The organism is Haloarcula amylovorans, assembly GCF_004681185.1.
In the GTDB taxonomy this organism is placed as follows: domain Archaea; phylum Halobacteriota; class Halobacteria; order Halobacteriales; family Haloarculaceae; genus Haloarcula; species Haloarcula amylovorans.
This window is the reverse complement of the sequence record NZ_SRIF01000003.1, coordinates 1-57,671: the sequence shown is the minus strand read 5'-3', so window position 1 is coordinate 57,671 and position 57,671 is coordinate 1. Positions and strand designations below refer to the sequence as shown.

Annotated in this window: 39 protein-coding genes and 2 pseudogenes (1 of these 41 running past the window's edge); 22 read left to right on the top strand and 19 right to left on the bottom strand. The window is 53.0% G+C overall.

Translation table 11 applies throughout. The features are described 5' to 3' along the window. Nucleotides 1–1,349, bottom strand: the 5' portion of a protein-coding gene (locus tag E4S61_RS14820; RefSeq protein ID WP_167768515.1) for an NPCBM/NEW2 domain-containing protein. The gene continues 1,135 nt to the left of window position 1, outside the view; the window shows 1,349 of its 2,484 coding nt (coding positions 1–1,349); the start codon lies at nt 1,347–1,349; its stop codon lies beyond the left edge, outside the window. A 4-nt stretch (nt 1,350–1,353) separates the two neighbouring features. After that, entirely contained in the window at nt 1,354–9,591 is an 8,238-nt protein-coding gene (locus tag E4S61_RS26175) for a malectin domain-containing carbohydrate-binding protein (RefSeq protein ID WP_394346452.1), read from the bottom strand. 1,134 nt (nt 9,592–10,725) lie between these two features. On the opposite strand from E4S61_RS26175, the gene E4S61_RS25870 reads away from it, so the two are divergent. Both E4S61_RS25870 and E4S61_RS25865 read left to right on the top strand, forming a co-directional pair. Beyond that, nucleotides 10,726–10,869, top strand: coding sequence for a hypothetical protein (locus tag E4S61_RS25870; RefSeq protein WP_209309505.1), 144 nt, complete (start codon nt 10,726–10,728; stop codon nt 10,867–10,869). 75 nt (nt 10,870–10,944) lie between these two features. After that, nucleotides 10,945–11,199: a hypothetical protein gene (locus tag E4S61_RS25865; RefSeq protein ID WP_209309504.1), complete on the top strand. Its 255-nt coding sequence runs from the start codon at nt 10,945–10,947 to the stop codon at nt 11,197–11,199. A gap of 272 nt (nt 11,200–11,471) precedes the next feature. Here E4S61_RS25865 and E4S61_RS14805 read toward each other — a convergent pair whose 3' ends face one another. The 3 genes from E4S61_RS14805 to E4S61_RS14795 all read right to left on the bottom strand — a co-directional run bounded on the left by E4S61_RS14805 (nt 11,472) and on the right by E4S61_RS14795 (nt 14,816). Next, nucleotides 11,472–12,863: an ATP-binding protein gene (locus tag E4S61_RS14805; RefSeq protein WP_135304750.1), complete on the bottom strand. Its 1,392-nt coding sequence runs from the start codon at nt 12,861–12,863 to the stop codon at nt 11,472–11,474. Nucleotides 12,864–13,520: 657 nt separating this feature from the next. Then, on the bottom strand, nt 13,521–14,390 hold the full coding sequence (locus E4S61_RS14800; RefSeq protein ID WP_135304749.1) for a hypothetical protein: 870 nt from the start codon (nt 14,388–14,390) through the stop codon (nt 13,521–13,523). 111 nt (nt 14,391–14,501) lie between these two features. Further along, nucleotides 14,502–14,816 carry a PadR family transcriptional regulator gene (locus tag E4S61_RS14795; RefSeq protein WP_135304748.1) on the bottom strand — a complete coding sequence of 105 codons (315 nt, stop codon included), beginning with the start codon at nt 14,814–14,816 and terminating at the stop codon, nt 14,502–14,504. Between the two features lie 291 nt (nt 14,817–15,107). Between E4S61_RS14795 and E4S61_RS14790 the strand changes: the two genes are divergently transcribed. Then, complete coding sequence (locus E4S61_RS14790) at nt 15,108–15,353, top strand: MarR family winged helix-turn-helix transcriptional regulator (RefSeq protein WP_135304747.1); 246 nt, start codon at nt 15,108–15,110, stop codon at nt 15,351–15,353. Here the strand turns inward: E4S61_RS14790 and E4S61_RS14785 are convergent. Continuing rightward, nucleotides 15,350–15,565 carry a winged helix-turn-helix domain-containing protein gene (locus E4S61_RS14785; protein WP_135304746.1) on the bottom strand — a complete coding sequence of 72 codons (216 nt, stop codon included), beginning with the start codon at nt 15,563–15,565 and terminating at the stop codon, nt 15,350–15,352. The two genes, E4S61_RS14790 and E4S61_RS14785, sit on opposite strands and share 4 nt — an antisense overlap. 145 nt (nt 15,566–15,710) lie before the next feature. Here E4S61_RS14785 and E4S61_RS14780 point away from each other — a divergent pair, with 145 nt between their 5' ends. Together E4S61_RS14780 and E4S61_RS14775 are read left to right on the top strand one after the other, a co-directional pair. Continuing rightward, on the top strand, nt 15,711–16,004 hold the full coding sequence (locus E4S61_RS14780; RefSeq protein ID WP_135304745.1) for a thioredoxin domain-containing protein: 294 nt from the start codon (nt 15,711–15,713) through the stop codon (nt 16,002–16,004). Further along, on the top strand, nt 16,001–16,252 hold the full coding sequence (locus E4S61_RS14775) for a hypothetical protein (protein ID WP_135304744.1): 252 nt from the start codon (nt 16,001–16,003) through the stop codon (nt 16,250–16,252). The genes E4S61_RS14780 and E4S61_RS14775 overlap by 4 nt, the downstream gene beginning before the upstream one ends. 1,410 nt (nt 16,253–17,662) lie before the next feature. Here the strand turns inward: E4S61_RS14775 and E4S61_RS14770 are convergent. The 3 genes from E4S61_RS14770 to E4S61_RS14760 all read right to left on the bottom strand — a co-directional run bounded on the left by E4S61_RS14770 (nt 17,663) and on the right by E4S61_RS14760 (nt 21,428). Further along, complete coding sequence (locus E4S61_RS14770; RefSeq protein WP_209309503.1) at nt 17,663–18,829, bottom strand: glycosyltransferase family 4 protein; 1,167 nt, start codon at nt 18,827–18,829, stop codon at nt 17,663–17,665. 108 nt (nt 18,830–18,937) lie between these two features. Further along, nucleotides 18,938–19,816 carry a glycosyltransferase family 2 protein gene (locus E4S61_RS14765; RefSeq protein WP_135304743.1) on the bottom strand — a complete coding sequence of 293 codons (879 nt, stop codon included), beginning with the start codon at nt 19,814–19,816 and terminating at the stop codon, nt 18,938–18,940. An 85-nt stretch (nt 19,817–19,901) separates the two neighbouring features. Then, nucleotides 19,902–21,428 (bottom strand): flippase, encoded by a 1,527-nt coding sequence (locus E4S61_RS14760; RefSeq protein WP_135304742.1) that lies wholly within the window; start codon nt 21,426–21,428, stop codon nt 19,902–19,904. 179 nt (nt 21,429–21,607) lie between these two features. Here E4S61_RS14760 and E4S61_RS14755 point away from each other — a divergent pair, with 179 nt between their 5' ends. From E4S61_RS14755 to E4S61_RS26670, 3 genes and pseudogenes are all read left to right on the top strand, one after another. Next, a complete protein-coding gene (locus E4S61_RS14755; RefSeq protein ID WP_135304741.1) occupies nt 21,608–22,678 on the top strand; it encodes an alkaline phosphatase family protein in 1,071 nt (356 codons plus the stop codon). 342 nt (nt 22,679–23,020) lie between these two features. Continuing rightward, a complete protein-coding gene (locus E4S61_RS14750; RefSeq protein ID WP_135304740.1) occupies nt 23,021–24,442 on the top strand; it encodes a hypothetical protein in 1,422 nt (473 codons plus the stop codon). 43 nt (nt 24,443–24,485) lie between these two features. Further along, nucleotides 24,486–25,136: pseudogene (locus E4S61_RS26670) on the top strand (IS6 family transposase); the annotation flags it as partial. An 88-nt stretch (nt 25,137–25,224) separates the two neighbouring features. Here E4S61_RS26670 and E4S61_RS14745 read toward each other — a convergent pair. After that, the gene (locus tag E4S61_RS14745) at nt 25,225–25,878 is read right to left on the bottom strand and encodes a methyltransferase domain-containing protein (protein ID WP_167768513.1); all 654 of its coding nucleotides are present in this window, start codon (nt 25,876–25,878) and stop codon (nt 25,225–25,227) included. A 226-nt stretch (nt 25,879–26,104) separates the two neighbouring features. On the opposite strand from E4S61_RS14745, the gene E4S61_RS14740 reads away from it, so the two are divergent. After that, entirely contained in the window at nt 26,105–26,911 is an 807-nt protein-coding gene (locus tag E4S61_RS14740) for a hypothetical protein (protein WP_135304738.1), read from the top strand. Nucleotides 26,912–26,918: 7 nt separating this feature from the next. Here the strand turns inward: E4S61_RS14740 and E4S61_RS14735 are convergent, their stop codons facing one another. The 6 genes from E4S61_RS14735 to E4S61_RS14710 form a co-directional block, all read right to left on the bottom strand. After that, on the bottom strand, nt 26,919–27,971 hold the full coding sequence (locus tag E4S61_RS14735; protein ID WP_135304737.1) for a glycosyltransferase family 4 protein: 1,053 nt from the start codon (nt 27,969–27,971) through the stop codon (nt 26,919–26,921). A 114-nt stretch (nt 27,972–28,085) separates the two neighbouring features. Then, complete coding sequence (locus tag E4S61_RS14730) at nt 28,086–29,300, bottom strand: glycosyltransferase family 4 protein (protein WP_245180758.1); 1,215 nt, start codon at nt 29,298–29,300, stop codon at nt 28,086–28,088. Then, the gene (locus tag E4S61_RS14725; protein WP_135304736.1) at nt 29,293–30,564 is read right to left on the bottom strand and encodes a nucleotide sugar dehydrogenase; all 1,272 of its coding nucleotides are present in this window, start codon (nt 30,562–30,564) and stop codon (nt 29,293–29,295) included. The genes E4S61_RS14730 and E4S61_RS14725 overlap by 8 nt, the downstream gene beginning before the upstream one ends. Further along, nucleotides 30,554–31,471, bottom strand: a complete 918-nt coding sequence (locus E4S61_RS14720) for an NAD-dependent epimerase/dehydratase family protein (protein WP_135304735.1) — start codon at nt 31,469–31,471, stop codon at nt 30,554–30,556. The genes E4S61_RS14725 and E4S61_RS14720 overlap by 11 nt, the downstream gene beginning before the upstream one ends. Nucleotides 31,472–31,495: 24 nt before the next feature. After that, on the bottom strand, nt 31,496–32,611 hold the full coding sequence (gene wecB / locus E4S61_RS14715; protein WP_394346450.1) for a non-hydrolyzing UDP-N-acetylglucosamine 2-epimerase: 1,116 nt from the start codon (nt 32,609–32,611) through the stop codon (nt 31,496–31,498). Nucleotides 32,612–32,613: 2 nt separating this feature from the next. Next, nucleotides 32,614–33,585, bottom strand: a complete 972-nt coding sequence (locus E4S61_RS14710) for a glycosyltransferase family 2 protein (protein ID WP_135304733.1) — start codon at nt 33,583–33,585, stop codon at nt 32,614–32,616. 1,048 nt (nt 33,586–34,633) lie between these two features. Here E4S61_RS14710 and E4S61_RS14705 point away from each other — a divergent pair. The 6 genes and pseudogenes from E4S61_RS14705 to E4S61_RS14690 all read left to right on the top strand — a co-directional run bounded on the left by E4S61_RS14705 (nt 34,634) and on the right by E4S61_RS14690 (nt 44,238). Further along, nucleotides 34,634–34,885 (top strand): hypothetical protein, encoded by a 252-nt coding sequence (locus E4S61_RS14705; protein WP_135304732.1) that lies wholly within the window; start codon nt 34,634–34,636, stop codon nt 34,883–34,885. A 65-nt stretch (nt 34,886–34,950) separates the two neighbouring features. Beyond that, nucleotides 34,951–35,100, top strand: a complete 150-nt coding sequence (locus E4S61_RS25490; RefSeq protein WP_167768512.1) for a hypothetical protein — start codon at nt 34,951–34,953, stop codon at nt 35,098–35,100. Between the two features lie 825 nt (nt 35,101–35,925). Further along, nucleotides 35,926–42,066: a right-handed parallel beta-helix repeat-containing protein gene (locus E4S61_RS14700; RefSeq protein WP_167768511.1), complete on the top strand. Its 6,141-nt coding sequence runs from the start codon at nt 35,926–35,928 to the stop codon at nt 42,064–42,066. A gap of 269 nt (nt 42,067–42,335) precedes the next feature. After that, nucleotides 42,336–42,419 (top strand): annotated as a pseudogene (locus tag E4S61_RS26665) (twin-arginine translocation signal domain-containing protein); the annotation flags it as partial. 12 nt (nt 42,420–42,431) lie between these two features. Further along, nucleotides 42,432–43,220, top strand: coding sequence for a hypothetical protein (locus E4S61_RS14695; RefSeq protein ID WP_245180756.1), 789 nt, complete (start codon nt 42,432–42,434; stop codon nt 43,218–43,220). A 205-nt stretch (nt 43,221–43,425) separates the two neighbouring features. Beyond that, complete coding sequence (locus E4S61_RS14690) at nt 43,426–44,238, top strand: aldo/keto reductase (protein ID WP_135304729.1); 813 nt, start codon at nt 43,426–43,428, stop codon at nt 44,236–44,238. Between the two features lie 226 nt (nt 44,239–44,464). Here E4S61_RS14690 and E4S61_RS14685 read toward each other — a convergent pair whose 3' ends face one another. The 3 genes from E4S61_RS14685 to E4S61_RS14675 all read right to left on the bottom strand — a co-directional run bounded on the left by E4S61_RS14685 (nt 44,465) and on the right by E4S61_RS14675 (nt 45,694). Next, complete coding sequence (locus E4S61_RS14685; RefSeq protein ID WP_394346451.1) at nt 44,465–45,016, bottom strand: MaoC family dehydratase; 552 nt, start codon at nt 45,014–45,016, stop codon at nt 44,465–44,467. A gap of 152 nt (nt 45,017–45,168) precedes the next feature. Further along, nucleotides 45,169–45,399, bottom strand: coding sequence for a type II toxin-antitoxin system HicA family toxin (locus tag E4S61_RS14680; protein ID WP_245180752.1), 231 nt, complete (start codon nt 45,397–45,399; stop codon nt 45,169–45,171). A gap of 22 nt (nt 45,400–45,421) precedes the next feature. After that, entirely contained in the window at nt 45,422–45,694 is a 273-nt protein-coding gene (locus E4S61_RS14675; protein WP_135304727.1) for a type II toxin-antitoxin system HicB family antitoxin, read from the bottom strand. 287 nt (nt 45,695–45,981) lie between these two features. Between E4S61_RS14675 and E4S61_RS14670 the strand changes: the two genes are divergently transcribed. The 7 genes from E4S61_RS14670 to E4S61_RS14635 all read left to right on the top strand — a co-directional run bounded on the left by E4S61_RS14670 (nt 45,982) and on the right by E4S61_RS14635 (nt 56,214). Beyond that, the gene (locus E4S61_RS14670) at nt 45,982–47,385 is read left to right on the top strand and encodes an outer membrane protein assembly factor BamB family protein (RefSeq protein ID WP_167768510.1); all 1,404 of its coding nucleotides are present in this window, start codon (nt 45,982–45,984) and stop codon (nt 47,383–47,385) included. A 298-nt stretch (nt 47,386–47,683) separates the two neighbouring features. Then, nucleotides 47,684–49,141: an outer membrane protein assembly factor BamB family protein gene (locus E4S61_RS14665; RefSeq protein WP_135304725.1), complete on the top strand. Its 1,458-nt coding sequence runs from the start codon at nt 47,684–47,686 to the stop codon at nt 49,139–49,141. 166 nt (nt 49,142–49,307) lie between these two features. Then, the gene (locus tag E4S61_RS14660; RefSeq protein ID WP_135304724.1) at nt 49,308–50,219 is read left to right on the top strand and encodes a hypothetical protein; all 912 of its coding nucleotides are present in this window, start codon (nt 49,308–49,310) and stop codon (nt 50,217–50,219) included. Between the two features lie 397 nt (nt 50,220–50,616). Next, complete coding sequence (locus E4S61_RS14650) at nt 50,617–50,883, top strand: AbrB/MazE/SpoVT family DNA-binding domain-containing protein (protein WP_135304722.1); 267 nt, start codon at nt 50,617–50,619, stop codon at nt 50,881–50,883. A gap of 3 nt (nt 50,884–50,886) precedes the next feature. Beyond that, nucleotides 50,887–51,246 carry a type II toxin-antitoxin system PemK/MazF family toxin gene (locus E4S61_RS14645; RefSeq protein ID WP_135304721.1) on the top strand — a complete coding sequence of 120 codons (360 nt, stop codon included), beginning with the start codon at nt 50,887–50,889 and terminating at the stop codon, nt 51,244–51,246. A 698-nt stretch (nt 51,247–51,944) separates the two neighbouring features. Further along, nucleotides 51,945–54,053 (top strand): PAS domain S-box protein, encoded by a 2,109-nt coding sequence (locus tag E4S61_RS14640; RefSeq protein WP_135304720.1) that lies wholly within the window; start codon nt 51,945–51,947, stop codon nt 54,051–54,053. Between the two features lie 871 nt (nt 54,054–54,924). Then, nucleotides 54,925–56,214: an orc1/cdc6 family replication initiation protein gene (locus E4S61_RS14635; protein ID WP_209309523.1), complete on the top strand. Its 1,290-nt coding sequence runs from the start codon at nt 54,925–54,927 to the stop codon at nt 56,212–56,214. Nucleotides 56,215–57,671: the final 1,457 nt, after the last annotated feature.

Below are 57,671 nucleotides of genomic sequence, written 5' to 3'. Positions count from 1 at the left end.
CCGTTGCCACCTGCGTTCGGATCAGTAGGTTTCACCCAGCACTCTACCGTGAACGGCGGCTGCTGGACATCAAGGCTTGAGCTTTCCTCTACGCTAATGTACCCGCCGTTGAACTCTATTCCTTTGCCGTCCTTGCCGGACACCTGTGATACAGCCCCTTCAAGCGCGCCATCGTTTCCATTTCCGGTCTGGTCAGGCGTGGTTTTGAAAACCGGACAGCCCCCACCACTCGGGTCGTCAGACGTCGAGTTGTCGATAGTGATTGACTCAACGGTTGTTGGCCCGTTCTGTTTACTGCTGTCAGAGATGGTGACGGTCTCGCGGGGTGCATTCGTATCACTCCGGTTAATGTGATCGATGTACCCCCCGCCGTAATTGACATCGAATTCCTTGAGTTCGAGTTCGAGAGTGTCTGACCCTACGGTGCCCACGAGATAGTTCAGATTCGTGTGCGTTCCCCAGAGGGATCCATGGACGATCTGCCAGATACCATCCACCTTGTCGGTGGTGATAGCGTGGTGTTCGCCACACAGGTACGCATCAACCCCGTACTGCTTCATCACCTGCCAGAACTCCGACGACTGGCCACCCTCAAGGTACAGCCCGCTTGAATTTCGGGTGTTGACACCTGAAATTACCGGGACATGACCCTGAACGATGATGAAGTCCTTGTCTTGATGGTTCGAGAGGATATTTTCGAACCACGTGAGTTGGTCGCCTGTAACGCTCAGATGTGCCTCGCCATTTTTCAGCTCCCACGTGTCAACCGTGACGAAGAGCGCGTTGTCTTTGACGAAGTAGTACGCCAATTCCTCTTTTCCTGCCGGGCCGTTAGTCGGGTGATCGAAGATCTCCACGAATTTCTGTTCGAACGTGGGGACCAGATCTAGCTTCCAGTCCGGCCAGTCGTTGTCGCCCCGTTCGTGATCACCGGGCGCGACGTACACTGGGAGATTACTGTCTTCGAACCGCTGTTTGTATCCGCCCCAGTATTCATCTGCCCGCGTCTGCACCTGCTGTTTGTCGGTCCACCAGCGGGCGTCCATGATATCCCCCGCAGAGAGAGCGAATTCGGCGCCCTCTACGGACGTGAGTTGGGTGAAGAACCAGTCAATTGCGTCTTCCCATCCGGACTGGGGGTTGGCAATGTCCCAGTTGTACATATCCGGGACGCTCACGAAGGTGGTGTCATCAGGGGCCGCTTGGGCCCGCCCGACGGGGAGACGTGACGCCATACCGGCGACACCGAGGGCCGACGTTCCGCGGAGCACGTCTCTGCGACTGATGCCCCTATCCGTAGGCCTCGAATCGGACGCTGAGTCGTTCGTCACAGTGTTTTGTTCGTCCATGGTATCAGCTCCCCTCCTGGACGATCTCGATACCATAGATGAACGGACTCGCCGACCCGCCGTCTTGCACGATCGAGAGGTCGAGCGTGCCGTCGTCGGCGGTGACTTCGAAGGACTTCGTCGTTGCGTTGTCGAAGCCAACGTCGGTCATGATGTCGTAGTCATTCAGTTTGGTCTGGCCCTCAGCGGTCACGTCAAAGATTCGCGTGCCCTCCTGATTGTTGGGCTCCCACTGTTCGATGAAGTAGAGGCGAACCTCGTAGCTCTCACCGGTGGTGGCCGGGAACGCATATTCTAACGTTGAGCCACTCGTCGGCCAGCGCTCGGTGACGAAGATCTGGTCCGGCGTATCTGCTGGAACACTGTCAGTAACGTTGAACTGCTGATCGTGTTCCGTGAGGTCGGCTCCGACCTCTAGATACTGACTCTGGGCAGTGTTGTTGTCAGCGGTCCAGTCGGGACTATCCGTCATGGTGATCTCGGATCCGCCCGTATTGACGCGGTAGAGGACCTGGTTGGTTGCAGGCTCGCTGACGGTGATCGTGGTCGTGGTGGTGTTGGTCGCACCGTCGTCGTCGGTAACAGTGAGGGCCACTTGATACGTTCCCGCGGTCGAGAACGCGTGAGAGACCTGTTCACTGGTCGCATCGGTGGTCCCATCACTGTCGAAGTCCCACTCGTAGCTCGCGATTGAGCCGTCGGAATCGCTCGACGCATTCGCGTCGAAATCGACAGCTTGGCCGGTCTCGACATCAGTAGTTGCGGCAGTGAACGACGCATTTGGCGCCTGGTTTTGACTGTCGTCACCGGGCTTGACGACCTCGATTCCGTACATGAACGGATTCTGACTCCCGCTCTCTTTGGAGAACGTGAGGTCGAGCGTGCCATCATCGGCGGTGACGTTGAACGACTTCATCGTCGCGTTCTTATAGCCGACATCAGCGACGGTATCGTAGTCGTTCAGCTTCGTCTGGCCTTCAGCAGTCACGTCGAAGACCCGGTCACCGGGGTTCTGGGCCTCGTTGTACTGTTCGATGAAGTAGAGGCGGACTTCGTAGGTCTCACCCTGCGTCGCCGGCAGATCGTAATCAATCGTGCTTCCGCCGGTGGGATACCGCTCGGTCTCGAACACCGCATCGGGCGTGCTCGCTGGGACCGAGGACCCGACATTGTAGGTGGTCCCCGTCCAGTCAGACGTATCGCCCGCCGTCTGCATATACTGGGAGTCCGATGCCCAGTCAGGACCGTTGTCGATTGCTGCAACCGTCCCACTCCCAGCGTGCAAGCGATGGATGACCTGCGCTTGACCAGGTTCGCTGACCGAGACGGTGACTGTCTGCGAGTCAGTCGCCTGCCCGTCAGTGGCAGTAAGCGTGAACTGGTATTGACCAGCGTCGCCAGACTGTGGGGCGAGCGTCAGCGTTCCCGTCCCATCGCCATTGTCGGTGATACTCGCGAAGCTTGGCAGGTTCGACGCTGACAGCGATAGCGCGTCACCATTCGGATCGGTGGCGCTGACGGTGAGCTGTTCAGTCTGGCCCTCCTCGAGGAACTGGTCGCTCACCGGATCGAGTGTCGGGTCGTTCGCGCCCGGCTCGTACTTCAATACGACAACGTTCGAGGTCGTGGTCTGGCCATTCGTTCCTTCGCTTGCGGCAACGAAGTAGTTGAAGCCGCTGTCGTCTGCCGGACTCGTGAGTTCGCCTTCGAGGTCAGTGAGCGTCACATTGACGGTAGCCTCACCGTCGGCGCCGAGGTCGACCGACTTGATAGTGTAGTTCTCGACGTTGTTCGCCTCATATGCCTCAATGTCGTAGCCGGGAGAGCCGTTGTACTCGGGGACATCTTCGAGCAACAGGGTCGACTCTGCGTGCATCAACTGGACCGAGGTTCCGGGCTGCCCGGTGACAACGATCGTCTGGCTGTCGTCACCGACTGTCGCCGCGGTGTGGCGCTCGGAGAGCGTCGTCGACGACAGCGAGACATCCTGAACGCCGAGAGTCGGTGCCATCGACGTATCAGTCCGCGCGACGGCCGTCGAGCCTGCGAGCGACCCGTTATTGAAGGTGTTGACAGACGACGTCGTACCATCCGCGTATTCGACCGTAACCGTGGCACCAGTTAGGTCGATGCCCGATTCGGGGCCAGCGAGTTCAGATTGTGCGCCGCCGCCGCCCTTGATGCTGTTCGGGTCGCCGTCCGTCGCAATGCCGATCGTTTCCCCGGACTGGAAGTCGTCGAAGTTGAGCTGGAGTTGCTCGTAGCCGTCAGTTCCGTCTTGTCCATTCTTCGGTTCGAGGAACTGGTGGCTAGCCAAGCCGGTACCGCCCTCGTTTACGATGCGCAGATCCGTGTTCCCAGGATTACAGCCACCATCACCCGCACAGGCTGTTGGGTCATACACGAAGTCTGGCAGGATGGCCGTTTCCTTGTCGATCGTTACCGATTCGATCGGCACGTCCCCCGAGTTCGAGATCGTCACAGAGTCCTCGAAGTAGGTGGTGGCGTGCTGGAGCGCAACCATCCCCGACGGGAAGGCGTCTTCGGTGGTTGTAATCTCCACCGTCGCCTCCGCGTCAGACGGCTGACTACCGGCATTCTGGTCATAGTCAAGGACAACCGGATCCGAGGTGAGACCAGTGTCGCCCTGATCGTCTTCGACAGTCGCAACGACGTAGTTGAGGCCGCCGTTCGCGCTGCTGTTCGTGAGCGTCATGTCGACGGTCGCCTCGCCGTTGCTGTCGAGCGTGACCGTCTGTTCGTCGAAGTTCAGGATTCGATTCGCCTCGTAGGGTTCGAGATCGTACCCACTCACGTCCTCGAGATTCAGTTCACCCTCGAAGCGAAGCACTCGAACGGTCGAACCAGGTTCCCCGCTGATCTCGATGGTCTGTTGGGCCGACGAGACGGTCGCAGCACTATGTCGAGCGTCGAGCGCACTCTCGTTGAGGGTCACATCCTGAACGTTGAGAGTCGGCGCTGCCGGCACATCCGATTTGGCCGTCGCGACGGCGCCTGCCGCACTGCCGTCGCTGAACGGCGTCGTCGTCTGCGTTGTCCCGTCGGCGTATTCGATTGTCACGGTAGTCCCAGTCGTCTCGAGGCCGGAAATCTCGAGCCCCTGTTGGATCGGCGTAGCGCCTTTGATACTCGTGGCGTCCGTGTCGAGCGAGGCGGTGAACGTCTCTCCCGGTTCGAAGTTATCGAACGTGAGCGTCAGTGCGTCGTAGCCGTCGTCGGGATTGCCATCGTGGGGTTGGCTGTACGTCGTCTGGAACCCACCCGCGCCCGAGGCGTCCTTAACCGCATTACCCGGCGTCCCACTGTCGGTCAGCGGACCGAAGACGATATCGGGCATGGCTGCCGTCGAGAGGTCGAACGTCACCGACTCGATTTGTTTGTCGCCGGTGTTTTCGACCTCGACTGCACCGGTTTTCCAGGTACTCGTATCGATGTTGTTGTTGCCTTCGTTGAGCGAGATACTGGCACTGCCTTCCTCGGCGGGCGCCGAGACGCTGACCTGCTCGGTGGTCGTCGCGGTCGCGCCGTCATTGTCGGTAACCGTGAGGGTAACTTGGTAGGTACCAGCACTCTGGAAGGCGTGTGAGACTTGTTCGCCGGTCGCATCGGTCGTCCCATCGCCGTCGAAATCCCACTCGTAACTCGCGATAGACCCATCAGGGTCGCTCGACGCTGCCGCGTCGAAATCGACGGTTTGGCCGGTCTCAACATCGGTAGCCGACGGAGAAACGGATGCGATCGGTGCTTGGTTCCCGCTGCCGTCACCCGGCTTGATGATTTCGATACCGTAGATTAGTGGGTAGGCGGTCCCGCCATCCTGCGCGAAGTCAATATCGAGAGTGCCGTCGTCGGCAGTAACGGTGAAGCTCTTCATCGTCGCGTTATCGAACCCGACATCGGCCATCACGTCATAGTCGTTCTGAACGGTCTGACCGTCGATATTGACATCGAAGATACGGTCGCCTTCCTGTGCATTTGGCGCCCACTGTTCGATGTAGTATAGCCGAACTTCGTAGGTATCGCCAGCGGTAGCCGGGAAGTCCCATGACATCTCTTGCCCGACGTAGCGTTCGGTCACAAACAACTGCGAGGGCGTACTCGACGGGACACTATCGGTCACGTTGAACTGCTGGTCGTGAACCGTCACGTCACCGTCGCCGACGAGGTACGGACTTTGGCTTTGATCGCTCGCGTTGTCGACCGTCCAGTTCGGTCCATCGTCAGCTGCCTGCAGTTCCGGGCCGCCAGCGTTGACGCGATACATGACCTGTGCGGTCTGCTGTTCGCTCACCGAGACAGTCTTGGTCACCGTCTCAGTCGCACCATCGTCGTCAGTAACGCGCAGCGTCACCTGATAGTCGCCGGCTGAATCGAAGGTGTGCTGGATCTGCGCGGTCGTGGTGGATTCCTCGAAGGTGCCGTCACCATCGAAGTCCCACTCATACTGGGTGATCGAGCCGTCATCGTCAGTGGCTTCGGCGTGGTAGGTCGCCGACTGTCCGGCGACTGGGTCGTGGACGTGGAAATCCGCCGTTGGTGACTGGTTTCCGTCGCCAATGGTCGCATTCGTCGCCCACATGTTGACGAGTTGCTGGATTTCCAGCTGGCCGATGGTTTTCCCGTCAGTTCCGGGCACCGGCTCCTCGCTGGCCCACCAGTTAACCGCCAGCTGGATCTCCTGGAGGCCGATAATGTCGGTGGGTGCGTTCTGACTTGCGACTGCGTCAGCGATACTCTGGACCTCGTTATCCCCACATTGTCCGACCTCGGTATACACAGCCGTATACGAGACATCAGAGTCGGGTGCCGTAATCGTACGCTCAGCTGGGCTACCGTCGGACCAGCTATCGAACTCGTACTGGGTGCCGTTGACACATTGGGTCTGCGGTGCGCTGACCGTATGCTGGAAGTCGATCAGCGTATCGTGGACGTACGGCGTCGTACGTGGGATGCCATCGAGGTACAAGTCAAGCCCGCTGGGCTGCGTGTCCAGCGTCACGTTAACCTTGTCAGGCTCGATAACTACCGTCTCAGTATCAGTCGCACCGTCGGCATCCGTCGCCGTGAGGTTGATCTGGTAGGCGGTGTCGTCGTGGAAGTCGTGTCCACTCGTCGGGACCGTGAAGTTCCCACTGCTCCCGGACTGCGAATCTAGGTATGGGTGCCAGTGCTCATTGTGCAGGAACCGGACCTGCCATTCGAGCTGGGATCCATCTAAGGAGCCGTCCTCTGGGTCCGTCGCCGAGCCAGCGAAGGTCACGTTGTCGCCAGCTTGGAAGGACGACCCGTCAGCCGGCATTTCGATCGTCGCTTCCGGCGGCTGATTCGCGCCCGCCTCAACGATCTCGATACCGAAGACGTTCGCGTTGTGGTTTCCGCCGTCCTGTGCGATTGTGATATCGAGGGTGCCGTTGTCGGCAGTGGCCTCGAAGGTCTTCATGGTCCCGTTCTTGTAGCCGACGTCGCTGACCACGTTGTAGTCGTTCAGCTTCGTCTCGCCCTCCGAAGTTACGTCAAGGACACGGTCGTTAGCCGGCTCAGCTTCGCTGTACTGCTCAATCATATACAGGCGGACCTCGTAGGTGTCACCCTGCGTGACCGGGAAGGCCCACTGGAGGTCGCCGTCCGTCTCGTAGCGTTCGTACTCGAAGACGGCGTCAGGCGTGCTCGGTGGAACTGCCGTCCCAACCGAGTAGTTGAGCTCACCAGTTTCGAAGGTGTTCCAGTTCGTCGTGCCACCACCATCGACGAGATATTGGCTCTGGGCGCTGGCACTGTCAGCCGTCCAAGTTGGTCCACCGTCGGTCGCCGGCAGCTCTGGGCCGCCAGCATTGACTCGATAGAGGGTCTGCTGGCCGTCAGTCGACGACACAGTAACCTGCTTCGTTTCGGTTGCGGTCGCACCGCTATCGTCAGTGACGGTGAGCGTCACCGTCGTGTCACCGCTGGTAGTGAAGGCGTGGGACGTGGTCTGGCCCGTCGCATCGGTCTGGCCGTCGCCATCGAAGTCCCACTTGTAGGACTGGACTGACCCGTCCGAGTCGCTCGATCCCGATGCGTCGAACGTCACCGTTTCGTCGACGCTAGGACCGGACGGCGAGTAGGAGAATGCAGCGTTGGGGGCCTGATTCTGGCTATCGTCACCAGGTTTGACAACTTCGACGCCGTACATGAACGGGTTTGCCGACCCGCCGTCCTGCGTGAACGCGAGGTCGAGCGTGCCATCATCGGCGGTGACGTTGAACGACTTCATCGTCGCGTTCTTATAGCCGACATCAGCGACAGTGTCGTAGTCGTTCAGTTTCGTGTCGCCCTCGGCAGTCACGTCAAAGACCCGATCACCGGGGTTCTGGGCCTGGCTGTACTGCTCGATGAAGTACAGGCGGACTTCGTAGGTCTCACCCTGCGTCGCCGGCAGATCGTAATCAATCGTGCTGCCACCAGTCGGGTAGCGTTCCGTTTCGAAGACCGAATCGGGCGTGCTCGCTGGGACCGAGGACCCGACCGAGTAGGTCGTCCCCGTCCAGTCGGACGTATCGCCCGCCGTCTGCATATACTGGGAGTCCGACGTCCAGTCAGGGCCATTGTCAATTGCATCGATCGCCCCACTGCCCGCGTGGATTCGGTGGACGACCTGTTCGGCGCCGGGTTCTAAGACAGAGATTGTAATGGTCTTGCTGGTCGTATCATCCCCATCGTTGGCGCTGATCGTCATCTGGTACTGGCCTGCATCGCCAGCGGACGGGGACAGTGATAGAGTCCCCGTGCCGTCACCGTTGTCAGTGAACGAGGCGAAGTCGGGCAGGTTCGACGCTGCGAGGGTCAGTGAGTCGCCGTCTGCATCCGATGCACTAATCGAGAGTTGTTTGCTTTCTCCTTCGTCAACGAAGACGTTCTCTGGTGCATCGATCGTTGGTTCGGCGTCAGTTGTTCCATCGTGCGAGACACGTTTCAGCGTCCCCGAGGCGATATCGAGGTAGTACAACGAGCCATTGGGGCCTTGATCGATTTCGACGACTGAACCCACGTCGTCGTCAAACATGGTGACACTGCTGACGTTACCACTGTCGTCGAAGGTGAGGTACTTCATCCAGCCCCGGACGTAATCGGCGAAGAAGTAGGCTCCATCGTACTGGCTTGGGAATTGGTCGCCATGATAGACGACACCGCCGGTTATCGAAGCCCCCGATCCCTCGTGTGGGTAGGTGTAGAGCGCATCAGTGTACGCTGGGTCGCTACACGTCCCTTCGCAGTCGGGCCAGCCGTAGTTCGCGCCCTTCTCTCCAATGTGGAGATCCTCTTGGGCCGTCGACTGCTGGTTGCCACCGACTTCGGCGATATAGTAGCGTGGGTTCTCACTCTGGAGGTCCCACTCAGCGCGGAACGGGTTTCGCAAACCGTACGCCCAGATCGCATCGACGTTCCCGCCTGGACCGTCGACGAACGGGTTATCTTGTGGGATAGTTCCGTCCTTGTTGACGCGGATAACCGATCCGCCCGCTTGCGTCAGGTCCTGTGCTTGTGAGCCGACTACTTCCTCACCGATCGTCAGATAGAGCTTCCCATCGGGTCCGAAGTCAAGCCCACCGCCGTGATGGTAGTTGTTCTGGCGCTCGTTGTTGTCTTCCCACACAACGAATTCGCTCGCTGTATCGGCACTACTGGTTAATCCGCCGTTGTTCTCTTGATGGGTGAACCGTGCAATCCGGTTTTTGCTGCTGGACTCCGGCGTGTAGTAGATATATATGTGATTGTTCTGCTCGAAGTTCGGGTCGAGGGTGATGTCGATTAGACCTTCCTCCCCCGCCGTGTCGAGATCAGACACAGTCATGTACGTAGACGAGTCCCCGGTTGCCGGATCGACAATGAGAACGTCACCACCCTTCTGTAACAGCAACGCCCGTCCATCGGGCAGGAACGTCATCGCAGTGGGCTGGTTCAACCCTTGCTTGACTGTTTCTGTCTGAAATCCTGGTTCTTGGAGTGCCGCCAGCCCGGGCCCAGCGACCCGCGAATACCCTGCTGTGCGGTCACGCGTCGAACCCGCGTCCACAGCGGACGTGGAGACATCGACCGTTCGCTGATCTTGATCGACAGCCGCCCCGAGGTCCATCGCTGGCTTGTCCCGAGAATGAGACTCGGCTGCAGCCACCCCAGACACGGCAACTGTCCCGGCAAACACTGATGTCAGCATCAGCGCCGAGAACAATACTGCTATCACTTTCTCCCGTTTTTGTTGCAAGATTTGCTCACCTGCTATGCCGGAACCCAACCAAGAAAAGCCGTATTGTTATGGACTATATGATATATAATATAGAAGTCCTATTGCTCTGAGAGTATCTGTTAACGTGTCTTTGAATAGTTCTATGTAGTTAACTGACCAGACAAATTCCAAATTTGCAGTCTATCTTTGAATAAATATTGTCATTTGTCCAAATTCTTCGCCGCTGCTAAAGCTGTGTTAGCGACATGTTCAGTCCCCGGTTACGAGATGCTACCCACCCCTTCATTGTCCGACAGCTAACAGTATAGACTACATTACACCAGATCTGAAGACTAGAACCAAAGCCATGAACTTCCGAATCGTGTCCTGAGACGGCTATCAACGTGGATTTTTTGCTGTCGCAGGCTCTTCCTTTCAGAGCGGTTGCGTCCTCGTAGATTGCTATTGCTATTAGTCGGTCGTTTCGAAGCCACTACCCACTTTTTGTGTTCCCTATACGGTAAAACTAACACAAGGAATATTTATGTTGACGTAATAAGGAGCTGTACGGGCTACTGAAGTCCCCCCTCATCAGTGTGCCCGTACCTCATTCACTGCCGGGCACTGTCTGCCCGGCCACTCCCTTCACTGTCGTGTCTCTTTGTTTGAGTTAGTTAGTGGTACAATCAGTTACAAACCCCGTGACAGGGCAACTCGGCATTTCTGTCCACCGCAGCCGCACCCGCACCGCAGAAGATGTCCTCCGCCGAAGAGGGTGGCAGTAGCCGATTCGGATTACTGTCTGAGGGGGTGCTTCAAAACGAATTCCCCGACCCAAGCAAGAGATAGTGGTGGCCGACCCCATGCATAGCAGCTCTACGAATTCGAACGGACACTTTCAGGGAGACTCGGGCGCGGTCTCGAAGCTCCCGAAGACAGGTTTCGAGGATTGCCATCGGATTCGAATCTGTGAAGGATGCAGATTCACGGTGCGATGCTGACCATGTTTTATGATCTACTTGGAAATAGCTCGGGCCCAGATTCTCATGGGTTTCGTCCTGATGCCACCCACATGACCACTGTGTTCCTAGTTCATTCTGTCTCGTTTGGAACTGCTACGGGCTTTATTGTGTTACCAGAGAAACCACTGGTATGGCGCTCGATATAGAAGTCCCGGAACCACCAGACCTCTCGAACCGAGGAATGCCGCATGGGTTCGAGTGGCAAGAAGAGACGCTGGGGTCAGAGGACTTCTACCGCGAGGACATCGAAGACTTGCTTCAGGAGGGTACGTAGAAGGAGGGATTCAATGAGTGGACCGAGTACACGAGTCTCGATGAAGAGCACGTTCGAATCGTCAGCGACCTCGGCTTGTTCCAGGCGTTCGACTTCTACTGGGATCCAACCGAAGACCGCCTTCGCTTCGACCCCCCAACGATTCCGGACGACTGGCGGGAGCGAGATGCGACTGAGTCGCTCGATTCGAGCACGGTTTCGATGATCGACGGTGAGCTGGACGACCTTGGCCGAACGGTACAGGAGGTATTGGAGAACTACCTCGAACGGGCCGACGAAGCGTCTGACTATGGTTGGGGTGAGGAAACGTACGGCAAACGCGAGGAGTGATCCCAGTCACTTCAGCCTGCCCGACGGCGTCCGAGATACAGATTTTCTCTGTAGATAAGCAATCGCCAATGCTCCTCGATTACGGTCGGAACGTGCTGACTATGCGCTCCGTGTTCAGTACGACGCTCCGAATCTTGACGCAATCTGATCGGATTCGCACTGGTCACCTCGCAACCCTACCGGCTGTTTCACGTGAGTATCTGAAGAATAGGATTTCAATTGAGAGACACTGAGATCGGGGTTCTATCCGTGGCCTGCATCGCTCAGTCAGATTACGAACTCACGGCTGCGACGACGTCGTCGACCGTGAACAGTCGAAGGTCGGTCCGCTCGGCGGCCGCTTCCTCGACGGAGGGTTTGAATCCGTTTCGCGAGAAAAGGGCATACTCCTCGATCCGGTCACCGCCGTCAGGCGGCGTCCAGCGGAGTTCCGCAACATGCTCCCGAAGCGTCGAGAACGCGTCGTAGCCGAGCGGTGACTGCTGGAACTTGCATTCGCCGACGATCAGCGTCTCGTCGGTCGTGAGCCCGACGACATCAATTTCGTGGTCGCTGTACCACCACTGGCCGGTTTCGGTAATCGTGTGCTCTGGATAGAGCGTGCGGAGGGCCGAACAGCACAGGTCTTCGAACGACCGGCTCACAAAGTCGGCTAACTCCGGTTCGACGAGCGCGTCATAGGCGTCCGCGCCGAGTTGGTCGTATTGCTCGCCGGTGCCGTAGACGAAGCGGAACCAAAAGCGGAAGAATGGGTCTCTGATGCGGTACCGACTGCGTTTGCTCCGTTCTTTCTGTTCGGTTACCGGGACGTGTTGATCGACAAGGCGGAGTCGAGACAGACGGTTGAGATACTTCGAGAGTTGGTTATAGTCGATCCCGGTCGTTCCGGCGATCTCGTTTCGACTCGTGTGCCCACCGGCGATGGCCTCCAAAATGGAGAAGTACCGCGTCGGTTCGGTGAGTTCCATGCGGAGCACGTAGTCCGGTTCGTCGTGGAGGGTGCCATGCCGGGAGAGAATCGTCCGCTGAACGTTCTCAGCGAGCGTGGCGTCGGACGAAACCTCTTCTAAGTAGTACGGGACGCCGCCAAAGATTCCCCATGTGCAAACTTGTTCGTCTGCGGTGTAGCTATCGTCGAAAAATTCCATCGCTGCGTCGAACGGGAGCTGTCGAATATCGAGCTTGAGCGACGAGCGGCCGTACAGCGGGCTATTCCCGAGCAGGGCCGCTTCTTCCATCATGCTGATTGATGACCCGACGAGGACGAACGTCGCCGCCGAGTCGTCGAGTTCGTGGTCGAACATGGCCTGCAGCACGGATGGGAGGCTCTCATCTTGTTCGACGAGGTACGGGAACTCGTCGAGAACGATGATCGCGTCCTGTTCGGCGAGGTAACTGAGAATACTTTCCCACTCTTCCCGGATTCGTTCCACGCCGGGGTAGGATTCCGCGGCCGCGTCGATGAACTGCCGGAGTTGGAGGGCGGTCGTTTTTTGCTTCGCTTGATAGACGACGGTATCGTCGTCCTGTCGGACGGATTGCTTGATGAGCGCGGTTTTCCCGAGCCGTCGCCGTCCGAATATCACCGCGAGTTCGGCGTCGTCTGAGTCATAGAGGGCGTGGAGGCGAGAGAGTTCCTCCGTTCGGTTCACAAATTCGGCCATAGTGACTGCACTACCTCGACAATAATAATACTTCGTAGAATCATACTCTGAAGTATGATACTCTAGATTATCGTACTCTGATTTGGCTACTCTGAGTTAACGGATAATTAGGAGTTGGACCAATGACATCCTCCCATCCCTGATGGGGTGGGCTTGTCAGTGAATACTTGTTCTGCCGACGTGGTGTCGGACGCCACTTCAGTAGCAGTCATGGGAGTGACGATCGAAGGCGAGCTATCGGTCCCTTCCAAGATTGTTCCGGCCGCTTCCGTTGACTGCACCCGCACCGCAGAAGATGTCTGCCGCCGAAGAGGGCGTCATCGGTCGACCCGAATTGCTAACGCTGGGAGAGCCGCCAAAGCGACGATGGCTAACCAACAAGACCACAATAGGCTGTTGGTTAGCGACGTAGTGAGTATCGTAGAGATGAGCTGCTATCAGAGATCCGCCTGTGTCCGTCACACCAGTTGTGACGGCGTCGAATACTGCCGTCGCCTCTCTCGTGTTATGTACACTCTCTCGGCGTCTGAACAAGAGGGCGCCCGCCCAGTCCTGCAGCTAACAAACAGCAGTGTCGACGACGGCAGGACACGTGCCATCGTGTTCCCACGGTTCGGTCGGAGCCAGTTCTCTCCTCAGTTCACCGTCGTCACGGGATCACTCATCTGCGCCCGTCACAACGGGCGTGACACCGCCCGTGGTTGCTTTGTCCTCGCTCCCATCCAAGAGATCCAGCCCGACGTAGCGCTTATCCAGCAAGCCCTCAGCGGTCTCTGTGTCCATCGCTAGTAGTTCGGTCTGGTCTTGCTTGCGGCCAACCTGCCGCGTCTTATGGACGAGATCCGTGCCACCCAACTCTTGGAGTTTGTCCCAGACCCGTTTGATCGTCTGACGATGGGGCATCGACCCCAGTTCCGCTAACAGGGCATCTTCGACATCACTCTTCGTGAAGAACACACCACTCCCATCAGTCCGTTCGGTGGCGAACTCGGGCCAGCGTTTCGCGACGTTGATCGCCCGGTAAGTGTTTTGGCGGTTGGATTTTTCGACGAACAGCGTCTTGATCTTCTGGCTGCGGCAGTTCGCGAAGAAATCGAGTGGTGAGGAACTGGGTTCGATGCCAGCTGGGAGTTGCTCGGCGTCTTCTTGCTGGTCAGTGTCGGCTTCGAGTTGTTGGGCCTTGGCGATGGCACTTTTCGCCACCTCGTGGGTCTGTTCTTGTTGGGTTTCGAGGTCGTCTATCTGGGACGCGTTCTGTTCGCTGGTGGCACTGGCTGTGGTTGCGATATCGTGGGTGCGTTCTTGATCGGTTTTGAGGTCGTCGATGGTATCCTGAAGGTCAGCGACCGTGTCGACGAGCGTTTTGAGCAGCTGTACGACGAGTGGGTCAATCTCGCGGTCGGCCAGTTGCGTAACGAGGTCCTCGAGGGCGGGCTCATCCTGGCCGATGGTCATATCGAGAGCGTCGGCGAGGGCCGCGTCGTTGTCGTCGGCGGTACTGTCGGGAGTGGCAATTGGGTCAGACATCGCTGCAGCGCCCGTCCCGGAATCGAACCAGGGCGACCGACCACGGTACGGGCGATTGGTATCGGGAGAGTATGCCGGGTTACCAGGCGAGAGAGGCTGGGCTGGTCGACATTAGTGGGATCCACCGTCAGCGACGGGGCGGGACACGGGACACAGCGTGGCGAGCGTCTCCGCGTAGCGAGTGAGTTGGTGCTGGCCAGCGTCGGTCAGGGTATATGCGTTCGTGCGGTCATCAAGCGGGTCACGATTGACGAGGTCCACGTCGACGAGTGTATCGAGGTTCTGGTAGAGACGACTGTGGTTGATCGGCTCGCCGTAGCGCTCGTCGAGGTAGTCCTTGAGCGCGAGACCATAGGGTTCCTCGTCGACGGCCGCGATGGCTTGCAGGATGTCCCGTTGGAAGCCCGTGAGGTCGTGGATCGTCATGCTGGAGCTCCAGCTTTGTCGGAGTGTTTGGGGCTTGGGTGGGCAAGCTGGGTGTGGCGGCGACTGCAGTGGTCTGGGGTTCTCCAGGCGTGCGCTGGCGAGCGATGCGACTTATCGTGGGTGGGCTCATCAATCATGGGTTAGTGCGACGCCGTCGGTCGGTGTGGGCGCCGTCTATCTCACGATATAAGTCCGACTCCACTTATTGTTTTCCACGTGTATAATATTATTCTCGTGTCCATAGTTATCAGCGAAGTTATAAATTATCATGAGCGAGTATACCCGGTATAGATGGGAGATCGTGGCCCAGACCAGCGTGTTTCTGACACAGATATTCTCAAAGAGATCGCTCTGTCCCCCGATCCAATCGTTACCGCCTCTGAACTCACAGAAAAACTCCCATACAGCCGGCAAAGAGTGAACCAGATACTGGATGGCCTCGTTGAAAATGGATGGATTGACGAGCGGGAAGTAGGCGCTCGTGCAGTCGTCTACTGGCTCACAGAAGAGGGGCAGAACGAAATCGCCAGAAGCTAGTCTTGAACGCGCCACCAACCGACCGCTCTGCTTCCCGCTTCTTTACGTTCAACAGCACCTTCATCGAGTAGTTTCTGGAGTCTATAATGGATAGCTTGGCGCTGAACGTCTAATTCATCAGCAATCTCAGTCGCAGTAAGGAACGGCGCATCTGTCTTTTCGAATTGCTGTAGAACTTCTTCTGCCGTGAGCCGATCTCTATTCGCTACCATCGTTCAATCTATATGTAGATACGAGACAAAGGTTTTTTGAATATTGGACACGTGTCCAATAGTAGGAACACACGCGTTACTGGGCGATTTTCACGAAATCGCCCCGGTGTTAGAGCACCGAGGCGTGCGGTTCCGGGCAGAACCAATGGTAACTACGCAAGCCAATCCACAAGAACGTATCGCCCGCGATCGACTGACTCAGCGCCCGCTTTTCGTTGGCGTCGACGGCGACGAGGCTGCCCACTACTGGGACAGCTACGAGTATGCAGTCGTCGTTGTTGACGAGAATCTGGAGGCTGAGAAGTTCGATCTCGATGAGACGCCGCTAGGGACGCTTCGTGATTGGTGCGAACACGCACGCCAGAACCGTGGTTGGGACGTCGGACCCAACGTCGGTGGCTCACTGATCGACGATCTCTTGGGAGGTGTCGAAGCATGAGCTGTACCGTCGAACAACGGGAACAAGTGCAGAGTGCTGCACGAGCAATTCGTGAAGAAGTGCCGACTGCGGCCGTCGACGTGATCGCACCCAACGCCAGTCAGTATGACGCGTGGACGCTCGAAGCAGTGCTTCGTGAGACGACAGGAGTTCCGCCCGAAGTACTTCGAGAGTTAGCACTAGCTGAATTGACGCTGCAGCCGACACCGTCGCAAGCCGAGTATCAGCACGTTACCGCAACCGTGTAGCTACCGGCATGCGATCGTCCACCGTTGTTACTCACTTTCTAGATTGGGGCCACTTTCATCGACCCTAGGGTTCAGGGAGTACTGCAGGTTGATAGGACCAGCTTTGCGTGAACGGACTATATATACGGGCCCATGGCTCGGGATTGAGTCAGGGTTACAGACGGATCCTTGAGCTATCGGTTTATCTGTGATTTTTCCTCCCAATTAGAAGTAACGCTGTTATAAGAATAATATCCAAATATATTTGGGAAAGAGTATATCGAAGTATAATAAATGGCTATTCAGTAAATAGCGGGGACCCCACAGCCATGTGGAGGGAACGGGCAATCTGACCTAGTCTATTAATGTGTGGTGTCTGATTTATGATGTGTCGAACGATATTTGGTACCTTTCGTTGGTCCCAGCTGCGAAAAGCAACGTTTAAATGAGTGGTACAAAGTCACCAGACCACGATTGGCGATATTCAACCACGCTTACGAATTGCAGACCACAACCATGGCCAGGCAGCCACACAGTGCTCTGTTCCTGACAGCTCCCGGCGGCCACGCTCCGTATGGACAGCACGACTACAATCAGTATTGGTCCAAGACGACAGCTGCAGAGTATTTTGGGGAGACCGGTGTGGACTTAAAGAAAATGCGAAAGGGAGCCTCCATGGCATCGATGAATCGATTGCAGAGTTGAGCGCATACAGTCCGTCCTCCGGTCCCGTGGCATGGAAGATGAGACGCTGATCGTCCACGTAAGCGACCACAGCGAGGTCATATCAAACGGCGACGGACAAGAGGTTCGCTCGTCAAGCACTGCCACTTCCATGAGGACACTCTGACCGACCTGTATTCACACTACGCTTAGCGGCCTGAACAGGGCTATCGTCCTCGATTACGGGATAACTTAAGTTGCTCTCGTCATACGCGCTCGCACCGCAGAGGATGTCCCCAACTAGAGGGATGTCATCTGCCGAATCAGACCACACTGAACGCCCTCCACATGAGACCGCAGTAAACCATTATAGTCCTTTAGGATCACACGTTGGCTGGATTAAACCTGTGGCCGACGCCTTCGTGGTCTGGGAACCAGCATGTAACTGCGACAATTAAATTAACAAACCATCCACTAGAGGCCAGATACGTCTGTAGTGACTTGGGACGGTAGTCGTGGAACGATGATTTACTAATATATATTATTGGTTAATATGACCGTCATTGGCCATACATTAAAGTGTTCCAAGTACTACCGTTTCGTCTGTATCTTTCCACCGTTCAGAACACTAATTGTGGTCTCAGTGCAGTATATATTGAGTGGTCGGTCAATAGCCCTGGACAGAACAATTGTACCGTTTACATCTGTCAGTTGTGTTAAGTACAGTGGTCATCTGATTATAACTACTCTGCTTTAACAACAAAATCATCAATTGTTTCGTGAAAGTGCTGATTCGTAAACTGCGAGGTGTCGCTCCACACACGCTTTAATCGAGAAACGCTCAACTACTCTCTTTCGCGCGCACCGGGCCCGATAATCGGCAATCTCAGGATTATCCAATACCTCGCAAATCGCATCTGCCAGCGCGGTCGGGTCCTTAGCGGGGACTATCCATCCTGACTCACCATCAACTATTTGTTCAGAGACTCCACCAACATCGGTTGCGACTATCGGTATCTCCAGAGACATGGCCTCCAGTACCGAGATCGGGCAAGCCTCAGCTACTGAAGGGAGAACAAATATGTCAAACTGCGACAAGATCTTAGGAATATCAGACCTATATCCGAGAAATGAAACACAATCGTTGAGATCCAAGTCATTTTGTAGACCAGAGATTCGATTGTAGTACGCTTTTCTAGAATCAAGTATTTGACCTACAATAGGCACAGCTATGTTCTTCCTCTGATTGCGGACGTTCCTAATTGACTTTAATAAATATTCATGTCCCTTTAGAGGGTTGATGTTTCCTACAGTACCAATAATTGGGACGTTTTGTTTAATACCTAATTCCGTATGCAGATCTGGGTTTGATTTACCAACATTAGATGGATGAAACTCATCAACATCCACTGGCGGATATAGTTTTTTTGTATTAGTATATTTAGAGAAATAATATTCATGAACTGCATCTGCAGCAACCGTTAATTCATCTGCCATGAGTCTGCCCATGTTGGCCGAAATCTGTTTAAGTGGTATCGGTAGTGAGGTGTCATTAAAAAACCAAACAAGGGGGACCGAAGACCAATATGCCGCGAGGGACGCTTGATAGTTGATAGTCATTCCGGCGTGAACTATATCAATGTTCTGACCTTTGATTATTTGGCATATCTGCCTAATGCCACGGTAAAGGTGGATTACGTACTGAAGATTCTCTCCCATCTGAGACAGACCCTTTGGACGGTAAAGATCAGGTCGAACAACTTGGAACCCTTTTTCGAGAGCCTTTTTTTCGAACGAGTCTGTTCCTCTAGGGAGAAGAAATACAGTTTCAACATTATGTTCTCGTAGTTTCTTTGCGACATTCAGCGAACGAATCTGTGGGCCTCCTACCCTAGGATCAGTCAGACTGTGGAGGATACGAATTGACCCCTGCACACAATATGCTTTTTTTGATATAGATATAACAGCTATGGTTTGAGTAAACCACCTCCATCCTTCTAACTATTATATCCAAAATAGAGTAACCAGTAGTCACTGAGTAGTCTACTCAAAATATTTTAATCGTAGATCGTGGAGAAGTATCTGGTACTTCAGTGGGATCTGGGACCGGAAAATAGAGTGGAAATCTAATTCTGTAGTATTATTTGTGTCCAACCACTCAGTACGTGGTTTAGACCAGATCTTGTCGTACCCCCATTTTTCCTGGAAAATTTCATCAGCTTTCTTCTGTCTATCCTCGTTATTACGATATTCTTCCCGATATACTTCATTGCATCCTTTATTGTGTATAAAGTGAACCTCGGGACAGACGCCAAACTCCCATTCTGTATCGTGAAATTGACCGAGATAAAAATCCAAATGTTCTTTATCTGGAAGATTACTGTCCCAAGAATAGTCTTTGATACATTCATTACGGATTACGGCTGCATTTGTGAGGAAGTCAAATCGTACCACAAAGTGGCCAGATATCTGTTCTACTGCCGGGCAAGACTCGATACCAATCACGAGCGAAGTCCCGCCACCGAACATCGGCTGCTCAAAAAGATTTCTGGAACCTGAACGAAACCGACCTCTTTCTTGAAGAATTCCGCTCACACCGCCGAGTTCAGATTCGTTTTCCAATATATCGACTAGAACGGACACGTTCTTCGGAACCTCCATATCGCAATCAGCAACCAAGAGATAGTCATTAGAAAATTCTTCTGCGATCGCATACCGGCAAGCACCAATACCAATATCAAATTCTAAGTCCAGAACAGTAAGATCAAAAGGATATTCTCGGTTGTAAATTTCTGTTCGATCATCCTTATATCCGTTATCTGCGACAATTACAGATTCAATATTAGTTTGTTCTACACTCTCTAAAAAAGAAGCGAGAGCAGATGATCTCTTTAGTACAGGGACACCAGCAGTAACACCCATGTTATTCTTAAGATCCAGCCGATATGCAAATTCTTTATGATCTCAATGTTGAAATGCTATCAAAACCAACAGAGTCATGATACTTCTATCGTAGTGAAAAAGATAATTCGGTATCAATTCGGCTTAGAATGCCTTTTAATAACTGCCGATCTTTATCCTGAAGACCAATAGTCGAAAGAAGAACGCCATATACAGTAGCACCTGTTATTATCCCCGCGATCATAGCATAACGAGACGGAACAATCAACGAAATGCTGTACATTGACAGCCCCGATCCAATTCCGGATAATAACGCGGTTAAATATGCCCCATTATATGGTGAAATCCCTTCTAAATACCATACCTCAATAACCCTCGCAATATTTACAAACGAGAGAACACTCGCTGTAGCTACAGCAGCTCCAATAAAACCGAACTTTAGAATTAATACATAGTTCAGTACTATATTAAGCATCCCAGAAGCCAAGGTATTTACTGATGTTAGATACTGGTGATCAGTCATCATTAGTACGTACCCACTTGGACCGACGACAATATTTGCCATTTGGGCTATCACAAACACTGCCACTACGGTACTTCCCCTGGTAAATTCCTTACCAAAAATGACTAATATATCCGCAGGGAATACGAATATAACTGCTGCCGGAAATAAAGTGAATATTAATATTAATCTAGATATATGAGAATATATTGTTTCAAGCCGATCAGTCTTACCTTCTTGATAAAGCTGGGAGGCAATTGGTGGAAAAAGCTGGTTGAATCCAGCAAGTGGGAGTAAAAGGAAACCAGAGAGAACTACCGAGATCTTATAGATACCGACAACTTGCTCCGATAAAAAAATGCCCACCATTAGAAGATCAGCTCGGTTGTAAAGGAAACCCCCAAACTGATTAAAGGTTAGCGGGATAGAGTAATCATAGTATTTTCTAGTTTCATTTAGTGTAGGAATGACTGGATATTGGAAATGAGTTTTTTCCCAAATTATAACGATTGAAGATATAAATGTTAATATACCTGCCACAACAAAGGCAGCAGCTACACCGTATAATGAAAGTCCTAATATGAGGGCAATACTTGTGAATAATAATCTAAATATAGGTTTGATAATAGAAGAAATGCATACATCATATATCTGTTTATTTATGCTTTTGAATATGGCACACGAGATCTCGGACGTAGTGCTGAAAGGCAGTACAATTGCAGTTATTTTTAGAATGTCTACAAATAGAGGATTATCAAGTGTATAGTGCGAAATTATAGGCGCAGTGATGAAAAGGGCAGCTGCTACGATTATACTCGCAAAAAGCCCAGTCGCGTATGCCAGCGTTACGAACCGTCGCTGCTTGTGATGTTTATCCTCAAATTCTGGGAGAAATCGGAGAATAGCCGAATCACTGCCAAGTCGGGTAAGAACGCGAACTACAGAGAAAAGAGTTACCACATACGCAAAAATGCCATACAAACTTGCGCCAAGAAACTGCGTTAGTAGGATGGTTTTGACAAAATCAATACCTTGACTGAAAAGATTTCCACCTAAGAACAATCCTGCACCTTCTGTAATACTATCAACCTCAATAAACAAGCTGTCATTTGAATCACCAGAGGAGGTCATTTTGTTGTATCCATTATCCCCTATACTAGTCCACCACTTATCCCTATCCAACCAAGCATAGAGATAGCATAGAAATAGAGACAATATATATTCGGAGAATCTCCCAGCGCTTTTGTAGGGGTCAAAATCTGGATATGAATTAGAAAAGAATATTTTAACTCCCCCGACAAGAGAGACTCATGAGAAAATCTTCACCTTATTCAAGGGCATATACAGCAGTTAAAAATGGTATAGGCCTAGTTGAATCAGCTCGCCAAAACCCAGATCTAGCTTCATGGTATCTAAGTAAGAACATTAAACAACCACTTGCAGAAGTGCATGGTAACTATGTTGTCCGGAATTATCCACAACAAAAAGAAAAGATTCAGCAATTACAGACTGAAGAACAGAGTTGGCTGTTAATTGTTTTAGATGCATGTCGGTACGACAGGTTCTCTGCAGTCTTTGATGAGTACTTTGATGGTGAAGTTGAACCAGTAGTCGCATCAGGACTCGATACATTTAATTACGTTAGAGAAATCTGGCCTAAAGAATACGATTATCCTTATATCACTGCTGCCGCTCCAATAAACAACACCGAATTTAAATTTGATTCCAACGATACTGCTAAAGCCCAGGGGGTAGCTGCTACAGGCGATCGGTTAAAGCAGAAGTACGATGGGTACGTTCCTGCTGACCATTTGAATCAGATTATAGAGGTATGGCGAACAGAGTGGGACGAAGAAATAGGAGTTTGTCCTCCGGAACCAGTTACAGAAGAGGCCTTATCGATTTTCCGAGCTAAACAACCATCACGGTCAGTTGTTCATTATTTCCAACCGCACGCCCCATATATCGGTCAAGTCAAAGAACTTGATAAGAGAGAAGCACTCGATTCTCGGTTGAAAGGCGGCGCTCTCGCAGCAGATATATGGGAACGAGCGAAAACTGGGAATATCTCCCGGTCTGAACTTTTAGATTTGTATGATGCAAACATAGTCCGTGCCTTGGACTCAGTCGCTCGTTTAGTAAAAAAGTCGAATTTCGACAGAACAGTTATTATCGGCGACCATGGAGAAGCATTAGGTGAGTATAGCAGGTTCGGTCATGGGTTTGAACATCCATATGTTCGACTAGTGCCCTGGGCAGAAATAGATGGGATTAAACACAAAAAGGCGATCCCAAATAAAGAAGATAGCATGATTAATGAACCAAGTAGTAAAGATAGCACTGTGGTTGACCGGCTGCAAGAGCTGGGGTACTTAGATTAATGCGAGATAGACATATCGGACCCATATTCAGAAAACCAGTGCGAATTAATTATTCTTGCTTCATATTGTTACATGAATAGATATTTCTCAGAATGTAAAGCGGGAGTCAGAGGCACTATGAGAAATAGGAAAAATAGTGTTCTTGTGTCAATTTTGTTCATACTACTATCACTTGGTATCATACATTCACAGATTACAGGGGCATTGTATCCAGGTATTCCTCTTGTTTTGTTACTGTCAGAATCGGCACTCATTGTTATAGTAGTATCCCAACGACAGCATTCAAACGAATTACTGTCAATAATTATCCTATTTTCTGTAATTTGGAAGGCATATATATTTATGTTTCCCGCATCTCTTTACGGAATTGACCCAGACTGGTATGCATGGCAGATACATCAGGTGAGCCGATCTGGGACAGCTAACATAATTGCAAGCCCCTACTACAAGAATTCTCCTCTCTTTATTATATCATCTGTCATATATAACCAGGTAGGGGATATATCAGCCTCTCAAAGCTTAATTATATATCCAATTATAGTCGGTGTTATTATGCCACTTTCTGTCCACACATTAGCTATGAAAATTTGGAATAACCGAACTGTTGGACTTCTCGCGGCTTCCCTTATTATGTTTGAGCCGACGACGATGGTGAGATCATTTTACCCAATTGCCCAAACATTAGTAGTGGTATTTTTACCAATTATTGCCATTCTAACCTCGGAAATATCCGAAAAATCGTTCTCTTCTACTGTATGTCTTTTGATCATCTTTTTGGCCTCAATGTTTTCCCACAAACTTGGTCTCCTAATACCACTAGTCTGCTTATCATCATTACTAGCAGTAAAAACATTTTCGGGGTTGTTATCTGGCTACAGTATTGCAAATTCTTTTGATGAAGTCCGGGCATTATCATATACAACACTAATTTTAGTTGTTTTGACAGCTGTACAGATGGCAGTCGTCACAGATTTCATAGCATATCCTATTGTTTCACTTTTCGGCAAAAAAGCGCTAACTAATCCTGCGATACAAACTATATTCGCAGCTGACCCAATATTCGAACCAAATAACTTACTGGAATATATCTGGGCTATAAAATATCAATATATATACTTTTTCTTAGCCGGGATAGCGGGACTAATAACAGTTATTAAGGACTTCGAAAATAGTATATACGTTCTATCAGCTGCCGGAGCAACCTTATTGCTCTTCGCCCTTAATTATTTAGCCCCCGGGGCGATTCCAGCAGGTAACGCTAGGTGGACCGTTTTTACTGCTCCGTTTGTAATATTGCTCATATCTGGACTATTCTCGCATACTAACGCTGATATTACTCGGTTTGCATATATTGTACTAGTCTTGGTTCTAGTATCTACCCAAACATTCTCTGGTGTCACAATAAAAGATGGACCAGATCGGCAGCGATATTACCTTACCCAGCCAGAAATTGATTCAAAATTGTTTAGTATACGTTACACTTCAGGGCCCGTCCATACTGATTCGTACTTGGCTCACGAGCGCATTCCCTGGCAGATACAGAATGAGCAACCGAACAACTTTAGAAGCGTTTCAAAACCAATCATAGAGCGAACTCTCGGGCAGGAAGATTTCAAGTATTTATTGTTCCGAAATGGTCAAAAAGTATATCGAGGTCCCATTCAATCTTGGAGAATCCTATATGATGTGCGGAGTGATCTTGAGTCTGATACAAAAATTAACCATATTTACTCGAATAACGACACGAATATATATATATCTTAGCGCGGTCTTTAAGAATCGGAAGGGTTGACCGCTCCTATCTAACTGGAAACATCGGCAGGCTTCTTGCTGTATTGCGTTTTATTCAGTCCTGCTTTCAACCCGAATGTTATCTAACCCAGAGTGGGTCAGGGAGGCGGTCGCTATCTAAGACCTCCGGATGTCGATTGGTCTCATGGCGCGGTTGGAACTGGATTCACACTCTCTCTGAGGACCCGCGACGTTCGAGAGAGCTTTGCTCTCCCGCAGCCCATCAGAAATTTTCGGTTTCTGAGAACAGCGTCGCGGGTCGCAGTCGACGAGAAACAGGTCGTAATTGGCGGCAAGTGGCTCTACGCCGCCATTGACACCGAACCAAAGCTGTTGCTCGAAGTTAACCTGTTCAGCCGCCCGTGGGACTGACCCTGCGGCGCGTTCCTGCTGGCTCACTTAGAAACGTGATATCGCCGACACAGTGCTTCTGGTCGATACTTGTGGCTATCTGACTGACCTCGTTCGAAACGAATTGGGCGGTTGGCTTGACTACCTGATCCGGTACCGCATTAAAAATTGATCCCAGACCGTGACCATGCGAATCGACCAATTTCACACGTTTTGGCGGGCAGTCAACGGGCACAAAACAAAGGTTACGAAGTTTCAAATATCATACAACCACGAGGGGCCAAATCAAGCGCTCGACGGAAAGACGCCAGCTGAAGCATCCAGAACTAGACTGTACTCAACCTCTCAAGTGATTCTACGGTGGCGATTTGTTGAGCCCACCACCTTACATATAGGCATCATATTTATCGCTGAAATAGTAATCTAAAATGACCTGCCCGTAGGAATGCACCAAGATATGTTCCCGTCACTAATTGGATAATAGGATTTCCGAATACTGGTGTCCAGTCTTTTTGAATATACTCGAATCCGGATTCTCTAAATATACTGACCCATAAATCTGGATTCTGATGTTTTTCCCATTCAATATTACTCACTGGCGAAATATCGAACGGTGTCCAAAACGTGGAGCGAGCGGAGTCACATACTACTACTTTTCCTTGTTGTGCGGTTACCTCAAATATTTTGTCAATTAGGTTCTGATACCGGTCCCAAGCTACTTTATCATTATGAATGCGTGTAACAAGATTCTCATTTAAGTGGTTTATTGAATTATGTAGCACAACCAGATCGAATTGGTCTTTAATTACAAAATCTTGGAAAGCCTGATTTAGAGCGTTTATATTTTCATATTTATTAGCTCTATTCTTCAGTCGCCGAAAACTTACACCTTTATAATCGGAACCCGCTGCCTCAGGCTCAAGCGCAACTACTTTTGATGCCCCATGTTTCACTAATAGTTCTGAGATCGCGCCACTACCTGCACCTATTTCAAGAACATCTTTATCTCTCAAAGTTATGCCCTGAAATAAGTACTCAAAATAGTCCATTTCTTTCACCTTATACGAGTACCATCTATTCTCAAGTTGATTAGTTCTGTGGTTAGATGATATATTACTCATAATTATTAGATATGTGTGGTATACTACACAAATTTATTCAGATATTGTTAATAGGATGGGTTTCAAGAGATTCTATACTGTGAGAATAGACAAAATATACAGTGGGATTCGTAATCCCCGGACTACAATATTTTTTCTCCACTGGTATATCTACCGTCAGTTATTGGGGAAAAAGGGGATTCACGTTCCCGCAGAGGACTGGGACACACTGGTAATACTTGATGCGTGCCGATTTGATGTTTTCAAAGAACGCAGTAAACTAGAAGGTGACCTCAAACGACGGATCTCAAAAGGGTCACACACGCGGGAGTTTCTCTCGCGCAATTTTGAAGGAGAAAAATTCCCCGATATTGTATATATTAGTACGAGTCCGCAAGTAGATTCCTTAGATATAAATGAAAATTTTTACGCCTATGAGCCGCTTTGGAAGACACATTGGGATGATGACTTGGAAACAGTACCACCTTCAGAGGCAGTTGATGCAACAATAGATGCTGTTGAGAGATATCCCAATAAACGAATTATTAGTCATATGATTCAGCCGCATTACCCGTTTATCGGGGAAACAGGGCAAAATATTTCACACCGCTCACTTCAGGGAGGGGATATATTAGGTACAAACGCTAATCAGAAGTCGATCTGGACAAAATTGGCTAATGGCGAGGTCTCAAAAGAATCGGTATATAACGCCTATGTTGAGAATCTTGATCTAGCCCTCACTGAGGTTGAACGGCTTCTTAATAAGATAGAGGGTAAAACAGTCGTAACCTCTGATCATGGCAACTCATTTGGTGAATGGGGAGTATATGGTCATCCTCAACGACGGTTCATTGAATCGTTAGTTAAGGTACCCTGGCTAACAGTCAATTCAGGCAATCGACGGACAATTTCAGGAGGAAAGCTTACTAGCCAAACAGACCAATCTGAAAATATTGAGCAACGACTTCACGATCTCGGATACATGGAATAGTCGATATTTAAAGCACTGGCTCGTAGATATCCATATAATCTCGAGCTATTTTATCGAATTGATGATTGGATTTAGCATAGCTTCTGGCAGACCGTCCCATCTTTTCGGCCCTTGACTGCTCTAAGCCAGAAACAACAGACTGGAGAGCATCAATGTTATCGACTTCTACTAGGTTACCTGTATTATTCTCATCTACCAATTCCGGCATTGACGTAGCTCGATATCCAAGGACAGGGGTAGCGCTAGACATAGCCTCAAGCACGACATTCGGGCACCCCTCTTGAACAGTCGGGAACAGAAGAGCAGTTACATTGGCGTATATAGCTGGAAGCCTTGACTTATCTATATTTCCGAGTAGATGGAGATTTCCCTGACCAGCTGCCTCTTTCTGGATATATTCAAACTGGGGTCCATCACCGGCCATAAGGAATGTAGCATCCGGGGTTTGCTTTGCAATTTCCATCACGTGCTTAGGTCGCTTGCGCTGATTAAATGAGCCTACAAAGAGAAATATTCGATCATTAAGACAGAGTCTGTCAAATAGATCGGGCCAGTTCTTTTCCGGAGAGAATAGATCTGTATTCACACCATTATAGATCACTTCTGGAGAGATCCCGATGGCGGATTCGACAGTTGCTGCGGTATGTTCACTGACGGCTGTAGTCCTATCTGCGGATTCTCCAAGTCGCCTTCTTACTTCTGGATTCCAATTCTCAGGATCAAAATCAACTCTGAATGTATGTATATGAGTGGTCGAATTACTGCGTAGTTTCGCCCCCTTAGATGCAAAATAGTGGTATATTCCATAAGCACCAGTATGAATCAAGTCATGGTTCTGAATACTAGTCAGGGCTATTTTATAAGCCTTCTTGGGTATATTTGAAGAGACAGTATCAATCTCATGTATACTTTCTTCCTCAAAATAATCCCCTCTAGTTGAGTGAATCGTAATATCATACGAATCTGCAAGGTATGGGGAAATTTTCTCAAAAAGGTATGGGATTGGAGAAGACTCACCTACAATATAAGGGAGGTATATTGACGGTTTGCCAGACGTCATGTGTTATTTCTATATGGAATACTCGGCTTATTATCTTTTTGAAGATGCTGAAGCAGTTTTCGCTGGATACGATTTATAGTCATAGTTGAATCATTATGGTATTGAGGTTTAGAATTATAATCCATCGTCTGAATGCACCTCCGAGATCACGAGAGAAGTTTGTTTACCAATTGAACCCCAATGATGATTGATATCTACAAAATTTATACTGTTTTTTCCACATCTATCCCTGTATCTTGTTTTATCTAACATCTTTTGGAGAGTATTACTGATAGAGTTTGCCTCATTCTTGACATCAGCGCCGGTATTATATTCTTGGGTTAATTTTGATATTTCATCCACATTGCTAGCTACATATGGCGTCCCAACAGCCATAGTCTCAAGTAATTTCGTGGGTCGAGCGTAATCCAGCTGGTATTCGGTCTTCAATGGAACTAAGCTCACTTTTGCCCCAACGAGTAGTCGTGGGATTTCTTCACGTGAGACATATCCTTCGAACGAGACTTGTCCACTCACGTCTAATTCTTCGACCAGTGCTTCAAGTTCTGCGCGTCGCTCACCATCGCCTATAATCGTCAGTTCGGGCTCTCCGCCAAGTTGAGCAAACCCCTTGAGAAACGGAATGAAAGCTTGTCCGGTTCCCAGGTTACCTGTATAGATAACATCGGTCGAGCCCTTGGGCTCTACATCCGGTGAGAACATCTCGGTGTCGACACCGAAGGGAATGACATGAACATCGAATGCTAAATCGGGATACTTGTCCTCGTAGTATTCAGCCATGGTATCCGTGATGACGAATATCGCATCCGCCTTGGCAAGCGAGAGTCGTTCTAGCTGACTCATCGCTTGGTATGGAAGAGACTCCTCATCGACGTAGCCTAAGTCACTCGCGTTATCGATCCAGAGGTCGAAGATGTCGACGACCCAATCTCGCCCAGTCAACTTGCCAACAAGCCCCGGCAGGAATGTCGTATGTGGAGCAGACATCGTCACGATACAGTCGTATCGCCAGAATGTGAGTAAGACATATATTGAACTCAAAACGGCGAAAATGCCATAGTTCAGTATCCGTCCCAGTGTGTTATCTGTCGTCGGTTGGTACGTGAATAGTCGCGTGACTGGCACACCGTTGACGGATTCTCGACACAGTGGCTGCCATTGGCGTTCAAACTCTCCGAAGGGAAACGTCGGGTGGGTACAGAGAATATGCGGATCTACACTATCATCCATATGGGCAGCAAGCTTCTCCCAGCGATGAGCCCCACCCATGGATTCCGGTGGGAAAAACTGTGTAATGATCAGTGCTGTCGTCGTCTCGCTCTCAGTCATAGGATCGGGGTTGTAATGGATTTTCGACACCAGGACGAAGAATTGTGATACCCGCTGCTTCGAGATCCGATGCTATTGACTCGAGTTCAGCTGATGTTTCAGTATGCGGGACCAGCTGAACCACTGCATCAGGGCTCGTTTCATCGATTAGCTCCTCTAAGTCGAGATACTCTATCCCCTCCACGAGCCGGTCTCGATGGATGATATCGAACCCCTCTTCTTGAAGTTCGTCGACGATCTCGGTTGCTGGGCTCTCACGTGGATCCTGTGTATTCGGTTTGTACGCCGCTCCTAAGACCAACACTGTGGGATCAGAAAGGCCACTGAGAGCCTGTCGAATCTTTCTGGCTGTTGCAGTTGGCATCTTATCATTGATCCGACGAGCAGTTGTGATTAGATTCGTATGCTCGGGATTCACTTCGTTGAGGAACCATGGATCAATGGGTAGACAGTGGCCGCCAACGCCGATGCCTGGATGGAGGATATCAACGCGGGGGTGGTGATTTGCTAGCTCAATCACATTGGTCATATCAATGCCGAGCTCCTCACCGATGAGGGCAAACTCATTGGCTAATGCAATATTCACGTCACGGTAGGTATTCTCCATAAGTTTGCAGAGCTCCGCCGAGAGAAGGGTAGTATAGTAGATATCCCCCTCAAGAAATGGTTCGTAAATTTTCGCCGCCTCAGTAGCGCTTTCTTCGGTGACACTGCCGATTACTCGATCGTTGTGCACTATCTCTTCGAAGACGTCGCCTGGAAGAATTCGTTCAGGAGAATGTGCAAGATGGATATCCACGCCCGGTTCAAACCCGGCGTCGGTCAACTTTGGCGCAATTGTCTCCTCACAGGTGAGTGGAGGGATCGTTGACTCGATATTGATGATATTACCGGATTCGAGATGAGGGATGATAGACTCAATGGCAGCTTCAACAGCTGAGAGGTCCGGGCTCTTCTGTGGTTCCGTGAGTGGCGTCGGAACCGAAATGACAAATGCATCGCCGGTTTCGGGTGCAGTCTGTGCGTGTAGATTCTCTTCTACTTCTGGACTTTCGAACAAGTCCTGCAGTTGGTCTTCGTCGACATTGAGCGACTGATCGTTAATTGCTTCGACTAGATTCTCGTCGATATCGACACCAACAACAGTCTTTCCCGCTTTCGCCAGTTGCAACGCTAAGGGGAGGCCGATGAATCCAGTGCCAATGACGACGATTTTCTCGACGTCAGTCGTGGAGTGGCGGTCTACCGCCGACTTACTCGACATCGTAATACTCACGCATCCAGTCGATCGTCTTTGGAATCCCCTTTTCTAGATCGATGGTGGCTTCGTGCCCGAGGTCGTCCTTGGCCTTCTCGACGCTGGCTCGCTTGTTGAGTGTATTGTGCTCTTCCGTGCCTCGATATTCCACTTTGTCGTCGTCTTTATCAAGGTAGTCAAGAATCATATCCGAGAGCTCCTTGATCCCCCAGTATTCCTCACCAGCGATATTGTAGACTTCACCGGGTTCGAACGAATCAACGATATTCGCTAGCGTCCGAACAGTATCGCCGATATAGGTGAACGAGCGATGATGGTTCTCATAGACGTGATATGGGTTGTCGTGAAGCGCGTGATAGCAGAACTTACAGACGACACTCCGGTATTCGCTGTATTTCTCACCCGGACCATACGTATTGAAGAACCGCACACGCACAGTCTCGTTACCATGCCGGTCGGCTGCATTAAGGATCTGCTGTTCGTTGACCCACTTTGAAATCGCGTAGTCGTTTAGCTGCCGTGGTCCCTTCTCAAGAGGAACCGATTCCTCCATTACGTCGTCATAGTCCCCATAGACCTCACTACTGGAGGAGAAGATCATGCGGAAGTCATGCTCTTGCTGGAGTCTGAGCATATTCTTCGTTCCGACAGCGTTTGATCCCCACATCGTCTCAAAGAAGTCCTCTCCGTTCTTGCGGCCGAATTCGGCCGCGAGATGATAGACGTATTCAAAGTCGTGGGACTCAAATATCGACGCAAGCTGGCGGTACTTACTGACATCACATCGGAAGTATTTCTCTCGTTCACTCCATGGGAGGTCAGCGACCCAGACATCGTGTCCACGCAGTTCTAACTCTTCAACAAGTGGTGCGCCTACGGCCCCGAGTCCACCGGTTACAAGTATTTTAGCCATGTCTTGCTGTTATGATAGTACTAGTTAGGTTTGCTGATTCATCGCTTGCTTTCTGACTGGTTTCTCATCTTTCATAATGTCGAGGATCTGAATTGCTGCGTCGCCAGATCCGAATGGGTTGGTCCAGTCAGTCGCCTTGGCTAGCATTTCGTATGCGCCCGAAGTAATCCGCTCTGGATCGGTTCCCACGAGCATATTTGCACCAACCTCTATCGTTTCAGGTCGTTCAGTCTCTTCTCGAAGTGTTACGCATGGGACGCCGAGGATGCAAGCTTCCTCCTGAATACCCCCGGAGTCCGTTCCAATGAGACGCGCATGAGCTTCTAAACGCAAGAAATCAAGATATTCTTGCGGCTCTACAAGCGTTATCTGCTCCGGGACATCGACATCAAGCTCATCAAGAGATGCTTCCGCTCTAGGATGGATGGGATAGATTACATCCAGTCCAAGGTCCATCCCAAGATTCGACATGCCTCGTAATAATGCTTGGAACGATTCTGCATCATCAACATTCCCAGGACGATGCGCTGTCATCAGGATGTATTCGCCCTGCTCCAATCCAAGCCGTTGGAGTACACTACTGTTCTTTTCCGCAAGCGATGCGTGCTGGTGCACGGCATCTACAACAGTGTTGCCTGTTTGGTGAATGCGATTCTCGTCGATATTCTCCGAGCGAAGATATTGAACTGATTGTGCCGTTGGCGCAAACAGGTGGTCGGCTGTATGATCTGTTAGTACCCGGTTCGTTTCTTCTGGCATCTCCCGATTGAAGCTTCTGAGGCCGGCCTCAACGTGGCCAAGATCCATATCTAGCTTACTTGCCGCGATGGCACCAGCCAATACAGAATTCGTATCGCCTTGCACTAGCAGTATATCAGGCTCAGTGTCAACGAGAATATCTTCGATACCAGCGATCATCGCAGCTGTTTGCTGGCCGTGTGATTTCGAGCCTACCTTTAGATGATAGTCGGGTTCAGGAAGTTCTAACTGATCGAAAAATACCTGGTCCAAGTTTTCCGAGTAGTGTTGTCCCGTATGAATCAGCTCGAAGTCGATATCCTGTCTTTCACATTCTCGAATTACAGGTGAAAGTTTGATGATTTCCGGCCTGGTTCCGAGCACAATAGCAATCTTCGTCATAGTCACTCGATTTCCTTGATCATGTTCGAAATTTGGTTTAACATTAATCCAGTAAACAGTCCCAAAGCGCCCAATACCGTACTGAATCCCGAAACAAGTGTTTTCGCAGGATAGAAAACACCTGTATTCTGATACACCAGAATACCATTCAATCCGTACAGTGCTCCGAGAGTCAACAACACCAGTCCGGGTAACCCAAAGAACACCATCGGGTGCCTATCACGGACCAGTTGCAGTATGAACGCAACGACGGTCAACCCATGCCGTAATGGATTGTACGTCTGCCCGTCGATACCCTCATACCGGATATCGATCGGGACTTCCTCAATCGACACGTCATTCTCGTTGGCCCGGCTAATCATCTCGCTTTCGACACCCATACCATCGGTCGTGATCCGTAATTCGTCGAGCGCATCCACGGAAAACGCCCGGAACCCGCTCTGTGAGTCACTAATCGAACTATCCGTGGAGCCGGTCGCAAGCACGTCGAGCACGCGCTGGCCAACTCGCCGGTAGAACGGCGTTTCGGTATTCCCACCCTCCAGATAGCGACTGCCGATGGTCATCTCACAGTTGCCCTGCAACACCGGGGCGGCAACATCCGGGATTTCCTCGGGAAGGTGCTGGCCGTCACCATCGATCAAGACGACACACTCGTAGCCAGTCTCGACCGCGTGGTCGAAGATAGTCTGGATGGCAGCACCTTTCCCCCGGTTTTCGTCGTGTTCGATAACCATCGCACCAGCATCTCTGGCGATCTCCACTGTGGCGTCGCTGCTGCCATCATCAACGACCACCACGCGGTCAACGATGCGATTGGCTGTTAACACCACGCTCCCAATACCAACAGCCTCGTTATAGGCGGGAATCGCCACCATTGTCTCTGACAGCGGCGCTATTCCTGGTTCCGATATTTCCCCCCCAATCTCAGATGGGGTTTCAGTAGTTTGCTTTGCTGTTTCCAGTTGGCTCATTTGGCCTGTGTAGATATATCCACGAAGTCTGGCTGTTCATCCCAGTCCTGTCCCTCCAAGTACGATTAGTAGGTGATAGGTAACTAACTTATAATTTTCTATTACTGCGACATTTCCTGTGTGTATCATTTAGTAACCGATAGCTGTCAGGTGAATATACTGCTGCCAGATTATTATGAAACCGCCAGCTTCGGAATAGTATATTATATTTTATATATTCTTTATTTCCAATCTTCTACGTTCCAAGACTTCTAAGCCTGCATACCCACTCTGTATTGGGTTACCAATGTAGCTGGAAGTGGTATATTTTTGAGAGTCGAGAGAAGTTTGGAGCAGCCGGCCACCAAAATATTCTGCAAGCGCAGCCGATCGAGAGTGTTCTTGGGCCGGACCTAGCCAGCTTGCAATCACTCGACGCACTATCTTGATTCTCCTACTTCTTGAGAGTGGGCCAATAGCAAACGGACCAGTCACAGTAGCGCCTATCGATTATGAAGGGGCCAAGACATAGCGGACTGTCCTCACTTGGACTCAGCAAACTCGTGGGTCGTCGACAAACTCGTAGCGACCCCGAGCGACACGTGTTATCCACCCAGCATTACGGATTCTGCAGACAAAGCGCGATATTTCCCTTATCGAGGTCAGTTTGCTCCACCAGCCACTTCGGATTTGCTCAGCCGACGACCAGTACACCACATCGAGGAGGTCTGGACCGACTGTGCGTGGCGATAGACCGGCTCAGGAATCGTCATCGACTTCACTATCATTCCCCCTGTCACCGAACCCACCCAAACACCGGCCGCCCCGACCCAGCAAAGCGAGACCCATGAGTACGGACAGAGTACAGCCCGACCACAACGCCGACGAAGATGTGATCCAGTCCATTGTGGCCCACGTCAACAGCCTTGAGAATCGAGTTGAGGACCGCCAGGCCCAGGCCACCAAGACACTGACGCGATCACCACAGAGGTCATGGACCGCGTCGAGTCCAAACTAGCTGCGAGCCCCCCAGCGTCAAGAGGCACTCAAAGACGAACAGATTACGCGCATGCAGGCGATCAGCTCGTTAAAGTCGACGGTCGAGGGCGCTCGAGAAGATCTTCGGGACGAACAGAAGACCCGCTCCCATGCCGACGCCAGAATTCAACAACGGGTCACCCACCTCGCAGACACTATTGGAACAGAGATCGACGATGCCACAATCGCTGACGATGATAAGCTCGTAACGCTCGTCCGTGAGGAGTCCCGAGCGGTCGTGGCGATCCCTCCCCAATCCATCGCCATGTCCAACAGGTCCTGACCAACCTCGAGGAGTGGGGCAAATACGTCTCGGATGGCAACAGCATACGAGTCGTGCTTACGTCGATGACACTCTGTCCCTATCTTGAATCCTACACCAACGAGCAGTTCGCCAGTAGTCAGCTCAAGCGTATCTTCGAGAAACTCACCGCCCTCGCGGCGGACTCACCCGCCGCATGCGACAAGATAAGACCAACGACGGCGCCCACAGAGTGACGATCTGGTACCCGCAGCGATTATCAGCGCCGCAGCGGCTCAACGATGAGCGAGTTTGCGCAGGTGTTGTTAGCGAACACAAGGGTATGCGGTGACAGCTACCAGTCAAAGTGGCCCACACAGCGGCCGCGTGTCGACACTGCCACCACCCTGAGACAAGTTCGGTAGAAGGCTTTGGCGTGCAGTTATATTGTTCGTCGCAGTAGCGGCGGGGCTATCTCAAGCGGAGCGGCAATTACCGGAGAGGTTGTTCGCTACCACTCATTGATCTAATCGGGCTAACAACACTTGTTAGTGGAACTCAGCTCTCACCAGACGCTGCAGGACGAGGCGCCGCCTCTTGCGTTCAGGGAATCAAAGAGGAGCCATGACAAACTCTGCCCACTCTGAAACCTAGCGTCAACCTACGAGATGGTGGTTGGCGACGAGAAAATAGACCGATTCAGGAACCAGCTCCAACACACTATCCCCAAATTTGTTGATAGTGTTCGCTTAGTCAGTAAAAGCCGTTTCTGAAGCACGGCTTACTCATATATTTACAGGAATTTATCAATAATCTTGTAATCGAGAGATAGCGTTCATTTTGGGGATTCCATCATCTGATAGGCTCAACACACTAGCTAAGGGTTAGAAATATCTGAGATATAACAATACATTAGAGGATAGATATGTATTCAGTATGCCAGCGAAATTCAGACGGCTATATTTTAGCCGGCGGTCGCTGTTACGGCATTGTGGACAGTACAAGCTATCTGAACTGGTTTCCGTGACGATTCTCACGGAAGGTACAAAATGATAACGTGGAAAAGTTTCGGCGCCATCTTGATGTCAGCTATCCTTATAATATCATTTAGTGCCGCGGGAATCGTGTTTGGAACAACAACAGCTACAGCGGATCACGATCGGCTTATCATCGATAACGATGACTCATCGCCAGCACCGGACTCGGATACGCTCGAACCTGGACAAGAATATACATTCGAATTCCTCCTTGACTATCGGCTGGACCAAGGCGAAACGGGGACGATTACGCTTTATTTGCCTCATGCTGGCGGCAAAGTATTTGAAAAGGAGGTGACTGGGACAGGGGAATTCGAGGAACTGACGGTAACAGCCAGTGAGACAGTCCCAGAAGACCGAATGGGAAAGTCGTTTGGTGTCTCTGCGACGCTGACGAATTCAGATGGTGATATGGTTGCCGCGGATGACGAATCATATTCCGTCAGAGCATCTGGCGCCCTACCAGAGATTACAGAGGTGTCCCCAACCGGGGATAACACAATTGTCGTAACACAAGGCGAATCACAGCGCTTCTCAGTTACTGCGACAGACGCCGACAATGACGATTTGACGTATGAGTGGCGTCTGAAATCACTCAACACGAATGAAGCAGAGACAGTTGGCTCTGGATCATCACACACCCAAACGTTCGATGTCCCTATAGAGGATGGCTCAACGGCATATCAGATGATCGTCGAGGTTTCTGATTCTCAGCAGTCGGTCTCGCATGAATGGCTTATAGACGTACAGAAACAGGACGAGGGCCGGGCACCAACTGTCACAAGGGTCTCACCATCATCAAGCGAGTTTTCACCGACAGCTAATGAGTTAGTCGAGTTTACAGCGGAAGCAACTGATCCGGATGCCGATCTCGACCGAATAGAATGGTACGTTGGCGACTCGAAAGAGCAGACCCGATACTTCGGCAGTAGTCAAACGCAAACAGATACGTGGAATCACACAGTCACTTCTGAAGCGTCGCAGCAGGTTACAGCGAGAGTATACGACGACGATGGCAACACCGCGGAAGTCATGTGGAGCCCGTCAGACACAGCGGGCTCGAATGGTGGATCCGAGACGAGCGGAACTGAGAATAGTGACTCCGAGAACAAGACTGAAAGCGTTTCTGCTGACGATGTTCCACTCGAAGACATCTCCGTAACAGTAGTCGCAGTCAATGGGAACGAAACGCAAGGCGGTGTTTTTCAGACCACAGCGGGGCAGGTGAATAGGGTAGCACTCAATCTGACTACCTCAGAGGGGATCCCAGTTACTGGATTAGCGCCGACACTAGAGCCGGTTTACTTTGATGGAACACTAACTACAGTAAGTCAGGATAAGGGGGCATATATCTTAGAAACAACAGACGAGCCGGATCTCGCTGGACCAACTGCCTACCAAGCATATAGACTCTCGTTCGAGAGTGGAGATGGTGACCAACTGATTCAAATCCCGATCGATGATGATTCAGATCCCTTACGCGCACCAGTGCGGGGACTAGCATCCTACGGCGCTTCGTTTGATGTGATGGTTGACGGCGACCGATATACAGCCATCAGAATGGAACACTACTCTGCAAACGGCGATTCTAGTGATGTAGCCGGGTGGGCTATTTTCGATAATGAGGGCCGGCTGGTTGAAGACCAAGAGACAGTTCGAAAAGCAGCTAAGACTGCACATGTCTCGCTGAAGATGTCGAATGAAGCCGCGATGGAAGAATTCCTTTCGACAGAGTACCCGAATCGGCTACGCGAATTACTTGGCTGGAGCTATGCTCTTGATATCGCGATTAAAACGCGTGATACCTCTGCGGAAATGTTAGGGACGATTACAGCCGCATACGCAACTGGCGGCGGGAGCGCTGTCACCATTGGCAACGCGCAAGTCTCGAAAATGTCCACGAAGGAGGCGATGAAGACGGCGGCACAGACCATCGCCCGAAGCGTGCTTGAGCAGATGAAACAGCAGTTCAAGAACGAACTGCGGCAAGAAATCAACCATGACGTCTTTGGCGTATATCGGAAATCGATGAAGGCGGCGGCGCATGCAGAGCTCCAAGAATCAGTGGTTCAGTCCGAGCGAGCAGGTCGGTTGCTCAGAGAACACGATGATGGCACTATCTGGACCTACGAACAAGCTAACGCAACCTATACAGCGTATAGTGAGTCGATGATTGATGGCATCCTCTGGTCTGAGGTCCGAGTGCAAACGATGCCCAGGGGGACTCCAGAGGGACAGTTGAAGGAGATCGGGCTCAACTTCGCTGAAGGTGCGACTGGGGCCCCAGTAACTGATTTCGCGGATCTTATGAGCAGTGGTGAGATGGGCGATGGCTATACAACCGCACTTGAGAAAACTGCCAAATATCGACAGACGTTCAATCAATCTCAGCAGGAGATTAACGAAGTCTCACCGGAGATTCAGCAGAAACTTCGTGAGAGTCCGAATGGAAATTCTGCGCTTGAGGGCACGAAGGAGCTACCAAAAAGTGCTACCATAGAGCTGGTTTCTGCACCGGAGGGATCGTTTGCTGCGGGAGAAGAAGTAGAAGCCGTCGTAGAGGTGACTAATACTGGTTCATCTGCAGCCCGGTTCTTCGTGGGCTACTCAGTCGGGACTGAACGGAATGGACAGACCATCTACTACGATAATGATGATACCACGGGACACTGGGTCTCTGTTCCAGCGGGCGAATCCAAACAAACCACGGTCACTTGGACGGTACAGGAAGATGTACCGACTGAACAGCGCTATGATGTCGTCACAGCAGTCTGGGAGGGGGTCCCAATAAGTACCACTGAGCGATTCGACGATGCGCGAGAAGCAGACGCCTTTACTGTCGTTGATGGCACCTCGATCGAAGTCGTAGATACACAACTGCCACAACAGACGACTGTTGGAACGGCTGTGCCAATCGAGGTTACCGTTGAGAACACCGGCAGTCGTACGGGAAGCGCTCCGATCTATATCAACCAGAGCGGCGAACAGATCAACGGTGCTATCGTCGAAGTCGCGGACGGTGAATCGAGAACGATCACTGTCTATCACCAATTCAATACGACTGGGACACAGCGTGTGTCGATCTCGGGTACCCAATTCACAATTGACGTGACTGAACGAGAGACCAGCGAAACTACCCAAGCTGAGTCAGAAACCACACCAGCAGAGTCGACGCCAACAGACGACGAGGAGACGGCTACGCAGCAACAGACAGCCAGTCCAGATGAGGAGACTGATGGTTTCACTCCGCCGTTCACGGAGGAGTTCGCTGACGGCCTGAATGGCTGGATAATTGGCCTTCCGTCAGGGACTGGCCCGCGTGTGACCAAAGGAGAGGGAACATGGTCGGAGAAGCACGGCGGTAGCGTGAAACTCAGTGTCGATGGCGGACCCAATCATATTGGCGTGTATCGTGAAGTCGACGCACTCAGTGAAGGAACAGAGATTATCGCTGAGTATGAGTCACCGAATTTGGACGGCCAGCCAGGGAGTCCTCGAATCCTGCTTCACCTGCCCGAGAGTGACGACACAATTGGATTAGATAGCGACCCCGGGCGGGGAGAGCACGATGGAATTCTCCGTGGCACTGTCCCACGGGATCTCCCGCAAGGCACCCAGCTAGAGATTCGGCTGGGCGTTTGGCCAGGCGAGATAACAGTCTATGTGACCAATGTCACAGCCCACTCACCCAGTGGAGAGACAGCAGAGAATGTAACGCCACCTACTGAAGCCACAAATGACTCCACAGCTGCAACCGAGTCCAATCCACCGACCGAATCAGGCCAGATCACCTCGTGTACTCGGATTACTGAGTCGGGACGCTACGAGCTCACAGGTGAGCTTGAGAATCGTGACGCTGGGACCTGTCTCCAGGTGAGTGCCAGCGATGCCATCATCGATGGCAACGGGCACCGTATTGAGGGTACCGGCAACGAAAGTGCGAAGGGGGTCTGGATCGTCCCTGCTGAGTCTGCCAATAGCGACGGTATCAGCAACGTGACGATACAGAATATACAGCTCACAAATTGGGGCACCGGAGTAGAGATTGGACAACGAGGCGACAACACAGCTGCGACGCTCACGGATATCACGGTCAGCAACAATGACGTTGGCGTTGGACTGTTCGAGGCCGGTGACTCATCGATTGCCAATGTGACCGCTGTCGAAAACGAACAGGGAATGGTGCTCACTGAAACAGGTGATGTCGAAATCAGGGAGTCGACGGTTGCACGAAATACACAAGGCGGGCTCTACCTGACGCAAGGTTCCGACGGGAATCTGCTCACTACGCTTACGGTGAAGAACAACAGTGGCCCAGGAATCAGTATTGGCGATCCAACGCCTGATACGCGGCTCCTGGACAGCCGTATTGCAAACAACTCTGGGTTCGGCATCGAAATCACGGGCAATAGTTTCAACACCAACATCAGCAACGTCGTCGTCAAGAATAACAATAACTCCGGGCTCAGAGTTGACGACACGGCCAGTGACACGCGTGTTGTCGATAGTGAGTTCATCGGCAATGGCTACGGCGATACTGTCTCAGAGGAAGGTGATGGCCATGGCATTGAGCTCCATGGTGACTTCGACAGCACAGTGCTTCGCGGGCTCACCCTCGAGCGGAACTCACAGATGGGGCTCGCAATCAACGAAAGTGACGACACCCAGCTCGTCGATACCGTCGTCGGCGGGAACGGCGGCGATGGAATCCGTAGTTACGGGTCGGTTGAGACAATCAGCATTGAGCGGACCAACGTTGCTGGAAACGGGAACACCGGAATCAGACTCTCTGCTGGAACCAACGGCTTCGACATGCGAGACAGCAGCGTCCGTGGCAATGATGGGACAGGTATTCGCCTCGGGGACGGAGATGCAAGGCTCCAGAACATCTCTTTCTACCGCAATGAAGATGGAGATGTCTATGACTCGAACGCTGCAGGAACGACCACTGCTCAGAATCTGCAGATGGGCAACTGGACAGCCTCAGTCACCTCCCCAACACTTCGCATGGTCGGACGATATGCTGGGTCGCCCGATGAGGGCGATCTCCTCGTTGATGAGAGCCTTCATGTGAGCAGTCTCGGAGAGGAGGCAACAGTATCGGTCAGTGTTGCCCTTCCCGAGAACGTGAATACTGAGACGGCTGTCCTTCACCAGGACGGTCAACTGGTACCCGAGACGGAAATCGAGAACGGGCAGCTCAGCGCCTCGATTGCTGAGAGCGGCACGCTCACGCTCGTCAGTGCATCCGACGATGGGGCAGGAACGGACGACAATGAATCGGTCGGGCCGCCGCCCCGTCCACCCAGTACCGAAGACGAGACACAATCCGAGCCGGAGACACCGGACAACGGATCTGAAGAGAGCGAGCAGTCCGGCGCTGAACAGTCCAATAGCGGGGCAGAGTCCGCTCCATCGGATGATACCTCAAGCTCGGAAGACGAGTCAAAGACATTCGAGATTATCTCGACGTCCGCCGATGCCACGCTGACGTATGAATTCGTCGTCGACGGGTCGGTCGCTGGCGCCGAAGCTGATGGCAACAGCGCCGATATCGACGATGGGAGTGAATGGGCTGACTCAATCACTGAAGAGAACGGCCGAATGGTCGTTACTGGCCGAACTGGGAACAACGAAGGTGATGTCTTCACTATCGAAGGCAGTATTGAGTCGTTCACACGGATCACTGGCGAGTCGGATATTCGACTTGAAGTCGACAACAACGATGTCACTGACCAGTTTATCGACGAGAACACAGCCGGTGGGTCATCGGATGACGAGCAACAGCCGCCCGCTGGTGACAATGAGTCGAGTGGCGATGAAGAGACAAACGATGCTACAGCCCCGAATAGTGACGCCCTGGAGACGGACGGCGAGTCAACGTTCGAGATCATCAGCACGTCCGCTGATGCCACGATGACCTATCGGTTGGTAGTGGACGGGAGTGTCTCTGGATCCGAGGCAGACGGAAATAGCGCGGACATTGATGATGGGAGTGAGTGGGCTGACTCGATTACCGAAGAGGACGGCCGGATAGTCGTTACTGGCCGGACTGGAAACAATGAGGGAGATGTCTTTACCGTCGATGGCCGGATTCACTCGTTCAAACGGACTGCTGGCGAGTCAGATTTCCGCCTCGAATTGGATAATGAAGACATCACAGACAGGCTGGGGAACGAGTCCTAACGCCCTTTTAGAGGCGTAAACCACCACAGGATCAAACCCTGTGGCCCTCGCCTCATGGAATAGCCCAGCGGAAACAGCGATTGGGTAGCGACTAGATACCGACCGAAAGAGAGTGAGATATGACGACTATATCTGCGGAAGAGAGTGACTGTATGTAATTAAACAGGTAGTAACAATCATCAACTGGTAAAAGTCTCTAATCGCATCATCCGGCCTTGAACCCGCAGGTGGAGGGGGTACCGGGGCTCAGTGGTGGTGCGTGATTGACCATGGAACTAAGCAGACGAAGTGCCCTCAAGGGGCTTGGAATCGCAACCGTTACTGGCGGCACTGGTTTGGCCGCGCTGTCCGGCTCAGCCGCCGCCATGAGTAGTTCGTTCAACGCAGTGAATCCAGGAACGGTAGAAAACGATCGTGGGGACGTGTCTGAAGTGTTCGTTGCACCGCGCGTGTACACGGAGTGGGAGAATTTCGACGAGAAGCCACTGAAGTTACGATACATTCTGCACGCAGCCGTCGATGGAGAGGGATATAAGCCAGTGTACCGCGAGACGCCGTGGCTGTTTACGGATAACAGTAGTGAGCAAGCCGCGTACAACTCCGCGACCCATGGGACGACCGATCGCGTTCCAGATAGCGGTCGCATGTACCTGACGAGCAAGAATTCAGCCTTTTACAACATCAACAATAACGGCGACTACGTGGATCCGAACGATGGAAGTCAAACGGTCACGCCAAAAATCGTCCTCTACAAGGAGGGGATGAGCGACTACTACGATGAGGCGTCGGACTACCCGGACAGCGCTCACTGGGACGGCTCGAGTCTCGGCAGTGATTCGGGTGACTACGCGAACGGGAACTACGGTGTCCTCGGAGACACGATGGAGCTTGACTCCCAGACGGACGGCCAATCGAAAACGACGACCATCCACCTCCGTCTCATCACCGCGCTCCTAGACTACGATTCGGAGTCGGTGATGCAAGCCGAGTATCCCGACTACAGTGGTAGTGCTGGGTATACGTACCAGCGACTGATCAACATCGCCCCGAATCATCCAGCGATTAGCGTGGCTGAAGCCTCATTCGATGTGACGGCAGCAAACGAGCAGGCCGACTCCTCGTCGAACGCCAACGCGAACGCTGGCGCAAACTAACGCACCACTCAATTTTTTCGACATCGGCGATCCAGGATAGTTGTATCTGTTCTACAGCTACCTACCTGAGTCGATATCGTACGAAATTCGCGCCGAAGTGTGTCACAGGCGAATCAAGAGTGCGCATCGAGCACTGGGCGACGTCGACAGCGATGACCACTCCCGTCCGCCACAGGTTCTTCCCGCTACTACTCCAAGCCCAGCCATGGAATACGTTACCAGCAATCAGCGACAGGTGCCCGCACTCGGACTGGGAACGTACCGGCTGAAAGGAGAAGCCTGTACGGAGGTGGTTAGTCGCGCGCTGAAGTTGGGCTACCGTCATATCGACACCGCGGAGTATTACAACAATCAGGCAGCCATCGGGAAAGCCCTCGCCGGGACCACAGTTGACCGAGACGAGCTCTTCCTCACCACGAAAGTCTGGCGAAACAACCTCGAATACGACGATTTTCTGCAGTCGACTCGTCAGAGTCTGGCGAAGCTCGGCCTCGAGACAGTCGATCTCCTATTGATCCACTGGCCGAGTCGAAGCGTTCCCATGGAAGAAACTATCGAGGCGATGAACGAACTTCAGTCCACTGGAGAGGTGAACCAGATCGGCGTGAGCAACTTCTCGGTCGACCAGCTCGAGCGGGCACGCACACTCTCGGACACACCGATTCTCACGAACCAGGTCGAGTACAATCCATACACGAACCAAGCCGACCTCCTCGAATACTGTATCGAGAACGAGATCATCCTGACGGCCTACAGTCCGCTGGCGAAAGGGAAAGTTGCAGACGATGAGACACTCGCGACGATTGCAAAGCGCCATGGTAAGACGCCAGCACAGGTCGCTTTGCGCTGGTCACTCCAGCAAGAACAGGTCGCGGCGATTCCGAAAGCATCGAGTCCGGACCATCTACAGGCCAACCTGGACGTCTTTGACTTCGAGCTTACGGATGCAGAGATGACAGCGATCTTCGACCTGCAGGGTGGTTTGCTCACAAAGTTGCAGCGAGCGCTGGGACTGTGAAACTCATTTGGACTGCTGAGTCTTGATGAAGCGGTTGACGAAGCGCTTGCGACGTACGATATGTTGCGTAGCGAAGAGGCCGAGGAAACGGGCCAAACAGTCGCCACGCTACAGGACTAACGAGCGTCGGTTCCTGCCGCACATAACAGCGGAGTCGAGGAACCACTTTGGGAGAGAGCAGCCCCGACGTACAAAAGACAGAGCCTGCCTCGCGGCCGAACGCGGATCACTCCAAGCGATCGTCGATCAAAACGACCGCCTCGCCGTCGATCAACACGTCGCTGGCGTTGACAACACATGTCGAAAGTCGATATTGGCGATCATCTAATTCCTCGACGATCTCACATTCTGCGGTAAGTCGCTCACCGATGCCAACCGGGTTCTGAAACTCCAAGTCCTGTGAGAGGTAGATCGGCAGCCCGGGAAGCTGCGCGAGTGCTGCGCTGATGAGGCCTCCGACAAGTGTTCCGTGTCCGATGCGCTCCTGAAATCTGGTTTGCTCAGCGAACTCATCGTCGAGATGGAGCGGGTTCGTGTCACCGCTGGCAGCAGCGAACTGTTGAACGTCGGTCGCCGAAATTGTCTTCGTAAACTCGACGTAGTCGCCGATTTCAAGTCGTTTTGGATTGTACTCACTCCGTTCGACATCCCATTCTGAGAGGGTCTCACCGGCGTCAATCCGATCTACCGCCTCCCGAGTGGCCTCCTCCCTATCGCTGAGCTTGACACCCATCGTCGCAGCGACCACTCGATGAGCCGTAACAACGCTACTGAATATATGTGCGGACGTTTCAGTCCATTTCGCAAGCAGCGGATTCTTGTCTGTATTCGTTTCCATATGTTAACATCCAACACACACAGGTTTTGTTAGCACCAGGATACTAGCCAGCGAGTAATGCAGTGCGTCGAACCTGCCAGCGACTGGATGGCTCAGGCGTTCTGGTCGATCCACTCACAGAACGACTCGAAGTCCTCAGCACCAGCATCGTCGTCGATATCTCGCAACGTGCCGATACTGACCGAGTCGTGAGCGGGGACGACAACGGTGCGTGTCTCGGAGTCGTGGTTGGCGGGTGGTTCCCACTTTAAAATGAGGTGGTCGCCGTCGTCCGGACGTGGCGGAAGTTCCCGACGTTCACCAGCACCTGTATAGTTCTTCACCTGAAAAGTCGCGCCGGACCATTTACTTCAGAATATCGGGGAGTTCGTCGCCTTGAGTGCGCGCAACGTCAGGGTCAATGCCCAGGTCTCGTAGTTCCCCGTCGGTTGGATTGTGGCCGCCGTCGCCGTCAACGGCCTCAACCACTGCGTCGAGATTCTCCAGCGCTGCCGCACGTGTGTCGCCCTCCGCGGTGAGTCCGGCCTGTAGGTTACGGGCAGTCCACTTCCCGTCCGGATTTTCGATGAGCCGGATTTCACGTTCATTCGTACCATTTCCAGCGTCAGCGCGAGCCATGACTATATCTAATCAGTCACACGAAAGAACGCTTCGGGGACAGTGTTCAGGTCGTCGCTCCCATTTCGAGCGGATTCGTTTATTACACTCCGTTCGACTGGCGACGTCACCGTAGTATTCCTCCATAGCTACCAACCCTATAGAGTACTGCAGACGAAATACGGGAATCTGAGGGTGTTTAGCACCAGAATAATCGAACCTGCGTATTGTTCCACATAGTTACAGACATATCCCCAAATAATATGTTACTGATAATTTTAGGACTGGTATTTGTTGAGGGGATTACGATGCCAAACCAGACCGCCGAGACTCGTACTACTCGCCGAACGCTCCTCAAGGCCCTGAGCAGCACGGCTGCCTTTGCTGGCGTCGGTAGCGTCCTCGCACAGCCGTCTGACTCAGCACGTGACGACAGCACTGGATCCACCCCGTCGCTCTCAGGATGGACATCCGTATACGGTGGGCCCGGCAACACGAACTACGCGCCCACCGCAGCCGGACCAAAATCGGGAGTCAGCCGCCGCTGGGTGGCGGACCCAGAACCGGAACATGACCGTGACTACACAACGCCAGTCGTCCACGATGGGACAGCGTACGTTGGCGCGAGAAACCTCTACGCGATGGACGTGACCACTGGTGACGTTCGCTGGTCATTCTCGGCGGAAGCCCCCTGTGTCCACACGCCTGCGACGGACGGCAAGATGATATATGTCGGCACCGGACATAGAAGCAATAGTCGCGGACGCGTCTATGCAATCGATTCCGAGAGTGGCACCGAACAGTGGCGCTTCACACGAACCCCGCCCGAAAACGTGAACGAAACAAGGCGACTCGAGTACGTTGCCATGACGGTCGGCGACGGACAGGTATTCGCTCTCGGACGCTCAGGACTCGACGAAGATCTGCTCGTCGCCCTCGACGCTGAGACCGGTGAGCGACTCTGGTGTACCGAAATTGGCGGTCGGTGGTCTGTAAGATATACGAGCGAAGCTGCCCCGGTCGCCACCGCGGATGGGACGGTAGTTGCGCGGGCGAACGGAACAATAAAAGCATACGACGGTGAGACCGGCGATGTTGTCTGGACCTTCGATGGAGCTATCTTCCCGAGGACAGCGTATCTGCCGCTTGCCATCGGCGACGGAACCGTCTACACGAGCGCGACGACCGGCCGCAACGACGACTACAAACTGCTTGCATTGGACCTGGCCGACGGCAGTATTCAATGGACGTACAAACCTGACACGAACGAGAATCTGCAGTGGAGTGCCCCAACAGTGGATTCAGAATCAGTATACGTCAACTACACCCCCCAGTCCAATCTCGGGGGTCCGGGGGCTGAGACAGTCGCCATCTCTCGGGCGGACGGGACGCTCCAGTACGAGGGCGCGAGACTGGGCACCGTCGCCGACGACGTCGTCTATAAGGAAGATGCGGCCTACGACGCGGCCGACGGCTCAAAGCTGTTCGACTATGGAGTTACTGGCAACGAGTATGGAATTACTGGCGGCTATCCTGCGCTGTACGGGGACGGTCTCTTCTTCGGTGGTGACCGGGTGTTCGTGTTGGAACCGGGGCAGGGCGAGGCGACACTGCCCGAACCCCAACCGTCGACAGAACCAAATGAACCGGCCGAAGCACCCACTCGAGACACCGAAACGCCCGAGGACGATGACCCCGTTTGCGAGCCCTGATCGAAATCAGCAGTCCGCAGTTTGAGCGTCGAATGAGAGTCGCTCCTGGGGCCTGGTAGAGAGCCACCGCGCCGCTGGCCGTCTAAATGCCGGTCTGGACTTTCCTCTCGACTGGCATCGCCGTCCCAACTTGCCACCACAAGGAGCCCGAAGAAAGTCCCGTTTACGAAAGACGGGACCTGAGGGTGTTTAGCGCCCTCTTAATCGGCGCCACGTATTGTTCCATATCGTTACATTCAGAGATTCAAATAATAGGTAACTGATAATATTGGGATTGGTGTGTGTTGAAAAGCCTGCGATGCCAAACCAACCCTCCGAGAGAACGCCGACTCGTCGAACACTCCTCAAAGCCCTTGGCGGCACGGCTGCCCTCGCCGGCGTTGGGAGCGTCGGCGGCGTCCTCGCACAGCAATCCGATACAGCAGATGACGTTGATAGTGCAGCCACCTTGTCGCTCTCAGGGTGGACGTCCATCTATGGCGGCCCGGGCAACACCAGGTATGCACCCACCGCAACCGGCCCGAAAGCGGGAGTTAGTCGCCGCTGGGTGGCGGACCCCGAACCGGCGAGCGACACTGGCTACTCAACGCCGGTCGTCTACGATGGGACAGCATACGTCGGCGCGAGGAAGTTCTACGCGATGGACGCCGCCACCGGCGACATCCGCTGGTCGTTCTCGGCAGAAGAACCCGAACCCACACAGGAAAATCCTCGTACATTTTCCACACCCGCGACGGACGGCGAGACGGTGTACGTCGGCACGAGCCATCCAGATGCAACCCGCGACAAATTACCGCACAGCAGCGTCTACGCGCTTGATCTCAAGGATGGCACGGAACAGTGGCGTTTCCAGCGAGAGCCACCCTACGATGACGATGTCCGGAAGCGTCCCTCGTATTATGCCATCACGGTCGGCGACGGACAGATATTCGCTATCGCACATACATCCGTCTACGAGCATCTGCTCGTTGCTATCGACTCCGAGACTGGTGAGAAGCTCTGGTCAACAGACATTGGCAATGTGTCTTTCGACGGCGGCACACAGGGCGCCCCGGTCGCTGCCGCAGATGGAAAAGCAGTTGCAAAAGACGAGGGGACAATAGTCGCATACGATGGGGAGACCGGCGAAGTCGCCTGGACTTTCGATGGCGCTACCAACTACGTGACAGTGGGACGACCGCTTGCCGTCGCCGACGGAACCGTCTACACGAGCGCGGTGCGCAGCAGTAATGAAGACCAGTTTAACAAAGATTACAAGCTGTTTGCACTGAACCTGGCCGACGGGAGCGTCGAGTGGTCGTACAAACCCGACATAAACGAGGCGTTGAAATGGGGCTCGCCGAGAGTGGATGCGGAGTCAGTATATATCGACTACACTCCACAAGACAATATCGCAGGCCCGAAATCTGCGACAGTCGCCATCTCACGGGCAGACGGGACGCTCCAATATGAGGCCGCGACACTCGGCAACATCGCCGATGACGTGATCTACACGGCGGATGCGGCCTACGATGCGGCCGACGGCTCGCAACTGTTCGAGTATGGCGTCAGCGGTGCCGGACCTGCGCTGTACGGCGACGGGCTCTTCTTCGGTGGCGACCGGGTGTTCGCCCTCGAACCCGGCCAAGGACAGGCGACGTTGCCCGAACCCGAACCGCCAGCACAACCGGATGATCCATCGACGGACCCCGAGGAAACACCAGACGAGCCCACCGAGGAGCCCAAAACCGACGACCCAGACGCCTGCGAAGACTGAAAACGTCATGGCGCTGGTACGCGGTTAGCGATACGATCCCATATCGTCCACTAATCGCGCCCGTGTCACTATCCAGTTGGGTGTCTCGTCGTGCAAATCGCCGCAGTAGTACCAGCTTTGCCTCCATCGAACGGACTTTAATCGAATCAGTCGTTCACTCCTCGTGATGAACGAGGCGGAGTTTTGCTCCCACCTCCAAACAGTCTGTGCGACCGCCATCGAGGACTACCGGATGCGTTTTCCGACACAGCCACCATTGTCCCAGCGGCTTCCACGCGACACAGATAGTGCGCTCGCCTCAACAGCGGATATCGAGACGTGCTTTACAGCACTCGTTGCGTTCTATGATTCCCTGCTTGGCGTGGATTCGACGCCGTATCGAGACCAGTGGCGTGATCACCTTGTTTATGATTTTTCCCTCCGTGAGCGCCTGACGCTATTGGGCAGCGATCTCCCAGCGTCACTGACACTCTTCATGATCGCAGGGCGGTATGCTGCTCACACCGGGTATATCGGTATCAGCGGTGGACGGCTACCCATAGCACGGGCGGGTGAAATGCTCGCGTCGGAACTGTGTCACGCCTATCAACATCGCTTTGACTCGCCAACCTGGCACCATCCGTATCTCCAAGAAGGCTTCGAGCTAGCGGCGTCAATTCGCGCGCTCACGTATCTTGCCGATGAACTTGATGACGAAACGATGGCCCATCGGGCACGCCGGCAGCGAACGAGAGCCCTCCTCCAAGGAACGATCGCCCATGGGATCCGCAACGGCGGCATCACAGCGGCCACTGTTCGTACCCTCGGTGTCACCGACCACGAACTATCGGAACTGCGGGCGGCACTCCCAGTCCGGCTACTCGGCACGATTCGGCCACGGTATCACTGGGGAAGTACCGCTTTTCTCCCCGAATACGACCTCTTTGGCTCGCTGCTTCTCGTAAGTGAGGCTTTGGACATCCCCGATACCTATTCGCGGGCCTTCTGGGGCAAACACCCCTGGGACGAACTTATCGCCGAGATTCAGTCGACGAGACCAAGCTGGCTGTGGCAGCGATATCACACCAGTGGCGAGTAGCGTGTCGCCGAGAACCTCGGCTCAATTCCGCAAGACCGGATGGGCGAGGTTGCTACCGGACTCGAATACACTCTCGGCCTCACCGAGATCTGAGCGGTCGTCGCCACGACAGCCGTGGTTTGACGAGCGAAGTCGGCCGCGAGTTTGACCCAAAGATGATTCAGTTGCAGTGATCTCGGTGAATTCACCGACTCTCGGCGTCGTCTGCAAACTCCCCCGGCGCGTAATTGGGGAACTCGGCGGCCCAGAGACTGACCGTGTTCAGACAGCACTCAACGAAGGCTGGGCCGAGATGGCACATTTCAGGCCGTCCGAGTCACGTCTCCCTGCAGTAGTTCCTCACGACGACGAGCATACGCCCGAAGGGCTTATGAATATGAATACGATATGAATATGTATGAGTGACGGCGAACGCCGGAAAGTTGGGGAACGAGGCCAGGTGACCATCCCAAAAGACCTCCGAGATCGGTTCGGAATCAAGGGCGGTGACGACGTCGTGATTCACGAAGAGGCAGGGAAGCTCGTTATCGAACGTCCAGTCTCCCGGGAAGTGTTAGCTGAAGGGTACCGCCAGCGTGCACAACAGACTCGCGACCTCGCTGACGAATTCGAAGGTGTCTCCTCAGAGGCAAACGAACACCTGGGCGATGCACCAGAGTGGTAATGGATGGCCATATCCGTCCATAGAGGCGATATCGTTATTGTCGAACTCGATCCGACACAGGGATCTGAACAGCGAGGGACCCGCCCTTGTCTCGTCGTTCAGAATGACGTGGGGAATGCAAATGCACCGACAACAATCGTAGTTCCCTTCACTACCGCTTTCGGGGAGCAGCTGTATCCGTTCGAAGTGCTCGTCCCAGCCGAGGAGTGTGCGCTTCGGGACGATTCAGTCGCGCTCTGTAGCCAAATTCGAACCATCTCTATCGAGCACCGCATCACCGAGAACCTCGGCTCGATTCCGCAAGACCGGATGGACGAGGTCGCTACCGCACTCGAATATAGTCTCGGCCTCACCGAGATCTGAGCGGTCGTCGCCACGACAGCCGTGGTTTGACGAGCGAAGTCGGCCGCGTGTCACCAGGCTTGACCCAAAGGTGATATTCTGTTAGCGATACCAGCCCTATCGTTGGAAACGGGGAAACTACAGTAACGACACGAGTCCCAAAGCGATGCTCTGCTCGGTCTCGCCTAATTATATTCGTTCGGAACCCTTGGGGCCGCCCTCTCTCGCCGGAACGAGGACGCTCACTAACTCACGGTGTCGCCGTTCGTCGTGTGCGGTCGCTTGCGACCGCGCACCGTTCGCTGTGGTCCGGGCGCGGCGGAGCCGTGCCGGGCTTTCACCCATCCGGCACTCGGGCGGCCCCGCGGGATGCTCACGACCCCGCAACCGCACATGATGTCCTCCGCCGAAGAGAGTCTCAATAGGTAATCAGACGACAATTGCCGACGATACTCGACAGCAACGAGTAGCTAACCAACGAAAGTCCGCGGCAGTGTTGGTTAGCATCAACGAGTTGCGCCCAGCAGTCGCCGTGCGTTCATCGCATCTGTTGTGAACCGCCTCAGGGGCATAGGGGTCGAGAGAGCGACGTTCACTACCATGAGACGACGGAGCCGTCTTGACCGATCCCGAAACACTCACCGTGCGCAGCTATCGACGAGCCGACTGGCGTTCCCTCAACGGTGTGCTTATGATTGTTCAGCAAAACTGAATACGCAATGTGTTCCGACCGGATTCCACTCACAACCGTCATCGACGCCTACGAGAGCATGGGACTGACCCATGAGCCGGTGACAGCGAGGGAACTATCGGAGGAACTCGGCTGTGCCCGTCGCACCGCCTACAAAAAACTCAATGAACTGGCAGACCGCGGCGACCTCCAGACGAAGAAGGTCGGCGCGCGGGGACGGGTTTGGTGGCGACCGGCCGACCACGACCGTACTACTGCTCCGGCTACCGACACCAGCGAGTCGCCTAGTGATGGTCACAAAGCCACACCTGCCGCCAGCGCCGATAGCACGAAACAGACAGACCACGAGCGGTCGCTGTCGACATTATTGGGTACGCTTCCGGGAATGGTATACCGCTGCCAAAACGAGCGTGGCTGGCCCATGGAATTTGTCAGCGATGGGTGCTACGAGCTCACCGGCTACGAACCCGAGGCATTAGAGCGTGGGGACGTATCGTACGGCGCCGATATCGTCGTTGACGCCGATCGGACGGACCTCTGGACGGAGGTCCAGACCGCCATAGACGACCAGGAGCAGTGTGTAGTCACCTACCGCATCGAAACCGCGACCGGTAATGTGCGATGGGTCAGAGAACGCATCCGCGGTGTCTTCACTAACACAGGTGAGGTGGAAGCACTCGAAGGCATCATCATCGATATCACTGACCACAAGGAGCGCGAACAAGAACTCTGGCAGCATCAAGAGTACACCGATGCTGTCGTGGACGCCATCGACGACATCTTCTACATCCTCGACGAGTCGGGGGAGATCCACCGATGGAACCAGAGCCTCTGTGAGGTGACCGGGTACTCAACCGACGAAATCGAGTCGATGCATGCTCTCGAGTTCTTCGCTGAAGATGCCCACGACAAGATAACGGACGGAATACACGAGGGGTTCGAGACGGGGAGTACACAGGTTGAGGTCGACTTGGTGACGAAGGGCGGCGACCAGATTCCCTTCGAGTTCGTGGCGTCCACGCTCGAAGACCCCGACGGGAACCGCATGTTGGCGGGCGTCGGGCGTGACATTACCGACCAGAAAGAACGAGAACGCGACCTGGAGCGAACTGAGCGGCAATTCGAGGCGGCGTTCAACAACCCGAGTTCGTTCATGGGCTTGCTTGACCCCGATGGGACGGTCCGACGAATCAATCAGGCTGCACTCGAGTTCGCGGGTATCGATGAAAAGATAGTCCGTGGCGAGAAGTTCTGGGAGACGCCTTGGTTCACGCATTCCGAGGAGGTGCAGGCGGAATTGCGGGACGGAATCACTCGTGCAGCGAACGGTGAGTACGTCCGGGCCGAAATTCCCCATCAATCGTCGGACGGTGATGTCGCCGTCATTGACGCGATGCTTGAGCCAGTCCGCGACGATGGGGACGTCGTTGCCATCGTTCCGAGTGGGCATGACATCACTGAACAAAAGGAGTACGAACAGCGACTCGAAGCGCAAAACGAGCGCCTCGAGGGGTTCGCCAGTATGCTCGCCCACGAACTTCGGAACCCGGTCACGATCGGGCAGATTTACGTACACCAGCTGACAGCCGATGCCGATGAAGAGGCACTAGAGCATATAACAGAGGCGTTCGACCGCATCGAAGATATGATCGACGTAATGCTGGTGGTGGCCCGAAGCGAAGAGGCAGTCGGCGAGCGAAGCCCTGTCGACCTTGCGGAGGTGGCGCGGGCGTCGTGGGCGACAGTAGACGCTCCCGACGCGACACTCGAGGTGACGATCGACAAGACGGTTCAGGCTGATGAGACGTACATGCAGCATGTCTTCCGGAATCTATTCGAGAACGCGGTCACACACGGCAGCCCGACTGTCACCGTCAGTGTTGGTCGCCTCCCGACGGGATTCTACGTGGCTGACGATGGCTCCGGGATTCCAGCTGCCGACAGAGATGCGGTATTCGATGCTGGGTTCACAACTGCGGCCGAACAAGGGGGAACTGGAATGGGGCTTGCGTTCATTCAAGAGTTGGCCGGGGTGTACGGCTGGGACTGTGCGGTGACCGAAAGTGCGGCTGGCGGCGCACGATTCGAGTTCACGGATGTAGCCTTCGATACGGCGGATCAAAGCAATCCGCAGTGAGAGATACGCGTTCGGCGCTGTATCCCCTTCCTACTGCGCTGCTTGGTCGCTTCGCTCCCTGCGTTGTCGTCCGAAAAGCGAAGCTTTTCGTGATCACGAGAATCTCCGGATTCTCGAACGACTCCTTGAGGATTGGGACTTAGCGCCTAATTCCAGTTAAAGACAGTCTCGTCAGTGCCCAGCTGGCTTCGCACCAACGCGGACGTCATCACGGTTCCGGACTTCAGACCCCCCGTGTGCGAGATGAATTGGACTCCTGGTCAGCCAACACCCCCCGTGTACAAAGTGAATTCGCAGCTCGCTACTAAGACAACACCCCGTGTGCGAAGTGTAAATCAGGTCAGACGCCGGCAACAATAGCCAGAACGGCAGGTTTACACTTCGATGACGGGGGGTCTGTTTAGACCAGAGATACACATCGATGGCGGGGTGTCAGACGTGCGGCTTACACTTCGATTACGGGGGGCGGCTATATACCATTGAGGTGTACAGTATCAGTACACAACAGGTTGCTGGTGATAAATTCGATTACACATCGATATGAGATCGACTGAGAATATACTTCGCTGTCGGTCCACTAGCGAATCCACTGAATCGCGGCAATACGAGTGGTAGCTCCACCAAATCGCGTGTCTAAACATCGATGGAGGTTAATATTTTTAATGCTCCAGTATGCAGTACGTGTATGGCCGGCCACGATCCTGAGGGAGCGGATCACTCTCCTCCTGATGAAGATACACGGTCTCCCCCCGATAGTGAGCAACTTGAACCCACCACCGAGGATGCCGGGGACGGACTCCCGGAACAGGATAGGGACAGCGATGTAGATGAGGAACCGTCGGCGGACAGTACACAGCGATCGATTCGAGAGATGCTCGATGATGAAGGCGAGGCGTCGGTCTTCGTCAATCGAGATCTCGTCGAGCCAGACACCATTATCGATGAGGAGCGCATTGTCGGCCGTGACGACCAGCTCGAATCCGTCGTGTCGTTTCTGAAGCCAACGCTCCAGGGGAACCGGCCGCCGAATATGCTACTATACGGTCCCGCCGGAACGGGCAAATCGCTGATTATCGGCGCGGTCACACAACAGATTATCGAGCTCTGTCAATCGAAAGGCGAACGATTCGGCGTGATCGATATCAACTGCCAGCCGATCAATACCCTTGACCAGGCAGTCTACGAACTCATTCAGACTGTCGCAATAGACGTTGGCGCAGATATCGGCGTTCCCGAGACAGGTGTCTCAACGAAACGCAAGTATCGACGTCTGTACAATCTCATCAACCGTCATTACGATTCGGTCATTTTCATTCTCGACGAAATCGACCTCCTCGTCGGTCGCCGAGCCAATGACGAACCCGCCTATTCGAAACTCCTGTATCAGTTATCGCGTGCAAGTAACACGGACGAAATCGAAGGCCGCGTATCGGTCGCCGCGTTGACGAACGATCCGAAGTTCATGGAGGATATTGATGGGCGTGCAGAGAGTTCGTTCAATCCTCGCGATGTCTATTTCCCGGACTATGATGCCACCCAGTTGCGGGAAATCCTTGGCAACCGGCGGGACGCATTCAGGCAGGATGCATTAGATGAGGATGTCATCCCGCTTGTCGCTGCGTTCGCCGCACAAAGTCACGGGGATGCACGGAAAGCAATAGACCTATTCCGCGGGGCCGGCGACCTTGCCGATGAACGCGGTGATGAGGAAGTTCGCGAGAATCACGTGCGTGAGTCTCAAGAAGAAATTGACAAAGACCGCTCGTTAAAGCTCGTGGAGGGGCTGACGACACAAAAAAAGATTTCACTATATGCTACAGCTGCGGTCGCGAATTACTCGAATCGGTCCCGGAGTTCTGTGCCGAGTCCGGTCGGGTTCACAGTATATCAGTGGGTGACCGACGAACTTGATGCCGACCAGATGACGCGGGAAACCTACGTCAAGTATGTAAAGGAACTTTCCACCTATGGGTTGGTCTCGACGGCCCGGAAGAGTCGCGGTCGCGGCGGTGGGATGTATATGGAGTTTACATTCACTGGTGATCCGGCGGCGATGATGAACCGGATCGTCGACGATACGCGCTTGGAAGCGATTGCCGAACAAGAGGAACTCCTTCGGACTGTGATCAACTCCCAACTCCAGCAGTTCCACGAGCAATAGACTCACCGTGCTCTCCATCTCCACTCCCACCCCCCGTGTTCGATGTGTAAACTCGACCGCCTCCGGGGGGTTGTGAGAGCGAAAGACTGTGTCAGCAATGATGTACTCGATTTCGTTTCAGGAGAGTGATGGTATGGGAAGAATGAGACAGGACTACGCCAGCGACGATGTTCAAGAACCCCCTCCCCCCGTCATCGATGTGTAACTCGTGGCAGCAGGAGGGTTGCCTCACTACCAGTCCACGATTGAAGCAGTGGAAGAATCTCTATAGAGCCACGGTACAGCACGAAGAAAGCAATTGAGAGTTCTACTACGGAACGACACTGACGGTCGGTTAGTCGGAATAGTATTCCTTCTAATACTCTCAGCTAAGTCTAGTGCGGTTATGGTTACAAGGCTTACCAAATAAAACTTTCCTAGAACATACACATTGCTTATGGGAATCTAATCTGGGTGAGTGAGCGGTTCTCCATGGCATATATCGCTCTCTCGATGAATTTAGGCAGTCTTCTATGTAGACCCCTCATCCCCTCTCGGAGTTTTACACATCGATTGCGGGGGGGGAGAGGGGGTCCCAATATATCGCAACGATTGGCCTCCCCCGCGTAAACGCGGAGGAATACTGCGTTGGTTAAGTTCCTGCAAGTCGCGTCATTGAAACGGGAAGCCTCGAGGCTTGACGAGGCAGTTCACACTTCGATGACGGGGGGTCCCAAGACAGAGCAGTCTCACTTGACCCACAGGAACCCTTGGGGCCGCCCTCCCTCGCCGGAACGAGGACGCTCACTGACTCACGGCTGCGCCGTTCGTCTCTCGCGGTCGCACGCGACCGCGCACCGTTCGCTGTGTTCCGGGCGCGGCGAAGCCGCGCCGGGCTTTCACCCATCCGGCACTCGGGCGGCCCCGCGGGATGCTCACGACTCCGCGACCGCACCGCACAAGATGTTCCCCGCCGATGGTAGTAGCCGTTGGTACCTTGAACAACCCGTTATCGACGATGCTCAACAGCGACAAGCGGCTAACCAACGAAATTCGCTGCGGTGTTGGTTAGTCATTATCGGCGGTCTCCGTGCGTTCGTTCTACCTACACGTACGGGGGTACTGAACAGGTGACTAGAACTACCAATCAACCAGCAACGAGTGTCAGCCAGAGACTGTCTATTCGCCGAGAATACCCCGCTCATGTCCATGTGTGGATAGCACAGGGCACCTTCGAGACCGTCCATTTATATACTCCCCTCCCATCGGATGTGATGCGAAGGTCGCTCCGGGTCACCCGGGGTGACATGACTCGCCGCGATCGTGCGGCGACTCGACAACATGAGGATCTCACCCCTGCGGTCCGCCGTCAAGATGAGATTTGATGTGAGCCCACGGACCCATACAGTAGTCACCATCGACGTAGGAGTCGATGGGTTACGCTTCCGACGGAGTGCAACCACTTCCGCCGCTGATGT

Excerpts from the sequence above, each read along its gene's own strand:
- E4S61_RS14730 (WP_245180758.1), bottom strand. The coding sequence starts at position 29,300 with ATGACTGAGAGCGAGACGACGACAGCACTGATCATTACACAGTTTTTC.
- E4S61_RS14785 (WP_135304746.1), bottom strand. The coding sequence starts at position 15,565 with ATGGTAGCGAATAGAGATCGGCTCACGGCAGAAGAAGTTCTACAGCAA.
- E4S61_RS14650 (WP_135304722.1), top strand. The coding sequence starts at position 50,617 with ATGAGTGACGGCGAACGCCGGAAAGTTGGGGAACGAGGCCAGGTGACC.
- E4S61_RS14675 (WP_135304727.1), bottom strand. The coding sequence starts at position 45,694 with ATGGCTCGCGCTGACGCTGGAAATGGTACGAATGAACGTGAAATCCGG.
- E4S61_RS14720 (WP_135304735.1), bottom strand. The coding sequence starts at position 31,471 with ATGGCTAAAATACTTGTAACCGGTGGACTCGGGGCCGTAGGCGCACCA.
- E4S61_RS25870 (WP_209309505.1), top strand. The coding sequence starts at position 10,726 with ATGGCGCTCGATATAGAAGTCCCGGAACCACCAGACCTCTCGAACCGA.
- E4S61_RS14775 (WP_135304744.1), top strand. The coding sequence starts at position 16,001 with ATGAGCTGTACCGTCGAACAACGGGAACAAGTGCAGAGTGCTGCACGA.
- E4S61_RS14695 (WP_245180756.1), top strand. The coding sequence starts at position 42,432 with ATGAGTAGTTCGTTCAACGCAGTGAATCCAGGAACGGTAGAAAACGAT.
- E4S61_RS14690 (WP_135304729.1), top strand. The coding sequence starts at position 43,426 with ATGGAATACGTTACCAGCAATCAGCGACAGGTGCCCGCACTCGGACTG.
- E4S61_RS14760 (WP_135304742.1), bottom strand. The coding sequence starts at position 21,428 with ATGACCTCCTCTGGTGATTCAAATGACAGCTTGTTTATTGAGGTTGAT.
- E4S61_RS14670 (WP_167768510.1), top strand. The coding sequence starts at position 45,982 with ATGCCAAACCAGACCGCCGAGACTCGTACTACTCGCCGAACGCTCCTC.
- E4S61_RS14765 (WP_135304743.1), bottom strand. The coding sequence starts at position 19,816 with ATGGGTGTTACTGCTGGTGTCCCTGTACTAAAGAGATCATCTGCTCTC.
- E4S61_RS25490 (WP_167768512.1), top strand. The coding sequence starts at position 34,951 with ATGACACTCTGTCCCTATCTTGAATCCTACACCAACGAGCAGTTCGCC.
- E4S61_RS14750 (WP_135304740.1), top strand. The coding sequence starts at position 23,021 with ATGTTTCCCGCATCTCTTTACGGAATTGACCCAGACTGGTATGCATGG.
- E4S61_RS14805 (WP_135304750.1), bottom strand. The coding sequence starts at position 12,863 with ATGGCCGAATTTGTGAACCGAACGGAGGAACTCTCTCGCCTCCACGCC.
- E4S61_RS14735 (WP_135304737.1), bottom strand. The coding sequence starts at position 27,971 with ATGACGTCTGGCAAACCGTCAATATACCTCCCTTATATTGTAGGTGAG.
- E4S61_RS14705 (WP_135304732.1), top strand. The coding sequence starts at position 34,634 with ATGCAGGCGATCAGCTCGTTAAAGTCGACGGTCGAGGGCGCTCGAGAA.
- E4S61_RS14790 (WP_135304747.1), top strand. The coding sequence starts at position 15,108 with ATGGGAGATCGTGGCCCAGACCAGCGTGTTTCTGACACAGATATTCTC.
- E4S61_RS14800 (WP_135304749.1), bottom strand. The coding sequence starts at position 14,390 with ATGTCTGACCCAATTGCCACTCCCGACAGTACCGCCGACGACAACGAC.
- E4S61_RS14780 (WP_135304745.1), top strand. The coding sequence starts at position 15,711 with ATGGTAACTACGCAAGCCAATCCACAAGAACGTATCGCCCGCGATCGA.
- E4S61_RS14710 (WP_135304733.1), bottom strand. The coding sequence starts at position 33,585 with ATGAGCCAACTGGAAACAGCAAAGCAAACTACTGAAACCCCATCTGAG.
- E4S61_RS14660 (WP_135304724.1), top strand. The coding sequence starts at position 49,308 with ATGAACGAGGCGGAGTTTTGCTCCCACCTCCAAACAGTCTGTGCGACC.
- E4S61_RS14665 (WP_135304725.1), top strand. The coding sequence starts at position 47,684 with ATGCCAAACCAACCCTCCGAGAGAACGCCGACTCGTCGAACACTCCTC.
- E4S61_RS14700 (WP_167768511.1), top strand. The coding sequence starts at position 35,926 with ATGTCAGCTATCCTTATAATATCATTTAGTGCCGCGGGAATCGTGTTT.
- wecB (WP_394346450.1), bottom strand. The coding sequence starts at position 32,611 with ATGACGAAGATTGCTATTGTGCTCGGAACCAGGCCGGAAATCATCAAA.
- E4S61_RS14635 (WP_209309523.1), top strand. The coding sequence starts at position 54,925 with ATGCTCGATGATGAAGGCGAGGCGTCGGTCTTCGTCAATCGAGATCTC.
- E4S61_RS14640 (WP_135304720.1), top strand. The coding sequence starts at position 51,945 with ATGTGTTCCGACCGGATTCCACTCACAACCGTCATCGACGCCTACGAG.
- E4S61_RS14645 (WP_135304721.1), top strand. The coding sequence starts at position 50,887 with ATGGCCATATCCGTCCATAGAGGCGATATCGTTATTGTCGAACTCGAT.
- E4S61_RS14755 (WP_135304741.1), top strand. The coding sequence starts at position 21,608 with ATGAGAAAATCTTCACCTTATTCAAGGGCATATACAGCAGTTAAAAAT.
- E4S61_RS14795 (WP_135304748.1), bottom strand. The coding sequence starts at position 14,816 with ATGACGATCCACGACCTCACGGGCTTCCAACGGGACATCCTGCAAGCC.
- E4S61_RS14725 (WP_135304736.1), bottom strand. The coding sequence starts at position 30,564 with ATGTCGAGTAAGTCGGCGGTAGACCGCCACTCCACGACTGACGTCGAG.